Origin of the sequence: Bradyrhizobium liaoningense (assembly GCF_018130785.1) — a bacterium.
GTDB classification, from domain to species: Bacteria; Pseudomonadota; Alphaproteobacteria; order Rhizobiales; family Xanthobacteraceae; genus Bradyrhizobium; species Bradyrhizobium liaoningense_A.
Genome location: NZ_JAFCJT010000003.1, coordinates 57498 through 111881 on the forward strand (window position 1 = coordinate 57498; position 54384 = coordinate 111881).

Here is a 54384-nt window from a genome sequence, read left to right on the forward strand (position 1 = left end):
TTGCGCCGGCGCATCTCGGGATAGCGCGGACTCTCGACCTCGCGGCGGTAGATCATCTCGAGGCCGTTAGCGGCTGCGAATGCTTCGAGCCGCGGCAGCGTCACCAGCGGATGGAAGAAGGTCGGGAACGGCGGCTCGCCGGGCAGGCCGGCGTCCTTGATGCCGCGGATATTCCGATAGAACCAGACGTGAAACCAGTGCGGCGAGTACTTTGTGACGACGCCTGACAGCGAGCGCGGATTGGGCGCGCCGATCAGGATCATCCCGCCGGGCTTGAGCGCGTCGCGGAAATTCAGGAGCGCGGCATCGACATGGGGCAGATGCTCGATGACGTTGTAGCAGATCACCAGATCGAAGGTCTCGCGCCCGAAACGGTAGGTCTGCACGTCGCCGAGGATCGCCTCGTCCGCGTAAGTATTGTTGCGGACCTGGTCCTCGTCGATATCGACGACGGTGACCTTGCTGCGGTTCAGCAATTCCGGCGGCAGAACGCTGCACGAGCCGCCGCCGGCTTCATAGGTTGCGAGCTGGCCCTGCGGCAGCTCGCGGCGCAGCACGTCGTGGACGGCGAGCAGGCTGTCGCGGGCTTCGCCGGGGACAAGATCGTGCAGCGCCTCGGTGCGTGAAGTGGCCGCCGGAATTTGGATCGCCGTGGCTGTCGCGAAATCGATCGTGGCTGGCTTGTTCATTTTTTCTGACCGCGCTTGTTCGACTCAAATTTACAGGAAAAATCCCGCATGCCCGAAGAGCAAATCCGATGCCGCGCCGCTTCACCGGTCGCGGTGCTTACGGGCGGGTTAATGCGCATAGGCGTTAACTACGGCATCGTCCATGTTGGGCTGTTACCGGCGCAATGGACTGCGAATTGCACTATCACGCATGCAACGTTTTGCAGGAGAAACACGCGAAAGCGGTTAAGTGCATGTATGCGGGGAGATCGGGTGGCTCGGCGCCGTTTTGCGCCCCTCGCCGGCCGTTCATTTTGGGCCGGATCTGTCCCGCGGCGATGTGCCGTCGCAGGACGGCGCCGATCCGCGCGGTTGACGCAGGGTTTTTTCAATAAATCTCGGACATCTAGAACGCCATGACGCTGATCCCGACAGACCTTTCCGCCAGCCGGATCTCGGATGCCGTGCGCGATCCCAACCGGGAGATCGCGGCGAGCTCCCGCGTCATCGACCTGTCGGTCGGCATCGTCGTCTGCATCCCCTGCTTCCGCCGCCCACAGCATTTGCGGCTGACGCTGGACTCGCTCGCCAGCCAGCGCACTCCGCGCTCCTTCGCGGTGGTCATGGTCGAGAACGACGCGGTGGGGCGCGAAAGCGCGCCGGTTGCCGCGGAGTATCTGGCCGACGGCCGGCTCCAGGGCGTCTGCCTGGTCGAGAAACGGCAAGGCAATTGCCAGGCGATCAACGCCGCCTTCGAGACGGCGCAGGCGCTGTTTCCCGCCGCGACGCGCTTCCTGATGATCGACGACGACGAGATCGCCTCGCCCGACTGGCTCGAGCTGATGGTTCGTACCGCGGAGGCGACCGGCGCCGACGTGGTCGGCGGGCCGGTGCTGCCGGTCTTCGACGACGACGGCAAGCCCTGGCTCGCGCGTCATCCCGCCTTCTGCCCCGCCTATGATTACAGCGGCGCGGTACCGCTGATCTATGGCTGCGGGAATTGCCTGATCACACGTGCGGCGTTCGAGCGGTTCGATCGACCCGCCTTCGACCTGCGCTTCAATTTCCTCGGCGGCGGCGACTGCGATTTCTTCGTGCGGTGCCGCGATGCCGGCATGATCTTCCACTGGACTGCCGAGGCGGTCATCACCGAGACCGTGCCGCAAAGCCGCACCAGCCTCGGCTGGATCGCCAAACGCGGCCTGCGTATCGGCGCCATCAATTACCGTGTGCAGTACAAGGCCGCACAAAGCGCGGGGGCGCGGGCGCGGGTGTTCGCGCAGATGCTCGGACGGCTGCCGCTGTCGCTGGTGCGTTCCGCTCGTCTGCTCGCGACATCGAAGGCCGTCGTCGCCATGCATCCGGCGCTGGTCGCGTTCGGCTCCCTGCTGGCGGCATTCGGCATCGAGCCGAAGCCGTACGAGGCCTCGAAGATCGTGTCCTGACGTGACAGGGTCGGATTAGATGCCGAAGCGGGCGAGGGCGACCCTGAGCGTGGCGCGCGGCAGCGCCTTGAGAGAGCGTCGTCCGACCATCCCGAGATAGCCGAAGGCCTGGCGATATCTGCCGAAGCGGACCGCTTGCATCGCAGAATAGGTGACGAGATGAACCTCGGCCGCCAGGCGCAGCCCGGCTGCCATGCCTTCGGGCAGCCGCGCCAGGATCAGGCCATCGTCGAACACCCGCGCAATCGCCGGGAAGAAATCCTTCGGCGTCCGCACTGCGGCATTCATGGTGTTGGCGGTGTGCAGGCGATAGTCGAGCAGCAGCTTCGGTGCGAACTCGAACTCGCCGATCGCGGCGAGGCGGCACCAGCAATGCCAGTCTTCGCAATATCTGAGCGAAGTGTCGAAGCCGCCGATGGCGCGAAAGGCCTCCGCACGTGCGAGCGCGATGCCGCCATTGACGATGAAGTTGCCACTGGCGAGCCGCGCCAGCACGTCGCCCGACGGCTTGCGGCGTCCTTTCAGCAGGCCGCGTCGGCCGATCTGCCGCCCCTCGCTGTCGATCGTATCGTAGTCGCCGTAGACGAGAACCGCGCGCGGAGCGCCACGTGCCGCCGCCAGCAGCGCCGCCACCGCGCCGGGGCGCAGGCGGTCGTCGGCATCGAGGAAAAGCAGCCACTCGCCGCTCGCATGCCGCGCGCCGAGATTGCGCGCCGCCGATACGCCGGAGGAGTCGTTGATCATCAGCCGCAGCCGCGGGTCACGAATGGCGCGGACGATGGCCGTGGTGGTGTCGCTCGAGCCGTCGTCGACGACGATCACTTCGCTGATCTCGCCTTGCGCCAGTGCGCTGGCGAGGGTCTCGCCGATATAGGCTGCGACGTTCTTGGCGGGAATGACGACGGACACCGATGTGGTCTTGCTCGCCGGCAGCGGCTGACGCACCGCCGGAGCGAGGCGCGAGGTAGCCGGCAAATCGAGAACGTCTTCGGCGGTAATCAGAGCCACGGCTCGCCTTTAAGGGTCTGTTAACCAGGGCGCATCTGCCGAACTGGCATTGCGATCAATCGCAACATTGGCCCGCTGCGAATGATACTCGGATTACAGCCAAATCGTTGCCGCGAGGGCCTGTGCGTCCCTGGTTTCGTAGATTAGCGTTAAGCCGGTGGCATTAAGCCTGTCGCAAATTTGGAAGAGTGCGACAGCCGGTCCCATGCGAGAATGCGGACGTGATTGCCGCGGATGGATCCAGTGCCCGCAAAGACGTTCGAACACGACCCCGATGCCATGGTCCTCAACCTCTTCTATGAGGACAAGGACGATCGCTGGTTCCCCGGCGACCGGCATCTGCGGCGCATGGCGCGCCGCATGTTGCTCGGCGAGCCGCGCATGAGCGGGCAGCTTCGCGTGTTCCTCAATCTCTGTGCAGGACTCGAGCGGCTCGGCATCCGCTACCGTGTCAACGACTTCGGCTACATCGCGCAGCATACCGACGAACTCGCCTGCATCATCGGCCGCACCTTCCTGCTCGACAAGTTCGCGTGGAAGAATCCGATCCTGCTTGGAGTGGCCGCCCACAATCATCCGCTCGACGACCCCGATCTGTTCAAGCGGCTGCCGGTGAAGAAGGTCGTGGTGCCCGGCCCTTGGTATGTCGACATGTACCGGCCGTACTGGCCCGACACGGAGGCCTGGCCGATCGGTATCGATACGGATCTCTGGGCGCCATCGGCGCCGTCGCAAAAGACCGTCGATGTGCTGATCTACGACAAGGTCCACTGGGACCGCGAGCGCTATGCGCCGGAGCTGATCGAGCCCGTCCGCGCCCGGCTTCTGAAGGAGGGCCGCTCGTTCACGGAATTGCGCTATGGCAGCTACAAGGAAGAGGACTACCAGGCCGCGCTGGCGCGTTCGCGCGCGATGATCTTCCTGTGCCAGAACGAAAGCCAGGGCATCGCCTATCAGCAGGCTCTGTCCTGCGGCGTGCCGGTGTTCGCGTGGGATCCCGGCGGGCCGTGGCGAGACCCCGATTATTATCCGCACCGCGTCCAGTTCGCGCCGGTGTCGTCCGTGCCGTATTGGGATGACCGTTGCGGCGCCAAATTCCCCGACATCGCGGGCTTCGAAACGGGCTGGGACAGTTTCTGGGCCGGGTGCGCCGCTGGTACGTTCGATCCGCGTGGCTTCGTGCTCGACAATCTGACGCTGGAGCAGCGCGCGCTGCAATATTACGAGATCGCATGCAGCATCGTGCGGCCGCAGGCGGTGTCGCAGACCCCCGGCATGCTGGTTGACGGATGCTTAACAGGGACGGGCTAAAACCTGAAACTTCCTCGGCTTTACCACCTGCCTTGAGCCATGGATCGCAGCGCCACTGACATGACCGACGTCGAGGCCCGATCGTTGGGCCACGTCCTGCACGATGGGCTCGCGGGGCTCAATGCCGTGCGGGCGGCGCGCTGCCTCGTTGCGGTCGCGGCGCTGCTGCTTGTGCTGGTGACGCTCGATCCGTTTCCCGATCTTCGCAACGAGGACGTGACCACCGTCGTCGGCGGGCGCATGGCGCTCACCTATATCTCCTGGGGCCTGCTGGCCGCGGTCGCGATGCTGCTCGTCGCCGCGACCGATGCCCCCGCGCTGAAGAGCCTGGTGACCCCGCTGCATCTCTGTCTCGTCGGCTGGCTGTTGATCAACATCGTCTTCTCCGAGAGCCGCGGCGTTTCGATCCAGCGCTTCGTGCTGGCGATCAGCGTGACGTCGCTCGCAGTGCTGTTGCCATTGCTGCCGCCGACACAGCGGACCTTTAACCTGTGCCTTGGCGGCGCCGCGCTCGTGCTGTTGGTGCTGTGCTATCTCGGCGTCTTCCTCGCGCCGCAATATTCAATGCACACCGCGCTCGACCTCACCGAGCCGCAACTTGCCGGCGATTGGCGCGGCAGTTTTGGTCACAAGAACATTGCGTCGCCCGTGATGACCATCCTGGTCTATGTCGGCATCTATCTCTGCGCCGTCGGCTCGTTCGTGATGGGCCCGGCGATCGCAGCACTTGCCGGCATCTTCCTGATCTTCACCGGCGGCAAGACGTCGACGGTGCTGTGCCTTGCGATCTACGCGCTCGCATCGCTGGTCTATGTCACGCCAAGCCTGTGGCTGAAGCGGCTGATCTGTTTCGTGCCGCTGATCGTGATGAACCTGCTGACGGTCGGCAGCGTCCTGAGCCCGGCGCTCGGGGCGATGACGCGGCTGCTTCCGCTCGATCCGACCTTCACCGGCCGTTCGGCCATCTGGGAGTTCGCGCTCGCGGCTGTTGCCGAGAAGCCGATCATCGGTCACGGCTATGCGGCCTTCTGGGACGACGTGACCGCGCGGCAGACGGCCCAGGGTTCCGAATGGGCGACGTCGGCCGCTCACAGCCACAACAGCTATCTCGATCTCGCGGTCACCATCGGCTTGCCGGGGCTGTTGCTCGTGATCCTCGTCTTCGTGGTCGCCCCGCTCGGCAATTTCCAGTCAGCCCGGGCTCACAACCGTAGTCGCGCGCTGGCAAAACTGTTCCTCACCGTATGGCTGTTCGGCTTGTATTACGGGGCCACCGAGACCTTCCTGCTCGAACGGCAGAATCCGATCTGGTTCTTGTTCGCTCTCGCCGTGGCAGGCCTGCACCTCCTGGCCAGGTTCCAATGCGTCGAGCAGATGGAACCCAGCGCTGACAGCTTGTCGCAACCCGGGCGGCAATAGTGGCATCGGCTTAACGATAAGCAGCGACGTCGCTTGTGGTCTGCGACAAAACATAATCTATCTCAAGACATTCAGTAATCGTATGTCCCGCGGATGACGTTTCTCAGCGTCGAGCAACCAGATGGTCTTGTGTCCAGCGCGTCGGGAATCGCCGTCGATTTCGTGCGTGACTGGCGGCAGGCCGCATTGCGTCTGGGCGCGGGGCATCGCACCGCATTCCAGCATGGCTACTGGCTCGGCGCATGGTACGAGGCGTTTCACGATGTTGCGCCGCTGATCGCATTGATCTCCGATGCCACGACCGGCAAGGACATCGCGGTGGTGCCGATGATCAGCCACATCAGGCGCGGCATCCGCATCGTCGAATTCGCCGACCTCGGCGTCTCCGACAACAACGCGCCGGTCCTGGCGCTCGATGCCGAGCTGGACGTCGATGCCGTCAACAAGGCGCTGGTCGACGCGCTGCGCGAGCTGCCCGACCGCTTCGACCTGATGCGTCTGAAGAAGATGCCGGCTCATGTCGGCGGCAAGCCGAACCCGCTGGTGTCGCTCGGCCGGGTCGGATCCTGCTCGCTCAACGGCAATCTCGTGCTGACGGGCGACAATTACGAAGACTATCAGGCGTCGATCAAGCGCATGCAGATGCCACGCTGCTGGCGCGTCTTCAGCCGGCATGAAGGTGCGCGCTTCGAGGTCGCCACGGATGTCGCGCGGGCGCACGAATTGCTCGACGTGATGGATGTCCAGCAGCAGGCGCGCATGAGAAAGCTCGGCTCGCGCTTCGTCCTCAACGACCAGGCTCATGCCCGATTTTATCGCGAGGTCGCCCGCCAGGGTGTTGCGGAAGGCTATGCCGTCATCTCGGCGCTGGTCTGCGACGAGGCCGTCGTCGCCACCACGCTCGGCGTCAGGTTTGGTGCGACATATTTCCTCCTGCGCATCAGCCACGCCGGCGATTCATGGTCGAGCTGTTCGCCGGGGCTGCTCGTCACCGAGCGCACCATGGCGGCGCTGCATGCAGAGGGCGTGCGCCGTTTCGATCTCAGCATCGGCAACCAGGACTACAAGCGCCGCTTCGGCGCCGAGCCAGTCCCGTTGACCGATGTCAGCATCGCGCTGTCCTGGCGCGGCGCGCCCTATGCATGGCGCGACCATGCCGCCCAAGGCCTGCGCCGTCATCCGAGGCTCGCGGCCCTGGCCGCCCGCGCGATACGCAAGATGCGGTGACGGAGCCCGTCATATCGAGAGGCCCGCACTGAAGGCGTCCAGCAGCGCGCGACCCTGCGGCCAGTCGCCGAGCCCGCTCGACGCATTGATGTGGCCAAGTGCGCCCAGCACGATCAGACCGGACTTCCAGGCGCGCGCCCGCTGCTGCGTCTTCTCGAGCCCGCCATAGGGATCGTTCGTGCTGGCGATGATGAGGGAAGGGAATCGCAGCGCGCGGTCCGGTACCGGCTTGAACGCAACGGCGTCCGCGGGAAAATTGGCGCCATCAGGATCGGGCGCCGCGACCAGAAAGGCACCCGCGATCGTGGATGGGAAGCGCGTGGCCCAGTGCGCAACCAGCAGGCAGGCGAGGCTGTGTGCGACCAGCACCGGCGGCTTCGCGCAGCGCCCGATCGCCCGTTCCAGCGATTGCTCCCAGTCGTCGAGGTCCGGCCGGTCCCAGCTCGCCGGCTGAAATCGTGTGAAGTGCGCATCGGCGTGCTCCCAGATCGTCTGCCAATGGGTGTCGCCGGATCCGCCGAGACCGGGCAATGTGATGATGTCGTGCATGATCGTCCCGTGATATCTGGAATGGAGGCGCAGTGTGTCCGATCCTGGCGCTGCGTCACATGGCAAGTCATCGGCGGAATCGATCATCTGCCGATGATCTCAAGGTGGAATGGAGAATTTTCTTGGATCGTTTCGGGAGCATCGACGCCAAGGATCTGAAGATCCTGGAGGCGCTGCAAGCCAATGCGCGTGTGCCGCTGTCCGAGCTTGGCCGTTCCGTCGGGTTGTCCCAGCCGGCGGTCTCCGAACGCGTCAAGCGGCTCGAGGAAGCCGGGATCATCGAGGGCTACGGCGCCCGGATCAATCCGCGCGCACTCGGCCTCGGCCTGATGGCATTGGTGCGCCTGCGCACCACGCATGAGCACATCAAGACCTGCCTCAAACGATTTGGCGAGATTCCCCACATCGTCGAAGTCCATCGCGTGACGGGCGATGATTGCTTCGTGTTGAAAGTGCTCGTTCCGGCGCCGGAAGATCTGGAGACGATCGTGGATCGCATCGCCGGCTTTGGCGCGGTCACGACCTCGCTCGTGCTGCGGAGCGAGCCGGTGCGGCCGATCGGCCGGGATCTCGTCAGGAGGAAAGCCGCGCGGAGTTGAGCAGTGATCCGCGGAGCCGGCGCGTCATCGCACTGACACAAAACTCGCGACTGCGCTGTGCTTCCGGTTCCCGCGGGCGTTGTGCTATCGTCGCCTCCGCTTTCCGGAGGCGACATGGAAGATCGTTCGGCGAAATATCGCGCATTCTATGCGCAGTTGATCTGCGCCGCAGCCAGGACGACGGATCCCCGTATCGAGCAGGCCTTTCGCACGGTCCGGCGCGAAGCCTTCGTCGGACCCGGACCGTGGTCGATCTCCGTCGGTGGCCATCCCTATGTCGCGACGCCCGACGATGATCCCGCCTTCCTCTATCAGAATACGCTTCTGGCGCTGGACCCGGCGCGCGGCCTCAATATCGGGATGCCCGGCGCGCACGCTTTCTGGCTCGGCGGCTGCGGCGTGAGGGAAGGCGAGACGGTGATCCAGATCGGTGCCGGCAGCGGATACTACACGGCAATTCTCGCCGAGCTCACGGGACCTTCGGGCCGTGTCCTTGCCTATGAGATCGACGAACGCCTGGCGGCACTCGCTCGCGAAAATCTGAAAGGCATTGCCCATGTCGCTCTGGAAGATCGCTCGGGCATCGCGTCCGATTTACCCAACGCGGACGTGATCTACGTCTGCGCGGGCGCGGCGCAGCCGGCCGTGGAATGGCTCGATGCGCTGCGGCCCGGCGGCCGGCTGGTGTTTCCGTTGGCGCCGGAGGGCATGCTCGGTGGCATGTTGATGATCACGCGCCCGGACGCGGGCGCGATCTGGCCGGCGAAATTCCTGAGTCGAGCCCAATTCATCGGCTGCGCGGGATTGCAGGATGCGGATGCCGGCCGGCGATTGGCCGAGGCGTTCGCGAGAGGGTGGGAGAGCGTGCAGTCGCTGCGCAGAGCGGGCGCTCCGGACGAGACGTGCTGGTTTGCCGGTGAGGGCTGGTGGCTCTCGACGGCTCCGGCACCCGTCCCGACAGATTCAATCAAGCCCCACGCCGACCTCACGCAGGCGTGACGGATCGCTCGCGCCTTACGATTTCGCGCACCCGGCGCATTGCAGCCGACCGCGTGAGGCACGGAACAAGCTGCGGCAATACCAGCGCCGCGCCAGTGCTTGCGCAGGCCTGCGGATCATCTGCGCGATCAACAAGAGTTCGAAAGCCATACGTATCGCTTTTGGTCAAATATCCCGACCACGTAGATGGGGCGGCGTTCCCGAATGAGAACGCCGCCCCCGTCGCATCAGCCATGCAGTCGCTCGAGCGTAAAGCCTAACTGCGCTCAGCCATGAAGTTCAGCCATGAAGTTTAGCCATGAAGTTTCCTGGCGGTCTCCGCGATCTGGCGGCCCTGGTAGCGCGCGCCGGCGAGCTCGTTGGCGCTGGGCTGGCGGCTGCCATCGCCGCCGGTGATCGTGGTGGCGCCGTAGGGTGCGCCGCCGGTGACCTCGTCGAGCTTCATCTGGCCGGCAAAGCCGTAATTCATGCCGACCACGACCATGCCGAAGTGCAGCAAATTGGTGATGATCGAGAACAGCGTCGTCTCCTGGCCGCCATGCTGGGTCGCGCTCGCGGTGAAGGCGCCGCCGACCTTGCCGTGCAGCGCGCCCTTCGCCCAGAGCCCGCCGGCCTGGTCCAGGAAGTTCGCCATCTGCGAAGCCATGCGGCCGAAACGGGTCCCGGTGCCGACGATGATCGCGTCGTAATTGGCGAGGTCCTCGATCTTGGCGACGGGCGCTGCCTGATCGACCTTGTAATAGGACGCCTTGGCGACCTCGGCCGGCACCAGCTCGGGCACACGCTTGATGTCGACGGTGACGCCGGCTTCGCGCGCGCCTTCAGCGACGGCATTGGCCATCGCTTCGATGTGGCCATAGGCGGAATAATAGAGGACGAGAACTTTGGTCATGGTGGTCTCCGTTGGGATTTTGCGATGGGGTGAGTTGTCGTTTCGAAGGAGATGGATGCCCGGCTCGAGGCCGGGCATCACGAGTTGGTGTGGTCGCGGCGGTTACGCTGCGTCGACGAGCACGAGCTCGGTGTCTTCGAGCGCGGTGATCTTCAGCCGGTCCTCGTCGCGGATCGCGGCGCCGTCGCGGGCATTCACGCGCACGCCGTTGATCTCGACGGAACCCGCCGCGGGCACGAGGTAGAGATGCCGCGACTTCTGCGGCTCGTACTCCGCGCTCTCGCCGGCCTTCAGTGTGGTCGCCAGCACCCGCGCATCGGCGCGGATCGGCAGCGCGTCGGCGTCACCCTCGATGCCGCTCGCAATCGTCACGAGCTTGCCGGAGCGATCGGCCTTCGGAAACGGCTTCGAGCCCCAGGTCGGCTGTCCTCCGCGCGCCACAGGCTCGATCCAGATCTGGAAGATCCGCGTCCTGGTCGGTTCGAGATTGTACTCGGAGTGGCGGATGCCGCTGCCGGCGCTCATCACCTGCACGTCGCCCGCTTCAGTGCGGCCCTCGTTGCCGAGGCTGTCCTGATGGGTGATCGCGCCCTCGCGCACATAGGTGATGATTTCCATGTTGGCGTGAGGATGGGCGGGAAAGCCGGTGTTCGGCGCGATCTCGTCGTCGTTCCACACCCGCAAGGCGCCGTGGCCCATGTTGTTCGGGTCGTAATGGCTTGCGAAGGAGAAATGATGCTTGGCCTTGAGCCAGCCGTGATCGGCGCCGCCGAGCTTTGCGAAAGGTCTGAGTTCGATCATCTGCGTATTCCTTGTTTGAGTGGGAGGCGCCTTGTTCAGGCGCCGAACCCGCCATCGACGTTGAGGACGGTGCCGGTGACGAAGGAGGCTTCCGGGCTTGCGAGGAACACGACGCCGGCGGCGACTTCCTCGGGGCGGCCGAAGCGCTGCAGCGCGTGCTGCTTGCGCTGGGTCTCGGCGAACTCGCCACCGTCCTTCGGGTTCATGTCGGTGTCGATCGAGCCGGGCTGCACCACATTCACGGTGATGCCGCGCGGGCCGAGGTCCCGTGCCGCACCCTTGGTGTAGCCGACGACGGCCGCCTTGGTGGCGACGTAGTCGGCAAGGCCCGGGAACGAGGCACGGTCGGCGAGCATCGAGCCGACGGTGACGATGCGGCCGCCTTCGCCCATCAATAGCGAGGCAGCGCGGATCGCCGCGATCACACCGTGCACGTTGACCTGATTCTGGCGAGCGAGCGCTTCAGTGTCGGCCTTGGCATCGTCGATCGCGCCGCCCGCGGCAACGCCGGCATTGTTGACGAGGATGTCGAGATGGCCGAATTCCCTGGCGACGTCGTTGACGAGCTGCGTCACGTCCTTGGCCGAGGCCTGGTCGGCCTTGAACGCGCGGGCCTTGACGCCGCGGGCCTTCAGTTCGGTCACGACCGCTTCGGCCTTTTCGGGCGAAGCGACGTAGCTGATGGCGACGTCCGCGCCTTCATCAGCGAGAGCGCGGGCAGAGGCCGCGCCGATGCCGCGCGAACCGCCGGTGACGAGGGCAACCTTGCCCGAGAGCTTCCTGGTCATTGGATTTCTCCATTCCTGAATGTCTGATGACCCTTGGATAAGCCTCGGCCTGTGGTATAGAAATAGAAACTGTTGAAACGCATTGTTTCCCAAAATACCCTAGTTGGACCGGCTCCTATGGCAAAACTCCCCGATTTCGAAGCGCTCGCGATTTTCGCAAAAGTCGTGGAATTACGGTCGTTTGCGGGGGCTGCGGGCGAGCTTGCGATGTCCAAGGCGACGGTGTCCAAGGCGGTCACGCGGCTGGAGGAACGGCTCGGCGCCCGGCTGTTCAACCGCACCTCGCGCCGGCTGGCGCTGACCGATGCCGGCCACAAGCTCGCCGACCGCGCCACGCGCCTGCTCGCCGACGGCGAGGCGGCCGAGAACGAGGCGCTGGCGCAATCGGTGGCGCCGCGCGGCCTGGTGCGCCTCGCCGTGCCCATGACGTTCGGCATCAAGGCGGTGGCGCCGCTGCTGCCGGAGTTTTTCGAGACCTATCCGGAGGTCTCGGTCGATCTGCATTTGAGCGATGCGACTGTCGATCTGATCGGCGAGGGCTTTGACATGGCAGTGCGGATCGCGCGGCTGCCGGACTCTTCGCTGATCGCGCGGCGGCTCTTCACCATGCCGCGCTTCACGGTGGCCGCGCCGTCCTATTTCAAGCGCCATGGACGGCCGACGCATCCGATGCATCTCGCCGAACACAAATGCTTCAGCTACGCCTATCTCTCGACGCCCAATGTCTGGCACTACACCAATTCGGCCGGTGAGCAGGCGAGCGTCCGTCCGGGCGGCCAGCTTCGCGTCAACAATGGCGAAGCCGTAATGCCGGCGCTGATTGCCGGCCTCGGCATCGCCGAGCTGCCCGAGTTCATCGTCGGCGAAGCCATCTCGTCCGGCGAGGTCGAGGTCATCCTGAAAGACTGGAAGCAGGCCGAAGGCGCCGTGCATCTGGTGACCCCGCCCGGCGGTCCGAGGCCAGCGCGGGTGGAAGCGCTCGGCGATTTTCTCGCAGCGAAACTACCGCGCACATGCAAGAGGCGGCCGCGCGGGAAATCCAAGACGTAGCGCGAGCGGCCTCAACCCCCCCTGTCATTGCGAGCGCAGCGAAGCAATCCAGAGTGCCTCCGCGGAAAGATTCTGGATTGCTTCGCTGCGCTCGCAATGACGGAGCGTGACTACGACACCTTCACGCCGTTAATCGCGACGATCCGCAAGGTCGGCTTCAGCGTCCCCTCCAGTTGCGTCTTCAATTCGTGAACGCGTGGGTCGTTCGAGCGCGCCGCGCACACGCCGTATTGATGGACCGATTGCGCCAGGGCGCGCCGCGCCTCGGGCGTCCGCGTCAGTTCGGGCTTGGACAGCCGCAGGACGATCGCCGCGAGATTCACCAGCATTTCGTCCAGGGCGCCGTCGATGGTCGCAAGATTCCGCATCACTCACTCCCTCAGGAGGGCAACCGCGGCTTCACGGATGCGTTCCGGAGGGGGCCGGACATGGTCAATGCTTCGTTAATGCCTTGTTCTTGCCGCGCGGCGCGTTAGGCTGGCGCAACAAAAGAAAATCGGGGGGAAGGGGACCATGATGGATCGACGCGATCTCTTGCGCGCCGCAGCGGCATTGCCGTTGTTGCGGGCTGCATTGCCTGAGCCGGCCTTCGCGCAGGCCTATCCGGTGCGCAACATCACCCTGATCGTGCCGTTTCCGGCCGGCGGTCAGGCCGACCTTGCGGCGCGCCCTGTGGCGATGGCGCTGGAGCGGATCCTCGGCAAGCCCGTCATCGTCGATAACCGCGCCGGTGGCGGCGGCGGATCGGTCGGCAATGCCGCCGCGGCGCGCGCAGAGCCCGACGGCTACACCCTGCTGATGACGCTGTCCTCGCTCGCGGTGCTCCCCGAAGCCGACCGTCTGTTCGACCGACCCGTTGCCTACGAAGTCTCGCAGTTCATGCCGATCGCGCGCGTGCTCGCCGATCCCACGCTGCTCGCGGTGCCGGCCTCGGCGCCGTGGAAGACGGCGCAGGATTTTGTCGACGATGCGAAGAAGCGCCCGGGCCAGATCACTTACGGCTCGTCCGGTCCTTACGGGACGCTGCATGTCGCGATGGAGATGTTCGCAAGCAGCGCCGATATCAAATTGCTGCATGTTCCGTTCCGCGGCGCCGGCCCGGCGCTGACCGCGCTGCTCAGCGGCACCGTGCAGGCGATCGCAGCCGCGCCTGGCACGCTGAAGCCGCAGGTCGACGACGGCAAGCTCCGCGTGCTCGGCAATTGCGGCGCGCAGCGCATCGCAAGCTTTCCTGATGTGCCGACCTTCCAGGAGCTCGGCTACAAGGATGTCGAGATGTACATCTGGGCCGGCCTGTTCGCGCAGAGCTCGCTGCCGGCGCCGATCGCGACCCGGCTGCGCGAGGCGATGGCGCAGGTGATGACGAGCCCCGACGTGCTCAAGGCCTTCGACACCTCGGGCAGTCTCGTCGCCTATCAGGACGCGCCGGCCTTCTCGCAATTCGTCGCGGCCGACAGCACGCGTCTGATTGCGGCGGTGAAGAAGATCGGCAAGGTGGAGTAGGGAGTCTCTCTAGAATTCGCGCGGACCAGGCCCCGCAGCGTGTGCCGGTCATATCCCGATGCGAACGCGCCCTCATAAGAAGCCTTGAACGATGTCACGGTTGTGAGATCCCACCGGATCTCCGCGCCGGTGAACGCCACCGTGCGAGCCCGTTCGACACCGGTGATCGCGAACGGAATGCCGGGCGCGCCCACGGACGGTAGCTACAGCGGCGCGTTGATGCATCAAATGGACAAAGGCGCAAATTTCGATGGCCTGCCGCGCAACCGCGCTTGACGCGCGTTGCGCGCAACCGCCAACGCGATATTGGTACTCCGCTACACCAGCTGGAGACGCGCGCCGATGGCGGCCGATGACCAATCGATCCATGGCGCGCCGCGCCTCGGCTATGCCGGCGACCCGCATGGACCGGCCTATGAGATGTGGCGGGAGGAATTTTGCCGCCGCGTGATGGCAGCCGATCTTGCGCCTTTGTCCGACGGCCCTCTTCACTGCGACGTCAAAGCGTTGATGTTGCCGCAGGCAACGATATCCTTCTGCAACGGCACGCCGATCAGATTTATGACGCTCGGCGCCAGCGACACTCTGGCGCTGCTGATGGCGCCGGATTCGCCACTGCACGCGGTCATGGGCCGTCGCGCGCTCGAAGTCGCGCCGCTGGGCATCAGTCTCATCGACGCCTCCATCAAAGACGCATTCGTCTCGCAGCTCGAGCAGGGCGGCAACAAAGCCGCCTTGTTCGACCGCAAGACGCTGCTGTCCTATTGCCCCGATGCCGAAGACAGCATTGCGCGGCCGCTCGATCATAACCCCGCGCTCACTGCGCTGCTGCATCGATATTACGACTTCGCGGTTCAGCACGCCCCGGGACTCGATGCGCTGGCGCAGCACGCCGTTTCGCAGCACCTGATGGATTTGATGGTGCTGGTGCTCGGCGGCAGGCGCGATGCCACCGAACTGGCGAAAGAGCGCGGCCTCGCCGCGGCCCGGCTCGAAGCCATCAAGGCCGACATTCTGGCGCGGCTCGACGACGGCAGCTTCACGCTCGCCGACTTCGCGCGGCGCCATCGCGCCAGCCCTCGCACCATTCAATTGCTGTTCGAGCGCAGCGGCGTCACGTTCTCGGAGTTCGTGCTGGAGCAGCGGCTATTGCGGGCGGCACGGCTGCTGCGCGATCCGATGCACCGGGCGGGCAAGATCAGCGACATCGCTCATCTCTCCGGTTTCAACGACGTTTCGTATTTTCACCGGGCATTTCGACGGCGCTTCGGAATGACGCCCTCAGATGCGAAGGCGCAGCAAGCGGAAGGCTGAATTAGGTTCCAGGCGCGTTTTCACGTTTTGTTGTTGGTCCAGAACCGCCTCCCGCCTCATTGATTGATGAGAATTCGAGGGAGTCGAGAAGGATCGGGACATGCGAACAGAGCGGATTGCGCTGGGTTTGGCGCTTGCGATCGGCGGCGTTGTTGCGCAGAGCGCGGTGTCGGCACAGGAATATCGCGGCACAATGGAACAACAGATGGCCTGCACGCCGGATGTCTGGCGGCTGTGCAGCGACCAGATTCCCGACACGAATCGCATCGTGGCCTGCTTGCAGCAGAATACGCCGCAGCTATCGAGCTCATGTCGTGCGGTGTTCCAGTCGAACAACCAGGCCCAGCCACAGCAGCCGGTTCCGCGTGGCCGGGCTGTGCCGGCGCCGCGCTCCAACAATGCGCCGCCGCCTGTCGCCGCGCCACCACGTCCCTATGATGATGACAACGACTAGGGTGTGATCGGGAAAAGTGTGATGCGATTTTCCGAAAAGATCGTGCTCAAGCGATAACCTGAAGCACGATGACGATTCATTGTGAATTCATGCACCTTGGGCGCGCAGATGCGGTCGCAACCGCCTCACTCCCGACTCGTTCGGCGTTCCCCTTTGCTGTCCGACTCCGGTCGATGCCCGAGCGCTGTCCGCAAGATGACACCGAAGAGTATTGCTGCGACTGGCCAATGGAACCAGATCTTGTGCATGCCGGTGAAAACGTTGATCAGAATCAGAAAGCCCGAAACCGTGAGGGCCGCTGCAACCGGGCGGGGCAGCTTCGCCAGCCAATCCGAGACGAAGCCCATCCAATTGGATGGCTCGTGCCTGCTGTCAATCCATCGAGCGCCAGTTCCCGAATCTGCAACTGCTCGGTCCTGGGGAGTGACGCTGTCGTCAACCGGGAAGCTCCGTCGCCCAGCGCTTTGGCCGCTCGTGGACACGCGATAGCTGGTCATGGGAGCAACGTTCTTCATTGGTCGCTGCCCGAGACAGTCGAAGCCAACGGACAATTTGTTGTGCACCTGATCGTAGACTGAACTAGAGATCACGACGCCGCCGGGTTCGGCGAGTTCTTGCAGCCGCGACGCGATATTGACCCCGTCGCCATAGATGTCGGACCCGTCCACCATCACGTCGCCGAGGTTGATGCCGATGCGAAACCGCATCGGGTCGGCGTGCGGCGGGTCCGAATCCTGGTTGGAAATTTCCTGCTGAATTTCGACTGCGCATTGCACGGCTTCGACGACGCTGGCGAACTCGGCGATCACGGCATCGCCCCAGGTATTCACGATCCGGCCGTCATGGCGCTCCACCAGTCCCGCAAAGGCAGTGCGGTAGCGGCGCAGCGTCTCCAACGTTCCGGTCTCGTCTGCTCCCATGAGGCGAGAATAGCCCTGCACGTCAGCGCACAGGACGGTGGTCAATCGTCGTTTCACCTTGTCGTCGGTCATGGTCCATATGCTAGCCTTCCTGACCGGTAATTGCATCAGGCATCGCATCTGGCCCATCGCGGCTCAACGACCGGTTGTCCAGTCCCGAACCCGTCATAACGCTGCAATGAATTGCGGCCAGCCAGGTGCCAAAACCGACCTGGCGCGAGGTCGCCCTCCGCGCCGCGGTTCACGAGGACCGGCCGGAGCCGCCTTAAGGCCTGTGCTCGCAGACATCGACCCATTCGGCTGCGGTGAGCTCGGCCATGCGATCGGGCGTGATGCGAACCGCGCTGTGAGTCGAGCCTGCGGCCGGCACCACCACGTCGAACGCCTTCAGCGACACGTCGCAATAGATCGGCAGCGGCGACTTCAGCCCGAACGGGCAGACGCCGCCGACCTCGTGGCCGGTGATCTCGGCGACCTCCTCCAGTCCCAGCATCTTCGGCTTGCCGCCGAACGCAGCCTTGACCTTCTTGTTGTCCATGCGCGAGGTGCCGGCGGCGACGATCAGGATCACGCGCTCCCCGATACGCAACGACAGGGTCTTGGCGATCCGTCCGGGCTCGACGCCATAGGCTTCTGCGGCCAGCGGCACCGTGGCCGAGCTGATCGGGGATTCGATGACGGAGATGTCGGGGGCTTTCTCGGCAAAGAAGGCGCGAACGGATTGCAGGCTCATTCCAGTCAGCTCATTCCAAACTCATGGGTGGGCGGCGATGCTTAGGCGATTGTTGGCAGTTCCGAGAGCGCGCGGACACGATGATCCGGCGCGAACCCAAGCTCGTCCATCTGGGTCCGGATCGCCTTGAACATCGTCAGCGGTGCCACGAGTTCGTTCTCGACGCAAGCCAGCGCCATCGCCTCGGGCGTCACGCGTTCGATCCAGGCGACGTTCAGCCCGAACGACTTTGCGCCCGCGACGTCCCAGGGGTTGGACGAGACGAACAGAACCTCGTCCGGCCTGGTGCCGAACGCCTCCCCGATCAGCATGTAGGCCTCTGGAGATGGCTTGAAGACCTTCTTCGCATCCACGCTGATGGTGGCATCGAGCAGACGGTCGAGCCCGGAATTGCGCACGAGCGCATTCAGCATGTCCGGACTGCCATTCGAGAGGATGGCGAGTTTTCGCGGCTTCAGCGCCGCAAGCGCGCCGGCTGCATCCGGATAGAGACCGAGATGCAGATATTTCTCGATCACCCGCTCGAACGCCTCGCCTTCATAGGCGAGGCCGAGCAGGCGCAGCGTATAGGCGAGCGAGTCGCGCGTGACGACCGCAAAATCCTGGTAGCGCCGCATCAGCGAGCGCAACCAGGTGTATTCGAGCTGCTTGATCCGCCAGACCTGCGTGATGATCTCGCCATAGCCCGGAAACGCATCCTCGGTGATCTCCGCGACCGACTGGATGTCGTAGAGCGTTCCGTAGGCGTCGAAGACGACGGCCTTGATGCTCATGGCTCGCTCCTCTGGGACTTTGCGGTGGCGCACGGACAATACCGAAACGGCCCGGTACTCGACAAGATCGGAACCTTCTTCAAACAATCGTCACCCCGTCGACCTCGCGCAGCAGATTGACACTGCCGCCGGCAGGCGTTTAATTCAGGGTACGGGGATTTGCGATCTCCCCGCGAGGCGACATGCCCAAGTATCGCGTCCTGGTCACCAAGGACGCCGCATGTCTTCTTTCATCTCGATCTCATCAGAGAAATTGTCCCCTCAATTGGTGCCGCCAGCGCGCCGACCCTCGTCGATGTCCGTATCGACAAGGATCGCGCGGTCTATTTGCGCACGCGACAAGACGGCGAGCACCAAGAGCTAGCGAGCACACGGGGCCAAGTCGGGGACGACGATGAAGTGGAGGACTCCATGACGACGAATACCGACCGCCGAGACTTCATCAGGGGCGTGGGGGCCGCCGCGGCATCGACCGCAATACTCGCGGGGACACAAGCCCTTGCGCAAGCCAATCAGCCAACAGGAGCCAGGCCAATGACATACCAGCCCAAGCCGATGCCGTTCGATCCGAAATCCATTGCCGGCATCTCGGAGAAGGTGCTCGTCAGCCACTACGAGAACAACTATGTCGGTGCCGTAAAGCGACTCAACGCGATCGGAACGCAACTCGCCGAGCTAGACTTCGCGAAAGCTCCGAACTTCGTCATCAACGGCCTGAAGCGCGAGGAACTCGTCGCGTCAAACTCGATGATCCTCCACGAAATCTATTTCGACGGGCTCGGCGGTGCCGGCAAGCCGAGCACACCACTTGCCGACGCGATCGCGCGCGATTTCGGCAGCATGGAGCGGTGGCGCGCGGAGTTCTCCGCCATGGGCAAGGCCGAAGGCGGCGGCTCCGGCTGGGTGATTCTTTCCTACTCACCGCGCGACAAGCGGCTGGTCAATCAGTGGGCCGCCGACCACACGACGACGCTGGCCGGCGGACGCCCCGTGCTGGTGCTCGACATGTATGAGCACGCCTATCACATGGATTATGGCGCGGCGGCCGCGAAGTATGTCGACATCTACATGGAAGCGATCAAATGGGACAACGCTGCAACACTGTACGATCAATACAGGCGGGAAGCCTAGGCGTTGTGCAAGAAAATGAGCGTAGCGCTCTTGGGGGCGGCGTTGTTCCTATTGTCGGTGGGAGGAAACGCGATGGCAGAAACTGTAAATTTTGACAACGCGGCAACCGGCGCAGCGCCCGAAGGCTGGACTCTGACGATGACGGGTCGTGGCCAGCCCAAATGGACGGTCGAGATGGAGTCGACGGCGCCAAGCAAGCCGAACGTCCTGAAACAATCCGGTCAGGCGACGTTTCCAGTGGCGCTCAGGAACGGCACCCGCATCCTGGACGGGTTTGTCGAGGTCAAGTTCAAGGCGATCGCAGGCTCCGAGGATCGTGCGGCCGGTATTGTCTGGCGCGCAAAGGATGCCGACAATTACTATGTCGTGCGGGCCAACGCTCTTGAAGACAATGTTGTGCTCTACAAGACGATCAAGGGTGTTCGCAGCGCGCTCGATATCGTCGGCCGGAAAGGCGGCTATGGCGTCAAGGTATCGGTGCCATCAGGTCAATGGCATTCCCTACGTTGCGAATTCGCGGGAAAGCTATTCAAGGTGACGTATGACGGCAAGCTGATGTTCGAGGTCGAGGACGAATCGATCAGGGACGCCGGCATGATCGGCTTGTGGACCAAGGCCGACAGTGTCACCGTATTCGACGACCTGACGTACGGTGCGCTGAACTAGGTTAACGTCGGCGTCGACCCGCTCACGTCGGAGAAACCATGCTCGCTCGAACCCTGCTTGCGGCTACCGTTCTGTTGATGCCCGCGCACCCGGCAATGGCGGAGGAGCCGCTCGTAACCTACAAATCCCTGAGTCCCGAGCTGGCGCTTGATCTGGCCCGGGCATCGCTTGGCGATTGCCGATCACGCGGGTACCAGGTCGCCGTCGCGGTCGTCGATCGCTTCGGGGGGACACAGGTGATCCTTCGTGACAGGTTCGCAGGCGCCCACACCGTTTCAACGGCCTCGGGCAAGGCGTGGACCGCAGCAACATTTCGTACCAGCACCGCCGAACTGAATGCGGTCAGCCAACCCGGCATGATGCAGGCTGGTATCCGAAATCTCCCCGGCACGGTCATTATAGGTGGCGGATTGATTGTCGAAGCGGGCGGCTCGCTGGTCGGAGCCGTCGGTGTGTCTGGGGCGCCTGGCGGTGATGCTGACGAAGCCTGCGCCAGGGCCGGAATCGACGCCATACGCGACAAGCTGGAGTTCTAGGGTCGCCTTGCCCCTCAGCGCTGGCAGAGCTGCTATAGCCGACCAAGCAGATTCCGCCAGCTTATGCGTTTCTGCTAGATCCCCAGCAGTTTTCGCGCGTTGGCCTTCAGCACCTTCGGCCGGATCTCGTCGCGGATCTCGATCTTGGCGAAGTCCGACAGCCAGCGGTCCGGCGTGATCACCGGCCAGTCCGAGCCGAACAGCATCTTATCCTGAAGGATCGAGTTGATATAGCGCACCAGGATCGGCGGGAAATATTTCGGCGACCAGCCGGACAGGTCGATATAGACGTTCGGCTTGTGGGTCGCGACCGACAGCGCCTCTTCCTGCCAGGGGAAGGAGGGGTGGGCGAGGATGATCTTGAGGTCGGGGAAATCGGCGGCGACGTCGTCCATGTACATCGGGTTGGAATATTTCAGCCGCATGCCCATGCCGCCGGGCATGCCCGAGCCGACGCCGGTCTGGCCGGTGTGGAACAGCGCGATCGCGCCGCCATTGTTGATCTCTTCATAGAGCGGATAGGCCATGCGGTCGTTGGCGTAGAAGCCCTGCATGGTCGGGTGGAATTTGAAGCCGCGGACGCCGTATTCCTCGATCAGCTTGCGTGCTTCGCGCACGCCGAGCTTGCCCTTGTGCGGGTCGATCGAGACGAAGGGAATGAGGACGTCGAGATGGTCGGAGGCGATCTCCAGCATCTCCTCATTTTTGTAGCGGCGGAAGCCGGTCTCGCGCTCGGCGTCGACCGGAAAGATCACTGCGGCGATGTTCTTGGAGCGGTAGTAGGCCGCGGTCTCCGGCACGGTCGGCGGATGCTTGTGCGGCGACTTGAAGTAGTCCGCCATCTGCGCCTGGAAATCGTCATAGCCGTCGTCGGGATGGGTGCCGCAGGGCTCCTCGGCATGGGTGTGGATGTCGATCGCGACGACGTCGTCGATGTTGGGCAGCTTCAGCTTCGGCATTGGTTTCCTCCCGAGGGTTGCCAAATTGATTATATGATATAACGAATTTGGCAAGGCGTCGCGGGCGGCGAAACCGCAGTCGGCAAAAGTCTTTGCCGTGGGTGACCTCTGACCGGGCAGATCGGGCCGATCCGGCCGCTTCTACTGTGCATGGGGTTGTTTTCGCGAAATTGCCGGTTCGGAACGGGGCAGTTAACATTGACATCCAGTCCCCCCATGCCTTAAGAACCGCCCCGTCCCGGGCGGTCGTCCGCCGGCGGGAAAAATCTCATTTTGCCACATTCGCGCGTGCCGAAACGGTAATGCCGAACACGGCCTTTCGAACGTTCAGGATTCTGCCATGAAGGTCCGTAACTCGCTGAAATCGCTGCGCGGTCGCCATCGCGCCAACCGCCTGGTCCGCCGCAAGGGCCGGGTCTATGTGATCAACAAGGTGCAGCGCCGCTTCAAGGCTCGCCAAGGCTGATCTTCGGGCGACTGATATTGCCCTCGCGGTCGCCTCGCGCGCTCCCGCACGACCACGGCTCACACGAGTTTGACGCCGCCTTTGCTTTGCAAGGGCGGCTTTGCGCGTTTAGACTTTGACCATGGCAGTGAGATTCCCGTTTGCGCGCCCCCTGTGTCTGGCCCTTGTGCTGGGAACCGCCGGCCTTGCGCCGGCGCTGGCGCAAAATGATCCGCCAGCTCCTCCCGGCAAGGAGCAGAAGAAGCTGCCGGAGGCGCCGGCCAAGCTGCCCAAGGTCGACCGCAGCAAGAATCTCGATTTCCTGTTCGGCGCGCTGAAAGCAGCGCCCGACGAGGCCAGTGCCAAGCACGTCGAAGCGCGGATCTGGGCGATCTGGATCCAGACCCCGAGCGACACCGCGTCCTTGCTGATGGCGCGGGCCAAGACCGCGGTCGACGCCAAGAAGATCGATGTCGCGATCAAGCTGCTGGATTCGGTCATCAAGCTCAGGCCCGACTACATCGAGGCCTGGAACCGGCGCGCCACGCTCTACTACATGCAGAATGACTACGCGCGCTCGCTTGCCGACATCCGCGAGGTGCTGATCCGGGAGCCTCGCCATTTCGGCGCGCTCGCAGGCCTCGGCATGATCATGCAGGAGGTCGGTGACGAGAAACGTGCGCTCGAGGCCTATCGCAAGGCGCTCGCCGTCAATCCGCACCTCGACAAGATCCCCGACCAGGTCAAGGTGCTGACCGAGAAGGTCGAAGGCCGCGACATCTAGCGGACAAGTTGATCATTTCCCGAGCGATTGCAGCGTGCGCGGATTAACCACGATCGCACGTGCGGCGTTCTCAGGGGTATTGTCGACGCGCGCGCAGGCTTAACTGCATGGCAGGAGCGGAAGCCATGAAGCGTTTGATCTTTGCAGGTGTATTGCTGCTCGCGTCGGGCTCGGTGAGCCTCGCCGACGGATTGTTCTGGGTGGTCGGCAACAGCGCCACCGGCCAATGCAACATCGTCACCAGCAATCCCGTGATCATCGGCGACATCTGGTTCGGCGACGGTCCCTACAAGTCCAGGGCCGATGCCAAGCTTGCCCGTTCGACGATCCGCGCCTGCCCCGCGGTCACGCCCGACGAGGAAAAGGACGAGGACGGAGCGAACTAGCCCGCACTTAGTGCAGGACGCTGCTGCCGCGCTCGACAAGGCCGTGATCGGCGGCTGCGGCGTAGGCCTTTGCAAGCTCCGCCTCGAGATGCTCGTTGATCAGAAGCAGTGCCCGCACGGCACCGCGCAGGTCGCCGTTGCAGCTCGCGACGATCTCATCGATCGCAGTATCGTTGGATCTGAAGCTCATCGAAATTCTCCGGTTCAAATCAGGACAAATCCTGCCGGTCTTTCCCGCATCCCGTGAGGCTGCGAGGAGATCGGCGCCTACCCGCGCCTAGATGGCGGAACCGACCGTGGCGATTATATGGAGACCGCGATGACGACTGCATGAAGCTGGCCCGAGGCTTGCGTGCTGACGGGAATGTGATTGATTTCGTTGCATTTTTTCCTGCTTGAATTATGCACATATCCACAGCCCCGGCATTTCAAGTGGAGCCGGGGGCTCGCGGAGCGAAACTGCCGCCCGCAGGTGTCGTAACTGCCAAGTGCCCTGGATCGCCCGGATTCTCCCCATGATCGTGATGTCAGTCCTGACCGCGCTGGTCCTGCTGGCGCTGGCCACGCAGGCCGGCGTCCTTGCCGTGCAACGCGCCTTTCCGCCTCAGGGCCGGATGATCGAGGTCGACGGCGCTGTGCTTCACGTCGTCGATATCGGTCCGCGCGGTTCAGCCATGCCGATCGTGATGCTGCACGGCGCGAGCTCCAATCTCGAAGCGATGCGGCGTCCGCTCGGCGACATTCTGGCCAAAGACCATCGCGTCATCCTAATCGACCGTCCCGGCCACGGCTGGAGTACGCGCGCGCGGCGGCAGGATTCGACGCCACAGATCCAGGCCCGGATGATCGACGAGGCGCTTCGTAATCTCGGGATCGATCGCGCGGTCTTCGTCGTGCATTCCTGGAGCGGTGCGCTCGGTGCGCGGATTGCGCTCGATCATCCCGGCCGCGTCGCCGGTCTCGTCATGCTGGCACCGGTGACCCATCCCTGGCGCGGCGGCGTCGGCCGCTACAACGAGATCATCGCAACACCGGTGATCGGCCCGCTGCTCGCCTATACCATCACGCTGCCGCTGGGATATTTCGTTGCCGAGGCCGGTGCGCGCAGCGTCTTCCTGCCGCAAATCATGCCGGACGGTTTCGTGCAGGACTCCGCGACGCCGCTATTGCTGCGCCCGCGCGAGTTCATCGCCAATGCCTATGATTTGGTGACACTGAAGGCAGCGGTGACGGCGCAGGCTGCGCGTTACGGCGAGATCAAGGCGCCGGTCACGATCATCGCCGGCGAGCCCGACAAGACCGTGAAGACCGATATCCACGCGCGCCCGTTTGCCGCGACCGTGCCGAATGCAAAGCTGATCGTGCTGCCCGATCTCGGCCACATGGTGCAGAACGCCGTGCCGGATCTCGTGAAGACGGAGATCGAGGCGATGATCGGTCAAATCGCCTCGGCGCAGGCGGCCGCCGATTAAGGCGTTTTCGAGCGAAGTGGATACCGGTTCGCGCAAGAAAACGCGTCAAGACAATAAGCCCGAGCTTCGGTTGTGACTCAATCAGAACCGAAGCCCGGGCGGCCGCCGATCGCGCGCTTACTGCTTGATTTTCCCGTCCTTGTCGAACTGGGAGACGTAGGACCAGAGATTGTTGATCTCGTTCTCGTTCTTGATGCCGGCGAACGCCATCTTGGTGCCGGGGATCTTGGCCTTGGGGTCCTTGATGTATTCCTTGAACGTGGCTTCGTCCCACGTGATGCCGGAATTCTTGTTCGCATCCGAGTAGTTGTAGTCCGGCGCGGAGCCCGACTTGCGGCCGTTGAGGCCGTTGAGCTCGGGGCCGACCTTGTTCTTGGCGCCTTCGCCGATCGCGTGGCAGGCCAGGCATTTGTTGAACGACGATTTGCCGGCCGCAACATCCTGCGCCATCGCGGCGGGTGCGGCGGCAGTCACGGTGAGGATCATCAGTGCGCCAAAAGTCAGTTTTGTCATCGGGTGCTCTTCGTCTCTTCCCTGGTGGGTCTAGGCCTGGTCGGTCTCTTGCCTGGTCGGCAAAGGCCGGATCTGCCGGTTTTGGCAGGCCCGCCCGGCTTGGACAAGCCGCGAAACCATGACAGGTTTCATGATGTCCTACTTGTCCCAGAGCGAACTCGCCGAAGATCGCCGCTCCGACTTTCGGATGGCCTACCCAAACCACCGCGGACGTGGTTGATTTGCCGCGAGAATTCGATCGTGCGGCGTGAGCCGGACGGATATGCCATGAAGGATATGTTATGGCCATCATGATGCCTGCGAGCGACCAGGCCGTGCTCGCGCGCCGCGCCGAAATCGTGGCCGCATTGCGCGCAATTGTGCCCGGCGAGGGCGTGATCGATACGCCTGCCGAGATGCGGGCCTACGAATCCGACGGGCTGACGGCCTATCGGCAGCCGCCGATGGTCGTGGTGCTGCCCGATACGACCGAGCAGGTCTCGCTTGTCCTGAAATATTGTGCCGGGCAGGGCATCAAGGTGGTGCCGCGCGGCTCCGGTACTTCGTTGTCCGGGGGCGCGCTGCCGCTGGAAGACGGCGTGCTGCTGGGCCTCGGCAAGTTCAAGCGGATCCGCGAGATCGATTTCGACAACCGCGTCGTCGTCACCGAGCCCGGCGTCACCAATCTCGCCATCAGCCAGGCGGTCGCGCATGTCGGCTTCTATTACGCGCCGGATCCGTCCTCGCAGATCGCCTGCTCGATCGGCGGCAATGTCGCGGAGAATTCCGGCGGCGTGCACTGCCTGAAATACGGCATGACCACCAACAACGTGCTCGGCTGCGAGATTGTCCTGATGAGCGGCGAGATCCTGCGCATCGGCGGCAAGGGGTGCGAGAACGCCGGCTACGATCTCATGGGCGTCATCACGGGCTCGGAAGGTCTGCTCGGCGTCATCACCGAGATCACGGTGCGCATCCTGCAAAAGCCGGAGACGGCGCGCGCGCTGATGGTTGGATTCGCACAGGTCGAGGCAGCCGGCGAATGCGTGGCGCGCATCATCGGCGCCGGCATCATCCCCGGCGGCATGGAGATGATGGACAAGCCGGCGATCCACGCCGCGGAGGCCTTCGTTCATGCCGGCTATCCGCTCGATGTCGAAGCGCTTCTCATCATCGAGCTCGACGGTCCCAAGATCGAGGTCGACGAGCTGATCACGCGCGTCGAGACCATCGCGAACGCTTGCGGCTCGACCACCTGCCAGATCTCGACCTCGGAAGCCGAGCGCAATTTGTTCTGGGCCGGCCGCAAAGCCGCGTTTCCGGCCGTCGGCCGCATCTCGCCCGATTATCTCTGCATGGACGGCACAATTCCCCGCGGCGCGCTGCCGAAGGCGCTCGCCCGCATCCGCGAGCTGTCGGAAAAATACCAGCTCGGTTGCGCCAACGTGTTCCACGCCGGCGACGGCAATCTGCACCCGCTGATCCTCTACGATGCCAACAAGCCCGGCGAGATCGAGCGCGCCGAGGCCTTCGGCGCCGACATCCTGCGCGCCTGCGTCGAGTTCGGCGGCGTGCTCACCGGTGAGCACGGCGTCGGCATCGAGAAGCGCGATCTGATGCCTGACATGTTCAGCGAGATCGACCTCAACCAGCAGCAGCGGCTGAAATGCGCCTTCGACGCGCAGGGCCTGCTCAACCCCGGCAAGGTGTTTCCGACCCTGCATCGCTGCGCCGAGCTCGGCCGCATGCATGTGCATGCCGGCAAGGTAGCGTTTCCGGATATTCCGCGGTTCTGATGGCCGCAGCGTCGGCTTCGCAGAACGCGAAGCCGGGTGAGGGGGCCTCTCCGCGATCAACCCTCTTGCAGTTGAGTTCGCTGATAGAACCCCTCATCCGGCGCCATGGCCGGCGCAAAGCACCGGCGTTCCTAAGAACGGCGGCCGTAGGCCGCCTATGCCACCTTCTCCCACAACGGAGAAGGAAGAAGAGACCTCACAGCAGCCCGTACTGGGCCCGCTCGCGCTTCGCCAGCAGCGGCAGCGCCTCGCCGGCGATGTAGGTCTTGAAATGGGCGCTCTCCTGATGCGCCTTGAACGCGGCCTCGTCGCGGAACAGCTCGTAGAACAGGAACTGGGCCGGATTGTCCTTGGCGCGCGAGATCAGGAACAGTTTGACCCCGTCCTCGCGTTGCGCCTCCGGCAGGAAGCGGTCGAGGATCGCGGCGACCTTGTCGGCCTCGCCGGGCTTCGCCTCCCATTGCGCGACGACGAGCAAACCGCCGCCGTCGACGGCGGCGCTGAGAGATTTCTGCGTGGCATAGTGGTTCATGGTCCTTCCTCCTTGCTGCTGGGCTTGAGATGACGCCGCCGTCCATGGCGAGAGATAGATCGCCAGCACGGCTCCGAAGGCCCGGATCACCGACCTGCGGCTGAACGCTTCGTGGACGCGCGGCGCCGGCCGCGCATGAGTCGATCGCATGTCTGTCTCCATCGGTTGGTCTCGATCGCGATCGGGGCAGACTTGTAGTGGCGGCCTGCGGGCGTTGGTTCGCCGGTGATCGAAGTGTCGATGTCGTGAACGCTTCGATGGCGAACGAAGCGTCGATGCGGCCCGGTGCCTGATCGCAAACGCGCCGGCAGCGGTCGCCGGCCTCACGCCGCATTGATTTTGGCGACGAATTTCGCTACCGGCTTTTCCCGTGGATACGCTCAGGGTCAGAGACGCCAAAGACGTCGAAGAGGTGGTGCGCGCGGCGATTGCCAACGAGCAGCCGCTCGAGATCATCGGTCATGGCAGCAAGCGCAGCATCGGTCACGCCATGGCGACCAACGCCGTGCTCGACATCTCCGCGCTGAATGCCGTCACGTCCTACGAACCGAACGAGCTGATCGTCACGCTCCAGGCCGGTGCGCCGCTGGCCGACGTGCTGTCGCTGATCGATGCCAAGAACCAGCAATTCGCGTTCGAGCCGATGAATACGGCGCCGCTGCTCGGCACGCCCGCGTTAGGGACCATCGGCGGCATGATCGCGGCCGGCCTCGCCGGTCCGCGGCGGATCAGGGCAGGCGGGGCGCGCGATCACCTGCTCGGGGCGCACGCCGTCTCCGGTTTCGGCGACAGCTTCAAGACCGGCGGCAAGGTGGTGAAGAACGTCACCGGCTACGATCTCTGCAAGCTGCTGGCGGGGTCCTGGGGTACGCTGTCGGTGATGACCGAAGTCACGCTCAAGGTGATGCCGAAGCCCGAAGCGGAGCGGACGCTGCTGTTGCGCGGGCTCGACGATGCCGTCGCCAACAAGGCCATGACCGCGGCGCTCGGCTCGCCCTTCGACGTCTCTGCCGCCGCGCATCTGCCGAAATCGGCGTTCCGGGCGAAGACCGACGGGCTTGGCGACATCGCTAGCCAGGGCGAAGCGCTGACCTTGCTGCGGCTCGAGGGCATCACGGCGTCCGCCGCGCACCGCGCCGGCTCGCTGCGCGAATTGCTGGCGCCGTTCGGAACCGCGACGCTGATCGAGGACGCGGCCTCTGCCGCGCTGTGGGCCACGATCCGCGACGTGCTGCCGTTCGCAGCCGGCGGCGCGCTCGGCGCCTGGCCGGTGTGGCGGATCGTTTGTCCGCCTGCTTCCGGCGCGGCGCTCGGGACCCAACTGGCGCGCGAGACCGGTGGCGACGTGATTTACGATTGGGGCGGCGGGCTGATCTGGGCAGCGCTGCCGCCGAAGGCGGACGCGCATGCCCCGGCGGTGCGCCAGCGTGCAGATGCCCATGGCGGACATGCGACGTTGATCCGGGCGGCCGAGGACGTCAGGCGCGGGGTCGACGTGTTCCATCCGCAGGCGCCGGGCATTGCCGCTTTGAGCGAGCGTGTCCGCGCCAGCTTCGATCCGAAGACCATTCTCAACCGGGGACGGCTGACGCGGGGCGCTGCGGCATGAAGACCGAATTCTCACTGGCGCAGCTCGCCGACCCTGATATCGCGCAGGCCGACAAGATCCTGCGCGCCTGCGTTCATTGCGGGTTCTGCACCGCAACCTGTCCGACCTATGTGCTGCTCGGCGACGAGCTCGATAGCCCGCGCGGCCGCATCTACCTGATCAAGGAGATGCTGGAGAAGGACCAGACCCCGACCGCCGAGGTGGTCAAGCATGTCGACCGCTGCCTGTCGTGCCTGTCCTGCATGACGACCTGCCCCTCAGGGGTGAACTACATGCACCTCGTCGACCAGGCCCGGGTCAGGATCGAACAGCGCTACCAGAGGCCGCTGACCGAGCGGCTGCTGCGCCAGGTGCTGGCCTTTGTCCTGCCGGACCCGCAGCGCTTCCGCACCAGCATGTGGCTGGCGCGGCTCGCCCGTCCGCTTGCCGTCTTCCTGCCGACGCCGCGGCCCTCGGCGACGCCCGGCCTGATCCAGCGCCTCAAGGCGATGCTGGCGCTGGCGCCGAACCGTCTGCCGTCGCCCGGCCCGCTCCCGGGCAGCGTGTTCGCAGCGCTCGGCAAGAGGCGCGGCCGGGTCGCGCTGTTGCAGGGCTGTGCCCAGCAGGTGCTGGCGCCGCGCATCAACCAGGCCGCGATCAGTCTTCTCACCCGCCATGGCGTCGAGGTCGTCCTTGTCAGGGACGAGCAGTGCTGCGGTGCGCTGACCCATCACCTCGGCGACGACCAGGATGCGCTGGCGCGCGCCCGTGCCAACGTCACGGCCTGGCAAAAGGAAGCCGCCGGCGAGGGGCTGGACGCGATCCTGGTGACAGCCTCCGGCTGCGGCACGGTGATCAAGGACTACGGCTATCTCCTGCGCGAGGACACGGCGTTCGCCGCTGATGCGGCGAAGGTGTCCGCGCTCGCCAAGGACATCACCGAATACATCGCCGGCCTCAAGCTCGCGACCACCACGCGACAGGACAACATCGTCGTCGCCTATCACTCCGCGTGTTCGTTGCAGCACGGGCAGAAAATCACGGGCCTTCCGAAAGAATTGCTTTCCAAGAATGGATTCGTGGTGAAAGATGTGCCGGAGAGCCATTTGTGTTGCGGCTCGGCGGGGACCTACAACATTCTCCAGCCCGAGCTTGCGGGCCGGTTGCGCGATCGCAAGGTCGCCAACATCGCAAGCGTCAAGCCGGACATGATTGCCGCGGGCAATATCGGCTGCATGGTGCAGATTGCCAGTGGCACGTCAGTTCCGGTCGTACACACGATTGAGCTTCTCGATTGGGCTACGGGCGGGTCGCGGCCGGCATTGAATGCGTCGAGTTGAGCCTTCGTCCGGAGGTGACGGCAGAACGACGCCCGATCGACCATTGTTCGGCGGCAACAGGAGGACCACGATGGCGAAAGCGAAGAAGAAAAAAAGCAAGAAGGCCAAAAAGGCCAAGAAGGCTGTAGCAGCGAAGAAGGCAGCCAGGAAGTCCGCGAAGAAGTCTGCCAAGAGATCTGCGAAGAAATCGAAGAAGGCCGCCCCGAAGAAGGCCGCCAAGAAGGCTGGGAAGAAGTCGGCCAAGGCTGCCAAGAAGGCCGCCAAGCCGGCTGCACCGAAGAAGGCCGCAAAGAAAGCGGCACCGAAGAAGGCGAAGGCAGCTCCTGCGCCGAAGCCGTCAGCGCCGGTGGTAGCTCCGGCTCCTGAGCCCGCCGTCGAGACAAGCTGGGCGATGCCTTCGTCTTCTGCGGAGCCGACGCCGGCCGACGGGCAAGGTTAGGCTCCAAGGTCAGGCCCCAAAGGTTTGGCGCCAAGGTTTGGTGCCCAGTCTGGTCCAAGGTGAGGGCAAAGACTGGGTCCATCCCGACGATAACGACCGACAACAGGAAGGCCGCGGCGGTGACGCTGCGGCCTTTTTGTATCGTCACAATGGTCCCGGTCGGTTGTCGTTTCTCGCGTCGGTCTGATTCGTGGCACAGGCATCACTGCACCGGAGGCTCCCGTATTAATCCGGGCGGCTCTGTGCACTTTGGAATGCAAATAATGTGATCGAGAAGCAACACAGGCGGACAACCTTTTGTAGAATCGTCAGAACGCCTAAAAAGTCGGCAGATGCCCGTGATTTTTGCTTCACGGTTCACATGCCCCAATCCAGATTGTCGCAGTAACGCAATTTTGCAGACAGGTCGTACCCCGGGGGGCTTCCGGGAAACCGACTGGGTAGAACTGGTGATGGGGATCAAAATGAAAAAAGTGGCTTTGTTGGCAACGGCGCTGGCAATGGTGACGGGTTCGGCTTTCGCGGCAGACATGCCGGTCAAGGCTCTGAAGGCCCCGCCGCCGCCCGCCTTTGACCCCTGGGATGTCGCCTTCGGTGCCGGCATCATGAGCGATTACATCTTCCGCGGCGTCACTCAGTCGAACCACAATCCGTCGGTCACCGCCTATTTCGAGCCGCGCTACAACGTCAACAAGGACCTCCAGCTTTATGTCGGTACGTCCGCGGAGAGCATCTCGTTCCCGAACCGCGCCGCGGCTGAAGTCGACATCTACGGCGGTATCCGCCCGACCTTCGGTATGTTCGCCTTCGACTTCGGTATCTGGGGCTACCTCTATCCGGGCGGAAGCTGCTTCGGTTCGCAGGGCACCCTCGCCCAGGGCAATTGCGGCACCGGCCTCGACAATTCGCAGGGCGCGATCGGCCTTCCGATCAACGGCAACTTCGCCAAGAAGGACGCAAGCTTCTACGAAGTCTATGCCAAGCTGAACCTTAACATCAACGATCAGTGGGTCGTTGGCTTCAACGAGTACTATTCGCCGAACTTCCTGAACCTCGGTGCCTGGGGCAACTACGCCTCGATCACCGCCAAGTGGACCGCGCCGAGCACCACGTTCGGTGCCAGCGGCGTCGGCATGTATGTGTCGGGTGAATTCGGCCGTCAGTGGCTCGGCACCTCGGACATCTTCTACGGTATTGCCGGCGACCCGCTGTACTCCAACGGCATCAAAGAGCCGAGCTACAACACCTGGAACCTCGGCGTTGGCTTCACCTACAAGGTGTTCACGCTCGATCTCCGCTACTACGACACCGACCTCTCGAAGGGTAACTGCAACGCCTTCACCAGCGACTTCTCGGCCACCAACTCCAGCCCTGGTTTCGTGACGCCGATCAATGGCGGCGCGAACGCGACCTCGGCGTTCGGCTCCAACTGGTGCAGCGCGGCCGGCGTCGCCAAGCTCTCGGTCGACCTGACGGCGATGACCAACCTGAAGTAAGTTTTCTTCCCGTAAGAGACTTGGTGAGGGCGGCAGGGCAACCTGCCGCCCTTTTGCTTTTCTCCGCACCGTCATGGCCGCGCTTGCCGTCTTCGCTGGAGCTTCGCCCGGCCCGATATCGGTCGTCCGGCGAAGCCCCGGCCGAGCCGGGACCAGGCCATCCATGTGCAGCCTCAGGCTCCGAAAGACGTGGATGCCCGGGCCTTCGCCCCGCCGAAACCAGATGCACCGGACCGGAAGCCATCCCGCTCGCGTCTCAGCGCGCCGCGCTCGGCTCCGTCTCGGCTGGCGCAGCGCCGCCACCGAGAACGTGGATCTCGCCTTCCTTTACCAGCGCCACCTTGCGGGTGTGGAAGGCGTCCAGCGTCGAGCGGTGGCCGATCGAGACGATGGTGGCCTGCGGCAGCTTCTCCGCCAGCAGCCGGTAGAGCCGGGCCTCGGAGGGCTCGTCCAGCGACGCCGTGGCCTCGTCCAGGAACAGATAGTCCGGCACGTGCAGCAGTGCGCGCGCAAGCCCCAGGCGTTGCTGCTCGCCGAGCGACAGCGTCCGGTTCCAGTGGCCTTCGTTGTCGAGCCGTTTTGCCAGCCGCGGCATGCCGACCGAGTTGAGCGCTTCCGCGATCTTCTCGGGCGTGATCGTGCCATGCGCGGCGGGGTAGATCACGGCGTCGCCGAGCGGGCCGATCGGAAAATACGGCCTCTGGGGGAGCATCATCAGCCTGGCCTTCTCGGGAATGGCGATTGCCCCGGTGCCGAAGGGCCAGATGCCGGCGATGGCCCGGAACAGCGTCGACTTGCCGGAACCGGAAGGTCCCGTCACCAGCACCCGCTCCGCCGGCTCGACCGTGAAGGCATCCGCGCTGACCAGAGGCTCACCGTTCGGCAGCTTCACCAGCAACTGCGCCAGCGTGATTGCCTTGCCGTTCGATGGCGCAACGCCGATGGTCGGCTCGCGCGCCGCGATGTTGGCTGCGGAACTGACCGACATCTCGAAGCCGTCGAGACGGGCGACGATTGCGCGCCACTCGGCCAGCGAGCGGTAGGCCGTGACGAAGAAGGACAGCGCATCCTGCACGCTGCCAAACGCCGAGCCGGTCTGCATCATGTCTCCGAGCTGGATGCGTTTGGCGAAGTAAGCAGGAGCAACCACGACGTAGGGAAAGATCGTTGCAGCCTGACCATAGCTTGCCGTGAAGGCGGTGAGGCGCTTGGTCCGACTCATGATCGCGTACCAGTTGGCGATGACGGAGCCGAAGCGGCGCAGGAGATGTCCCTGCTCCGCGCTCTCACCTTTCAATAGAGCGATCTGCTCGGAATTTTCGCGCACGCGGATCAGGTTGAAGCGGAAATCAGCCTCGAACCGTTGCTGCTCGAAATTGAGGTTGATAAGCGGTGCGCCGATCCAGTGCGTCAGTCCCGTCCCCAGGATCGCGTAGACCAGCGCGCACCAGACCAGAAAACCTGGGATGACGAAATCGGTGCCGTAGATGTGCAGGGGGGCCTTGTTGGACAGACCCCAGAGGATGACGACGAACGAGGCCAGCGTCACGATCGACGACAGCAGACCGAGGCCAAGGACGAGCGTTTGCTCGACAAAGTTCTTGACGTCCTCGGTGATGCGCTGGTCCGGGTTGTCGGCCGGGTCGCCCTTGAGCTGCATGCGGTAATGCGTGGCGCCGTCGAGCCATTCGCCGAGATAGTGCTGGGTCAGCCATCGCCGCCAGCGGATCTGGAGCCATTGGTTCAGGTAAAGCTTGTAGACGGCCAGTGCGACGTAGGTGAAAGCAAGGCCGAGGAAGATCCAGACCTCCATGACGAACTCGTTGAGATCGTAGGCCTGGAGCGCGCTGTAGAACCGGTTCTGCCATTGATTGAGCAGCACGTTGATCGCCACCAGCGTCAGCTCCATAGCGATGACGACGCCGAGCAGGCCGCGGCCGGCCCATTTGTCCTCGGACCGGAAATAGGGGATGGCGATTCGCCAGACTGTCGCGAGCGTGGCGCTAATGTTCTTCACAGAGCTCTGTCTCCTGAGGGGATGTGCACAACGCCCATAGGCCAAATGGCTGAGGCAACGGCAGAAACGGGCGCGCTTAGACTAAAGTCGCAAGTTCAGCAATTTGCGTTGGCTTGTCGCAGCTTGCAACCCTAGCATGGGTACAACGGCGCGGGGTGGGGGCCTCCGGGACTTCGCGGGCTTGTGAGCGGACGGGAACCGCCGCACTCGCGAGGAATTCGCGCCCAGCTCGGGGGTTATCGCTTCCAGCGTCAAGCAGGTTCGGCTGTCCACGCGGGCCGCCTGCCGCAACAGGCGTGGGGGAGGAAGCCATGTGGAATCAAATCTATAATCCGCTGAACAACGCGGCGTTGTCGACCATCGCGGCGGCCATACCGGTCGTCTCGCTCTTGATCATGATCGCGAGCGGGCGCGTGAAAGCGCACATTGCGGCCGTGATCGCCGTGATCATCACCAACCTGATCACGATCTTCGTCTTCACGATGCCGGCGGGTATGTCGATCCGTGCCTCGATCCTCGGCGTCGTGACAGGCTTCTTTCCGATCGGCTGGATCGTCCTCAACGTCATCTTCCTCTATCAGGTGACAGTGTCCACCGGGCGCTTCGAATTGCTCAAGCGGGCCATCGGCGGTGTCACCGAGGACCGGCGCTTGCAGCTCCTGCTGGTCGCGTTCTCGTTCGGCGCTTTCTTTGAGGGTGCTTCGGGCTTCGGCACGCCGGTCGCTATCACCGGTGCCGTGCTGATCGGCCTCGGCTTCTCGCCGCTCGCGGCATCAGGCTTGTCACTCATCGCCAACACCGCGCCGGTCGCTTATGGCGCGCTCGGCACGCCGATCCAGGGCCTCGCGTCCGTCACCGGGCTCGATCCCTACATCCTCGGCGCGATGGTCGGACGGCAATTGCCGTTCTTCTCGCTGATCGTGCCGTTCTGGGTGGTGTGGGCGTTCGCGGGTTGGCGCGGCATGAAGGACGTCTGGCCGGCGATCCTCGTCACTGGTGTGTCGTTCGCGGTCCCGCAATTCGTGATCTCGAACTTCATCAATCCCTGGATCGTCGACATCGGGGCGTCGCTGATCTCGATGGGCGCGCTGATCCTGTTCCTGAAGGTGTGGCAACCAAGGCAGCTCTGGACATCGCCGGAACTGCGCGGCCACGACGAGTCGGCCGCGCAGATGGAAAAAGCAACGCCACTCGACAAGACGCCGCTCACCCAGTCCGAACTGTGGAGCGCGCTGCTGCCGTGGATCATCGTCTGTATCGTGATGCTGATCTGGGGCAACGGTGCCTTCAAGACCTGGGCGAACGGGATTTTCACCTGGAACTACGCCGTTCCCGAGCTGCACCAGATGATCAACAAGGTGCCGCCGGTGGCGGCGAAGCCGACGCCGGAAGGCGCGGTGTTCGCGTTCACCTATCTGTCCTTCACCGGCACGGGTATGCTGATCGCCGCGATCATCTCGGGCTTCCTGATGGGCGTCGGCCCGGGACGGCTGCTGGTCGAGTATGGCCGCACCATCCGGCTGTGCGCGATCTCGCTGATCACGATCTCGGCGATGCTCGCGATCGGCACGTTGACGCGGCTGTCCGGCGTCGACGCGACGCTCGGCCTCGCCTTCGCCGCAACCGGCGTGCTCTATCCCTTCTTCGGCACGCTGCTCGGCTGGCTGGGCGTGGCGCTGACGGGATCGGATACGGCGTCGAACATCCTGTTCGGTAATTTGCAGAAGATCACCTCCGAGCAGCTCGGCCTGTCGCCGGTTCTGATGGCGGCCGCGAACTCGTCCGGCGGCGTGATGGGCAAGATGATCGATGCGCAATCGATCGTCGTCGCCTCCACGGCCACGCGGTGGTACGGGCACGAGGGCACGATCCTGCGCTTCGTGTTCTGGCACTCGATCGTGCTGGCCTGCCTTGTCGGTGTGCTCGTGACGTTGCAGGCCTATGTCTGGCCGTTCACGGCGATGGTGCTGAAGTAGCAGGCCACGCCACGCCTCAACGCAAATCCCCGCAGGGCTTCGCCGCCTTGCGGGGATTTTTGCATCTGAAGCATGATCCGGAAAGTGCGAAGCGGTTTTCCGAAAAGATCATGCTCAAACAACAACCTGAAGCGCGATGACGATTCGTCCCAATCTCACCGCGCTTTAGCTTCCGCGAACCTTCTCAACGGCGCCGCCGTCTTATAGAAGGTGCCGCAAATCAGGTCGGTCGAGAGGTCTCATGGTTTCGCTCAGGCAGATGGTGTGTTTGGCGGTTGCAATGCTCGCGATATCCACGCTCGCGCGTGCAGAGGACGGTTTTCCGTTCGGCACCGAGATGACGCTGGAGGCCCTGCCGCAGCCGGGCTCGAAGCGGATTCCGAACATCGAGATCGGCGACAACGGCGAAGTCGTGCTGGAGCTCTGGTGTAAGGGCGGCAAGGGCCAGTTCTCCGTCGCCGGCAACACCGTGATCTTCGTCCCCGGCCAGATCCAGGACCGTTCCTGCCCGCCGGCCAGGGCGCAGGCCGACGACGAACTCGTCGCAGCGCTGGGCAGCATCGAGACCTGGAAGCGCCAGGGCGACGTGCTGACGCTGATCGGCCCGAAGCCGCTGCGCTTCAGAACGACGGGGAACTAGGTCTCGTGTCCCGGACGCGCTGCAGCGTGCAACGCTGCTGCACAGAGCCGGGACCCAGACTCGATCGGCGACTTCGCTTGCGGCCTCTGGGCCCCGGCTCTGCAGCGCATCACTGACGTGCTGCGCTGCGTCCGGGGCACGAGAGCCTATTTCCACACCGACTTGTCGGCGTCCCAGCGCTGGCCCTTCAGCTCCTTGGCGAGCGCTTCGATCGAGCCATTGTCGTCGGGCTGATCGCCTTCCTCGTCGGCCGAAGCGTCATCCGAGAGGCTGAGCTTGGCGCCGCTGCTCTCATCGGCGGTCGTGGTCGAGGGGCTGCCGATCCACAGCATCAGCCTGTCGGTCGTGCCGGGCTTGTCGGGCGAGATCAGGCCTGCAACCTCGATCGTGTCGGTGAGCTCGAGTGCCGGAAAATCCTGGTTCGGCCGCTTGAAGACAAGCTTGAGCTTGCCGGTGGCCGGGTTGAAGCTGTGCGAGACCGGCCTTGCCGCCAGCGTCCTGCTCAGCACGCCGGCGACGGCCGAGGCGAGCTTGTCACGGTTGATCTTGTCGCCGTCGCGCCAGTCGGCGGCCGCAAAGCGGATGGTGCGGTCCATCTCGGTCATCCCCGCAGTCCAGCCCGCCGCGGTGACACCTGGCATCGCCTTGAATTTCGCCAGCAGCGCGGGCGCGCGTTCCGGATCGACCGACATGTTGATGGTCTGCTCGCCGGCGCGCAGCGCGTCGCAGCCGACGGTAAGGCTCGCCAGCGTCACCTCGACGTCCTGGCCCTTCAGGCTCTTCAGGAACTCGGTCGCCGCATCCAGCTTGACCTTGACCGCGATCGCTTCCGGCGAGACGTCGGTGAAATCCCTTGGCTGCGGCGTGATGCCGTCGTCCGAGGTCTGGTTGTCCTGGAATTCCTTCTCGCTGAGATCGGAATTGTCAGGCGAGGTGACCTCGGTCACGGTCTGGCCAATGCTGATCTGGCCGCGGAATTCGAACGTGTCGCCAGACTGTTTGCGCAACAGCTTGACGGCGACGGGCGCCTTCTCGCCGAGGCTCTGCGTGGTGCCCGTCAGGTTCTGGCCGGCGACCTGGAGATTGACGACGAAGCGGTCCTTGCGGTCGGAATTCTTCGCGACGGGATAGCAGACGTCGAGCACGGCCGCGGTCACCGTCTTGCCCTGCCGCGTCTCCTTCAGGATCACGTCGGCATTGCCGTCCATCAGCCCGTCGATCGAGGTGAAATAGCGCGTCTCGGTTCCGCCCGGCGCCGTGGCCTTCGGCGACAGCTTCATCTGGGCGGATGCGACATCGGGCGAGACGGCGAGCAGGGCCGCCAAAAGGGCTGTCGAACAAACCAGAAGCGCACGCATCGATGAATCCTCGCGCAATCGAATCGGCGCGCCACCGTAGTGGGTTTTGGCCGCCGGTTGAATTGGAAAGCGGACGGGCAGGGTCGGCAAAAAAGAAGGCCGCCCGGAGGCGGCCTTCATAACATTGCAACGGAACGGAGGCTTAGAAGCCGCCCATGCCGCCGCCGGCCGGCATGGCGGGCGGAGCTTCCTTCTTCGGCATTTCGGCGACCATGGCTTCGGTGGTCACCAGCAGGCCGGCCACCGACGAGGCGTCCTGGAGCGCAGTGCGCACCACCTTGGCGGGATCGATGATGCCCTTCTCGACCATGTCGACATAGTCCTCGTTCTGGGCGTCGAAGCCGAAGGTCTCGGACTTGTTCTCCAGGATCTTGCCGACGACGATCGAGCCTTCCACGCCCGCGTTCTCGGAGATCTGGCGGATCGGGGCTTCCAGCGCCTTCAGCACGATGTTGATGCCGGCCTGGACGTCGGCATTGGCGTTGGTGAGACGGCCCACCGCCTTCTTGGCGCGGAGCAGCGCGACGCCGCCGCCGGGGACGATGCCTTCCTGCACTGCGGCGCGGGTAGCGTTGAGCGCGTCCTCGACGCGGTCCTTCTTCTCCTTGACCTCGATCTCGGTCGCGCCGCCGACGCGGATCACCGCGACGCCGCCGGCGAGCTTGGCAAGGCGCTCCTGGAGCTTCTCACGGTCGTAGTCCGAAGTGGTCTCCTCGATCTGGGCCTTGATCTGGCCGACGCGGGCCTCGATCTCCGGCTTCTTGCCGGCGCCCTTGACGATCGTGGTGTTCTCCTTGTCGATCACGACCTTGCCGGCACGACCGAGCATCTTCACCGTGACGTTCTCGAGCTTCATGCCGAGGTCTTCGGAGATGAGCTGGCCGCCGGTGAGGATCGCGAGGTCCTCGAGCATGGCCTTGCGGCGGTCGCCGAAGCCCGGCGCCTTGACGGCGGCGACCTTCAGGCCGCCACGCAGGCGGTTGACCACCAGGGTGGCCAGCGCCTCGCCCTCGACGTCCTCGGCGATGATGACGAGCGGCTTGCCCGACTGCACCACGGCTTCCAGCACGGGCAGCATGGCCTGCAGGCCGGACAGCTTCTTCTCATGCAGGAGGATGTAGGCGTCCTCGAGCTCGGCGGTCATCTTCTCGGCGTTGGTGACGAAGTAGGGCGACAGATAGCCGCGGTCGAACTTCATGCCCTCGACGATGTCGACCTCGGTGTCGAGCGACTTGTTCTCCTCGACGGTGATGACGCCCTCGTTGCCGACCTTCTGCATCGCCTGCGCGATCATCTTGCCAATGGCGGAATCGCCGTTGGCCGAGATGGTGCCGACCTGAGCGACCTCGGAGGACGCCGCGACCGGCTTGGCGCGCTTTTCAATGTCCTTGATCACCGCCGCAACCGCGGTGTCGATGCCGCGCTTGAGGTCCATCGGGTTCATGCCGGCGGCAACCGCCTTGGCGCCTTCGCGCACGATGGCCTGGGCCAGCACGGTCGCGGTGGTGGTGCCGTCGCCGGCGAGGTCGTTGGTCTTGGAGGCGACCTCACGCAGCATCTGGGCGCCCATGTTCTCGAACTTGTCCTCGAGCTCGATCTCCTTGGCGACGGTGACGCCGTCCTTGGTGATGCGGGGCGCGCCGAAGCTCTTCTCGATGACGACGTTGCGGCCCTTCGGGCCGAGCGTCACCTTGACGGCGTTGGCGAGAATGTCGACGCCGCGCAGCATGCGATCGCGCGCGTCTCCGGAAAACTTGACGTCTTTGGCAGCCATTTCTTCTATCCCTCGTGTTTCGTGATGTGTCCTGCCGCTGTCTCGTCGCACCAATTCCGGGATCCCTGGATCGAACCCGGCGGAATGATGGATGCCCGGATCGCGCGATCCGGGCATGACATTCAGCGGCTGTTGAGGCTGATGGCCTTAGGCCATGACGCCCATGATGTCCGACTCCTTCATGATCAGGAGCTCTTCGTTGTCGATCTTGACTTCGGTGCCCGACCACTTGCCGAACAGCACGCGGTCGCCGACCTTGAGGTCGATCGGGATCAGCTTGCCGGCCTCGTCACGGCCACCGGGACCGACGGCGACGACCTCGCCCTGGGACGGCTTTTCCTTGGCGGTGTCCGGAATGATGATGCCGCCCTTGGACTTTTCCTCGGCGTCGATACGTTTGACCACGACACGGTCATGCAGCGGACGAAATTTGGATTTAGCCATGACGTTTCCCTTTGGAGGCTCGCTTCGGAAGTAATGGAAGTGTGTGAGGCGGCTTCCGTCCGCCCTCTTGCCGAGGATCGAACGGCGCGCTTAGCAATCGGGCTTTCCGAGTGCTAATAGTGCGCCCGGAAATATGGCTTGGCCGCGATCCTGTCAAGCAAGGGTGGTTAAGCGATTGGTGAGGCGGATATAGGATCGTGTCTACAACTTATTGGTCGTGCTGGCGTATAAAGGACGTCATTGCTCCGACAGCGGTTTTGCGCTTGGCTGCGCCAAGGATGCGGTCGGGGTCCTGTTTGGGGGACGGTTTGCTCGGGGGAATGTCATGATCAGTTCAGCTCACGCACGCACGGTTGCCAATCTGGCGGCCGCCTCTTGCCTGGCGCTGCTGCTCGGCGCCTGCGGCGGCGGTACGAGTCTGCCGTCCTTCTCGTCGTCGCCGCCGCCGGAGGCCGAGCCCGGCTCCGGTCCGGAAATGCCGGCGTCCATCCGTGCCGACGAGATCGTCGGCCGCTGGGGTCTCGCCTCGTTCCAGAACCCGGCCGACCGCGCCCGCACCGAGGCCGCGGCCCGGGCGCAGTGCAAGAACCCCTACGTGATCACCGCCGGTTCCTCCGGCGGCGTGATCATGCATCTCGCCGACCAGGCGACGCCGCAGGAGCTGCGGCTGAAGGGCTCGCCCAGCGGCAAGAACTACATCGGGCCGGCGGGTCCCACCCCCGGCGAGCAGGACCGCGAGATCGTCTCCTTCGACGGCCGCGTCCTGATCACCCGCTTCATCGACAAGGACGCCGCCACCCGTTACGGCAACATGGTCTACGTCCGCTGCGCGCCGAGGGCGTAGTTTCTCTACTTCGTCATGCCCCGGCTTGACCGGGGCATCCGGTACGCCGCGGCCTCTCTGCTCAATCACCGCCGCCTCTGGAATACTGGATCGCCCGGTCAAGCCGGGCGATGACAGTGGAGGGGACGGCCCCAAAACAAAAACGCCGGCGAAAGCCGGCGTTTTCTTTTTCCGTAGTGTCGCGCCCGATCAGTCGAACAGCGCGTCGATGTCGTCCTGCGAGGCGTGGCCGACGTCGCCGGCGAGCTTGGGGCCGTTGAGGAGCTTTTCGTCCTCGCTGCGGGTGTCGGCCGGCGCGGGCACATGGGCCTTGATCGCGTCGACGCCGCCCCAGATCTCCATCATCGCATTGATGTGCTGCTCGATGAACTTCATCGTGGTCATGACCTTGCTGATGCGCTGGCCGGTCAGGTCCTGGAAGTTGCAGGCTTCGAAGATCGAGATGACGCGTTCCTGGATGTCGTCGGCGAGCCGCTTCTGCTGGTCGGCCGATTGCACCTTGGACATCGCGCTGGCCGCCTGGTCGATCGACTCGGCCGCTTCGAGGATCTGCTGGGTCGCCTGCTCGGTGCCGCCGACGACCGCACCGAGCTCCCCATTGACCTTGGCCATTTCGCCGCCGTCGAAGCTCTTGCCGTGCAGCGTCGCGATCTCGCGCTTGGTGCGGTCGATGGCGTCGTGGATGAGGTCGAGTTCGACCTTGAGCTTCTCGCACTGCTCGATCTGCGCCCGGTAGGTCTCGAGCATGGTACGAGCTTCGGAGAGCTCATGGGCGGTGGAGGCGTCGATCGCGGCCATGGCTGCGCTGCCGGACAAGGGCGCGGGCGCAATGCCCTTCGCCATCTGTGCGCGGATCGCACGCAGCTCCGCCATGATCTCGTTATGCATTGGCGCAGCCTCCTCAATCATTTCGGGGCTGGGCATCTCGCCGACAATAGCCTCTTCGACACGAAAACGTTTGCGGTGAATAGCCATCAGGAACTCCCCCCACCTCACTCACGCGTCTTTGTAGGCAGAAGCAATTTAACACGAGGTTCACAGCGGGAACTGTTGCGCGGCCGCACGCGACGGCGCGAAAAGAAGCGATTAACCATGGGCCTGCGGCGTTCATCGAAAATAAACGCTGATCGCCAAATTGCGCCGCTATTCGCGACGTGGTGAATCCAAACGCCGCTTCCGTTTACCAAACAAAGCGGCTTTTGCCCTTTATTGACCACGTCGCGGTCGCCGATCAGCCATCGGCTCCGCACGACGCATGTGATCTAGACGAAACAGTACAGAGTACGTCGATGTTCAAGAAAATGTCTGTCGCGCTGCTCGGCAGCGCTTGCACCTTCATGGCCGGCGCGAGCAGCGCCAGCGCCTTCGACAATAGCGTGCCGAACAATCCGCCTGCGGTGCTTTACCAGCCGCAGGTGCCGCCGGCGCCGGTGCGCGTCGCCTCCAATGCGAACATGGGCGGCGGCTTCATCGAGTTCCTGTTCGGTGACGGTCCCGGCCGCGGCCCGGCCTACGCGCCGCAGCAGCCGGTCTATCAGCAGCAGCCCGGCTATTACGATCAGCGCCGCCTGCCGCCGATGGGCGAGCCGCAGATGCAGGGTGGATATCAGCAAGGCGCAGGTCTCCAGCAGGAGGCGGTCGATCCGCGACAGCGTCCGTTCGATCCGAGATTCGAAAAACAATCCGTTGACTATAGCGGCAAGGAAGCTGCCGGCACCATCGTGGTCGATACGCCGAACAAGTTCCTCTATCTCGTCGAGGGCAACGGTCGGGCGATGCGCTACGGCATCGGCGTCGGCCGTCCCGGCTTCACCTGGTCCGGCGTCAAGTCGATCACGGCCAAGCGCGAATGGCCGGACTGGACGCCGCCGGCGGAAATGATCGCGCGCCGGCCCGACCTGCCCCGGCACATGGAAGGCGGCCCGGAAAATCCGCTCGGTGCGCGGGCGATGTATCTGGGCTCGACGCTCTATCGTATTCATGGCTCCAACGAGCCCTGGACCATCGGCACCAACGTCTCCTCCGGCTGCATCCGCATGCGCAACGAGGACGTCATCGACCTCTACGGCCGCGTCAATGTCGGCACCAAGGTCGTGGTGATGTGAGCGCCTGACGCTCGACATGAAAACGGCCGCCTTCCGGGCGGCCGTTTTTGTTTGTCGCGCCGATCGAGCAGCTTACGCGTAGTCGCTGCCGCCGTCGTCGCCGCCGCCGAAATCGCTGTCGTCGGCCATGTCCACATCGTCGTCGTGGTCGTTGTCGTCGTAGTTCTGATCGTTGTTGTAGTTGTCCCGATCGTTCGACGCCTGGTCGGTGAAGCCCTGGCGGGAATTGTCGTCGCGGTCGCGGTTGGAGCCGATGTCGTTGAGACCGGCATCGCGCGCGAGCGAGCCGCCGGACTGGTCGCTGCCGCCCCAGGGACTGCGGTCACCGCTCAAGGCGTTGGTGTCACCGAAGGCCTGCTGGTGCGATCCGCCCATCATGCCGCGGATGCTGGAGAGCAGCAGCGAGCCGCCGACGACGCCGGCCGCCGCCGCCGCCGCCGTGCCGAGGAACGAGCCGCCGCCACCGGCCATCGGCGGAGCGCCATAGCCCTGACCCGGAGCTTGACCTGGAGCTTGGCCGTACGCCTGTCCGTAAGGCGGCTGGCCGTAGCCCGGCTGCGTCTGCTGCATCGCCTGGCCGCTGTTCCAGACCGGTCGCGCGTCACGCGGCGGCACGTTCGGAACCGAGCCGCGCGAGGGGCCTCCGCCGAACAGCGTGTCGCGCATCGTGTCGAGGAAGCCGCCGGACTGCGCCTGCTCGGGCGCATGGGCCGCCTCCAGCTCCTGGATGCGGTTATGGGCGCGCTTCAGCGCTTCGTCCTGCAACAGCGTGGTCTGCACCAGCGCATAGATCGCGCCCGGCGCCTTGCGCAGGCCGTCGGAGATCGCGGCGATCGCGTCGGGATCGCGCGGTGCATTTTCCAGTTTCGAAAGCCGGTCGAAAAGCTCGTCAACGAGCTGGCGTTCCTGCGGCGTCATGATCAGTCTCCCTCGCGCAAATCAAGCGCGAGGCAGATGTAGGGTTCCATTGTGGCCCCAACAGTGCCGGCCGGATTAAATTTCGGTATGCGACAAGCTGCCTCGTTGGGCCGGCTTTCCGCCGGTTTCACCTAAGCGTGACGCCGCTGTCAGCCAGCAGGCGCGCAAATGCATCGCCCGAGAGATAGGCGTGCTCGCGCTCGCGAACGTCGGTCATCGGATCGAGGCCAGCGAGGATGTCGTCGACGAAACCGGGATGGCACATCACGAGGCCGCCATCGGGGAGGCCTTCCAGGAACTGCCGCATCAACACGCCGAAATCGGCCTCGCGCGTAAAGTCATAGGCGCCGGCGAAGCCGGGATTGAAGCTGAGGCCGGCGCTGGCGGCGCGGCGGCGGAATTGCGCGCTAAGGATGTCGAGCACCATGGCTTTTGGCGAGGCCAGCCGCTGCACAAGAGGCAGGTCGCGCCCGCCCTGGCGCACCCAGGCCTTCGGAGCGACTTCGCTGACCGCATCGACAAAGCCGTCGCGCACCTGCGGATAGAGCTGCACATGCTGATGGCCGTCGACGAAGTCAGGCGCGCGCCCGAACGCTTCCGCGAACGCCGCCAGCTGCGCCTTGACCTCATTGCGAAAGAACTCGCGGTCGAGCCGGCGCGCAAGGCCTGCGCGCAGCAGCTTCGGGAACGGCATGAACATGTCGCCGTCCAGCGGTCGGAAATGCATGGTGAGCGGCCGGAATGGCGCCGACAAGGTCACGTGCAAGCCGATCGCGCAGCGCGGGCTCGCTTTCGCTGCGGTCCGGAGCGCCTCGATCTCGCCGCGCTCGATCGCAGGTCCCACCATCATCACCGAGGTGGCATTGAGACGGCCGCGTTCGATCAGGTCGCGGATGGCGCGATTGACGCCCGGGCTGATGCCGTAATCGTCGGCGCAGAGCCAGATCCGCCGCGGCGTCGCGGCGGCGCTCATTCGGCCGCCGTCCTGCTCGAAGCGTCGTCGGCCTTGTCGGTCTCGAAATGCTTCTGGCTATGCTCGGCGACGAAGTAGATCGGGCGCGCCTTCAGCTCGGAGAGGATCTTGCCGATGTATTCGCCGACGATGCCGATCATGATGAGCTGCACGCCACCGATGGTCATCAGGCCGATCACGAGCGAGGGATAGCCGGGCACCTGCTTGCCCGTGGTCCAGACCTCCCAGAGGATCGAGAGGCCGAACAGGAAGGCGCCGCCGGCGAGGATCACGCCGAGCAGGCTGGCGAAGCGCAGCGGCGCCACCGAGAACGAGGTCACCCCTTCGATCGAAAGACCGAGCAGGCGCGCGGCGCTGAAGGTCGTCACGCCATGGGTGCGCGGTGCCGGCTCGTAGTCGACGCGGATCTGGCGGAAGCCGATCCAGCTCGCCAGTCCCTTGAAGAAGCGGTTGCGCTCCGGCAGCTGCCTGAGCGCTGCGACCGCGCGCGGCGACAGCAGGCGGAAGTCGCCGGCGTCTTCAGGGATCTTCTGGCGCGCGCCCCAATTGATCAGCGAATAGAACCCGCGCACGGCGACACGGCGCAGGAAGGGCTCGTTGTCGCGATGGGCCTTGGCAGTATAGACGACGTCATAGCCGTCCTCGATCCAGTGCCGCACGAGTTGCTCGACCAGGGCCGGCGGATGCTGACCGTCGCCGTCCATGAACATCACGGCGCCAAGCCGGGCATGGTCGAGGCCGGCCATCAGCGCCGCCTCCTTGCCGAAATTGCGCGACAGCGAGACCACCTGGACGTCGACCGCGTCGGCCGGCAGCGAACGGGCGATCGACAGCGTCGCATCCGCGCTGCCGTCGTCGACATAGACAACCTCGCAACGCAAGCGGTAGCGCTGCCGCAAGGTCTTTGCGAGATCGCAGATGCGCTGGTGCAGGGCGGCGAGGCCCGCCGCCTCGTTGTAGACGGGGACGACAATCGACAGCCCCTTCGCGGCGGCGCTGGCCGCGGTGGTCGTCAAGCCGGAAACGTCAGAGCCCAGCGTCATTGATCAAGGTTCCAGAGGCGTCCATTGTTCTCAGCAGCATATGGTAGCTGCCGTTTGCTGTCGCTACGCTGAACGGAGCTGCTCAGCAAACTTTGGGCTCACCGCCGCAGGAACGCCTCGAGCTTGGCGAAAAGCGGGTTCTCCCGGTCGAACACATAGTCGAGCGAAACCACCGAGACGGTCTCGGCGCCATGCTCGCGCAGGAAGCTCGCCAGCGCATAGAGCTGGCCCGGCGGGCAGTGCAGCGTCAGCATGCCCGATGAGGTCGGCCCGCCGAACGGGGCCTCGACACCGAACCGGCTGTGGGCTTCGCCGAGCAGGGCCGCGTCGCATTGCCGGAAGCGGGTGCGGACCTCGCGGTATTTGTTGGCCCGCGCCCTTGCCGCGATGTGATCGAGGATGACGCGCGCAGTCTCCCGCGCCTGCGTCGACCAGTCGGCATCCTTCGAGGCGACCAGATTGGCCTGGCTGCGCAGGATCACACCGTCGTCGAGCACCCGCAAGCCATTGGCGGCGAGCGTCGCACCCGTGGTGGTGATGTCCACGATCAGTTCGGCGCTGCCGGCCGCCGGCGCGCCTTCGGTGGCGCCTGCGCTTTCGACAATGCGGTAATCGGTGATGCCGTGGGTCTGGAAGAAGGCACGGGTCAGGTTGATGAACTTGGTCGCGACCCGCATCCGCGTGTGATGCTGCTCGCGGAAGCCGGTGGTGACGTCGTCGAGATCGGCCATGGTGCGGACGTCGATCCACGCCTGCGGCACCGCGACGACGACGTCGGCATAGCCGAAGCCGAGCCCGTCGATCAGCGACACGCGCTTGTCGGCGTCCGCGATGTTCTCTCGTACCAGATCTTCGCCGGTGACGCCGAGATGCGCGAGGCCGCGGGACAGCTGCGAGGCGATCTCGCTGGCCGAGAGATAGGCGACCTCGACATTGTCCAGGCCCGCGATGGTGCCGCGATAGTCGCGCGCGCCGCCGGCCTTCGACAGCTTGAGCCCGGCGCGGGCAAAGAACGCCTCGGTGTTTTCCTGAAGGCGGCCCTTGGAGGGAACGGCCAGAACGAACGGCGCGCTCATGACTTAAGCTCCCACCTTGCGGCCGATCCGGGTCAGCGCGTCCACCCAGACCGAGAAGCCGACCGCTGGGATCGGCTCGGCCGAACCGAGCTGGGTCATCAGCCCGTCATAGCGACCGCCAGCGACCAGCGGTTCGGCGCCGTTGCCCCTGTGATGCAGCTCGAATTCGAAGCCGGTGTAATAGTCGAGGCCGCGCCCGAACGCGGTCGAGAAGCGCGTCTGCTTCACGTCGATGCCGCGCACCGCCATGAAGCCGACCCGGCTTTCGAGCTGGTCGATTGCCGCGGAGAGATCGAGCCCGGCATCAGAGGTGAGCGCGCGCAGCTCGGCTACGGCGTCGTCGGGATTGCCCGAGATGCCCAGAAAGCGCTTGAGCACGGTGATCGCCTCGCGCGGCAGTGCGCCACCCTTCAGCGTCGACTGCTCGAGGAAGCGATCGGCGATCTCGGCCGTGGTGCGGCCCCCGACATTGGTGGTGCCGGCGATCGACATCAGATCGGTGACGAAGGCGAGCGCGGCCTTGCGGTCGGAGCCGGCGAGCGCGGCGAGCACACCCTCATATTCGCTGCGGGTCGCGGTGGTCGCGGCCGCCAGCTTCTCCAGATCTTTTTCCAGGCTGATCTTGCGGTTGAAATCCTTGACCAGGCGGCGGCGCCAGACCGGATAGAGATTGAGCGCGTCGAGCAGCGCATTGAACAGTGCGACGTCGCCGGTCCGGATCTCGACATCGCGGACACCGAAGGCTGCGGTCGCTTCCAGCGCCAGCGCCAGCATCTCGGCGTCGGCCGCGGCTTGATCCTGGCGGCCGAACGATTCGATGCCGGCCTGAAGAAACTCGCTGGCCTGGCCGCTGCGGTAGCGGAACACCGGACCGAGATAGCTGAACCCGGCCGGCTGGCCGGCGCGGCCGGAGGCGAGGTAGTCGCGGGCGACTGGAATGGTCAGGTCCGGGCGCAGGCAAAGCTCCTCGCCGGACAGGTCCGTCGTCAGATACAGGCTCTTGCGGATGTCCTCGCCGGAGAGGTCCAGGAACGGCTCGGCCGGTTGCAGGATCGCAGGCTCGGCCCTGACATAGCCCGCCTGGGCGAACGACAAGAGCAGCGTATCCGCCCAGGCGGCGGAGCCGGCAGCATTTGAGGTGGCAGTCGCGGTCATAACAGGGGTCCATCGTCCCGGTGGAACCGGGTAGGGCGAAGAAGGGAGGCGAATTGGCGCAGGCCTTAGCATGGCCGGAAAGCGGTTTCGACCTCCAAAGGATCAATCGCTTAACGGTCGGGCAATGCCGGGATCAGGTGGGCCCGCCGCCCCAATCGCCCAGCACGGCCTGTACCAGCGCCAGCGCCGCCACCGCGGCCGTATCGGCGCGCATGATCCGGGGTCCTAGCGCCAGCCGCAGGATTTTCGGCTGCCGCAGCAGCAGCGCCCGCTCTTCCTCGGCAAAGCCGCCTTCGGGGCCGATCAGCACGTCGATGCCTTGTCCGGCTTCGCGCGCGCCTTGCAGGCTCTGAACGGGGTTCTGGACCTGTGCCGCTTCATCGCAAAAGATGAGCAGCCGGTCGGCGGGGCGCTGACTGAGATACCGGTCCAGCGGCGCCGGCTCTGCCACCGTGGCGATGCTGAGGATGCCGCATTGCTCGGCGGCTTCGACGACATTGGCACGCATCCGCTCGGTGTTGACCCGGGAGGCCTGCGTGAAGCGGGTCAGGACCGGCTGAAGCGTGGCGGCGCCCATCTCGATGGCCTTCTGGACCATGTAATCGAGCCGGGCATGCTTGAGCGGCGCGAAGACGTAAGCGAGGTCGGACAGTCGGTCCTGGGGCCGGGTCTGCTGGAGGATGACGAGACCGTCCGGCCGCTTGCGGCCCTCAATCGCGGCCTGCCACTCGCCGTCGCGGCCATTGAACGCCAAGACCTCGGCCCCGGCGGCGAGCCGCAGCACATTGCCGAGATAATTGCTCTGGTCGCGGTCGAGCGGAACCCTGGCGTCCTGGGCAAGGGGGGCGTCGACAAACAGGCGGGGGGCGCGAAAATCGTGGGAGGGCATCGTTCAAAGGTCCAATTTGCCGCCGTTATTAACCGAAAGCCGCCATTTCGGGGGTAAATATTGCCGAATCGGTGCGTCGGCGCGCCGCGCTCTTGCCCTATTCGACGGGTTGTTAAGGGCCGGCGGGAATCGTAGAATCGCGAGCACGCTGGTTGCGCTTCATTTGGGAAGACGCCGAACCCCGTAAGCTCCTGCCGGAGAGACTGCCTTCATGATCCGTCGTTTGATGGTTCCGATCACTGCCGCCATGGTCACCTTGGGCGCCGCGGGTGCCCACGCGCAGGGCTTCCCTGCGCCGCTGCCTGGCCAAGCCCCAACCACTTCCGCGTTTCCGCCCGTGAATGGCTCGGCGCCGACCGCTTCGGTCGGTGCAGCGCCCCAAGGATCGTTTCCCGTGAACGGCGCCGCGCCCGTCGGTGGCGCAGGTGCCTTCAGCGCCGCCCCGCCGACGCAAGGCGGTGGCGGTGCCGGCGAGGAGTGCATGAAGGCCTTCATGCCGCTGCGCGAGGAGGCCGAGAAGCGCGGAAAGCTGATCAAGGCCGCGAGCGACCGCCACGCGCCGCCGGACGAAGCGTGCAAGCTGATCCGCAATTTCAGCCAGGCTGAGACGAAGATGCTCAAGTACATCGAGGCCAACGCCTCGAAGTGCGGGATTCCGGCGCAGGTCAGCGCGCAGATGAAGGACGGCCATAAGAATACCGAGGCCATGGCGACGAAGGTCTGCAACGTCGCGCAGCAGATGCAGAACCAGCCGCGCGGTCCGGCTGGTCCGTCGCTGAGCGAGGTGCTGGGTTCTGGCTCTGCGCCTGAAGCCAACGCCGGCAAGAAGGGCGGCAGCACCTTCGACACGCTCAACGGCAACGTCCTCACCCGATGAGCGACACATCCGCCCGCGTTGCCGATTCCACCGGCAACTGGGTCGATACGCTCGCGCCGCAATGGGCGCGGCCTTATCTGCGCCTGTCGCGCTTCGATCGTCCGATCGGCTCCTGGCTGCTGTTGATGCCGTGCTGGTGGTCGGCGGCACTCGCCGCCGGTATGGCGCACGACGTCCGCCGCCTCCCGCTCACCATCGTGCTGTTCTTCGTCGGCGCCTTCGTCATGCGCGGGGCGGGCTGCACCTGGAACGACATCACCGACCGCGACCTCGACGACAAGGTCGAGCGCACCCGCTCGCGGCCGTTGCCGTCGGGGCAGGTGACCACCAGGCAGGCGCTGGCGTTCATGGTCGCGCAGGCGCTGACCGGTCTCGTGGTGCTGCTGCAATTCAACCGCTTCGCGGTCCTGACCGGCATCGCCTCGCTTTTGATCGTCGCGATCTATCCCTTCATGAAGCGCATCACCTGGTGGCCGCAGATCGTGCTCGGCCTCGCCTTCTCCTGGGGCGCGCTGATGGGCTTTGCCGTCACCTTCGGCCGCATCGACTTGACCGCACTGGTGCTCTATGCCGGATCGATTTCGTGGGTGATCGGCTATGACACGATCTATGCGCATCAGGACGCCGAGGACGATGCGCTGATCGGCATCAAGTCCACCGCGCGCCTGTTCGGCGCGCACACGCACCAGGCGTTGATCCTGTTCTATGGGCTTGCGGTGATGCTGATCGGCGTCGCGCTGGCGTCGGGCGATGCGCGCTGGCCGGCATGGCTTGGGCTTGCCGCCTTCGCCGTGCATCTGGCGTCGCAGATCGTGCGGCTGGATATCAGCGACCCCTTGCTCTGCAAGCGCCTGTTCTACTCGAACAAGTATGCGGGCTTCCTGCTGTTCGTTGGATTGCTGGTCGACGCTGTGATGCGGGCGGCGTAGCTGTCGTAGGGTGGGCAAAGGCGCTCTTGCACCGTGCCCACCATCTTTCCGAGATTGAGATAAAAAAGGTGGGCACGCTTCCGCTTTGCCCACCCTACGGCACCGTGCTTGCCGTTCAATCCCGCGCGATGATCTCACGCTCTTCGCGATGAACCGACAGCTCGCGCGTCATGGCGGTGCGCCGGCGCATCAAAAATTTCGGACGGCGGGCGCGGATCGCGTTGCAGCGGCGGCGGCGCTGTGCGGGCTTGCGGGCGCCTTCGTCGAGCTGCGGAAGCGCGAAGAGTTCGCTCCAGACGGCCCAGGCCTCGGCGAGCTCGTCGCCATCGGCGCTGACCAGCAGCGGAACGGAGAGCGAGGGATCGCGATGCACGAGGACGAGGGTCTGCGCCTCGTCATTGCCGCGCAGCGCGACGCCGACGAAGTCGCTGACGCGGACGTTGATCGCCATTTGCATGCCGCGGACGGCACGGCGCAGCACGACACGTTCGCGATGAAGCTCGATCTGCCTTGTGTATCCGTCGGCGCGCGGATCGTGCGCATCGAAGCGGACCGGAAGGGAAAGAGGGTCGAGCCGCAAGCTGCGGCCCGACCCGGCGGGAGCGACCCCGCATGTTGCTGTTTGACGCCTCACGGCTTTAGTTCTCCCCGCCGGGATTATGTTCCCGGTCGATGCGAGGACCTTAGCGCGCGCCGTTCCGAAACCACTTAAAAAGGCTGGTTAATCCAACGTCACCGCCGCTCATGATTGACAAGACCTTGGCACGCATGATTGACGAGACGTTGCGCGAGAGGAGCGAATCTGAGCTTTTTGCGGGCTGAAAACGCTTGAAGTCCGTGCCAATTGGGCACATCTGGTGTTGAGGGCCGGTCTCGCCCCGAAACCTCCCGCCGCAACAGGATTTCGTTTGTGAACCCTTCACCAAGCTCGACGCTTTCGTCCAAAGCCAATCGCGACCTGTTCGATCAGTCCGCGCTCTCCGATCTCGCGCAGCGGCTGGTCGAGGCCGCCAAGCGCGCCGGTGCGGATGCGGCCGATGCGGTTGCCGTGCGCGGCATCTCGCAGGGCGTCGAGGTGCGTGACGGGCGCGTCGAGGAATCCGAACGGTCCGAGGGCGACGATGTCGGCCTGCGCGTGCTGGTCGGCCAGCGCCAGGCGGTGGTTTCGACCAACGACGCCAGCGGCGATGCCGTGACCAAGCTAGCCGAGCGCGCGGTCGCGATGGCGCGTGTCGCGCCCGACGACAAATATGTCGGCCTGGCCGATCCGGCGCTGCTCGCGCGCGACTTCCCCGATCTCGATCTGCTCGATCCCGACGTGCCCGCGACCTCGGAGCTCGAGCGGCGCGCGCTCGAAGCCGAGGCTGCCGCACTCGCCGTGAAGGGCGTGACCAAATCCGGCGGCGCCTCCGCGTCCGCCGGCATGGGCGGCATGGTGCTGGTCACCAGCACCGGCTTCCATGGTTCTTATTTGCGGTCCAGCCAGGGCATTTCGGCGACGGCGATATCGGGCGAAGGCACCGGCATGGAGCGTGATTACGACTTCACCTCGGCGCCGCACGGCGCCGATCTCCTGTCGCCGGAAATGGTCGGCCGTTCCGCCGGCGAACGCACCGTGGCGCGCGCCAATCCGCGCAAGGTCGAGACCTGCAAGGTGCCGGTCGTGTTCGATCCGCGCGTTGCCGGTTCGCTGGTCGGCCATGTCGTCGGCGCCATCAACGGCGCCTCGATCGCGCGCAAGACCAGCTTTCTCAAGGACAAGCTCGGCCAGCAGCTGTTTGCGAAAAACATCCGCATCGTCGACGATCCCCTGCGCAAGCGCGGCCTGCGCTCGCAGACCTTCGATGCCGAAGGCGTCGCGGTGAAGAAGATCGCGCTGGTCGACGAGGGCGTGCTGACCACCTGGCTGCTCGACTGCGCGACCGCGCGCGAGCTCGGCCTCACCACCACCGGCCACGCCCATCGCGGCGTCTCGTCCTCGCCCTCGCCCGGCCCGTACAACCTGCATCTCGAACCGGGCACGCCGACCCCGGCCGAGCTGATCTCCGACATCAAGCAGGGCTTCTACGTCACCGACCTGATCGGCTCGGGCGTCAACGGCGTCACCGGCGATTACAGCCGCGGCGCCTCCGGCTTCTGGATCGAGAATGGCGAGCTGACCTATCCCGTCAGCGAGGTGACGATCGCAGGCCATCTGTTCGAGATCTTCAAGTCGATGCAGCCGGCGAACAATCTCGAATTCCGCTACGGCGTCAATGCGCCGACGGTGCGCATCGAGGGTTTGACGCTTGGCGGACGCTGACGCGACATCGACAGACGAAACCATCCTGACGCGCGACGCGGCGCTGCTGCAAGACTCGGTACGGGAAGCAGGCAGCCTCGCGCAGTCGATGTTTCGCACCGAGTTGAGGAAGTGGACCAAGGGCGCGTCCTCGCCGGTGTCGGAAGCCGACATCGCCGTCAACGATTTGCTCGAAGCGCGCCTGCGCACTGCGACGCCCGATTATGGCTGGCTGTCCGAGGAGAGCGCCGACGACGAGGTGCGGCTGTCGCGGCGGCGGACCTGGGTGGTCGATCCCATCGACGGCACCCGCAATTATCTGGGCGGCCATGACGAATGGTGCGTCAGCGTCGCGCTGGTCGAGGATGCCGCGCCGGTGCTGGCTGCCGTGTTCGCGCCGACGACCGACGAGTTCTTCTTCGCGGCCCGCGGGCAGGGCACGACGCTGAACGGCAAGGCCGTGCGGGCATCGTCCGGATCCGAACTCGACTTCTCGCGCGTCGCGGGCCCGAAGCCCCTTGTCGAGCGCCTGAAGCCGTCACTCGGCGACATCAAGCTGCATCCGCGAAT

Annotated in this window: 57 protein-coding genes (2 of these 57 running past the window's edge); 31 read left to right on the forward strand and 26 right to left on the reverse strand. The window is 64.6% G+C overall.

Going from position 1 to position 54384, the window contains the following annotated elements; translation table 11 throughout:
- A protein-coding gene (locus JQ627_RS10520) for a methyltransferase (protein WP_212484159.1) crosses the window boundary here: on the reverse strand, positions 1-689 show its 5' portion. It extends 112 nt beyond the left edge of the window; 689 of the gene's 801 nt are visible here — the first part of the coding sequence; it begins with the start codon at positions 687-689; the stop codon falls past the left edge of the window.
- Between the two features lie 395 nt (positions 690-1084).
- Between JQ627_RS10520 and JQ627_RS10525 the strand changes: the two genes are divergently transcribed.
- Positions 1085-2113 carry a glycosyltransferase family 2 protein gene (locus JQ627_RS10525; protein WP_212484160.1) on the forward strand — a complete coding sequence of 343 codons (1029 nt, stop codon included), beginning with the start codon at positions 1085-1087 and terminating at the stop codon, positions 2111-2113.
- Positions 2114-2128: 15 nt separating this feature from the next.
- Here JQ627_RS10525 and JQ627_RS10530 read toward each other — a convergent pair whose 3' ends face one another.
- Positions 2129-3115 (reverse strand): glycosyltransferase, encoded by a 987-nt coding sequence (locus tag JQ627_RS10530; protein WP_212484465.1) that lies wholly within the window; start codon positions 3113-3115, stop codon positions 2129-2131.
- A gap of 249 nt (positions 3116-3364) precedes the next feature.
- On the opposite strand from JQ627_RS10530, the gene JQ627_RS10535 reads away from it, so the two are divergent.
- The 3 genes from JQ627_RS10535 (at position 3365) to JQ627_RS10545 (ending at position 7078) form a co-directional block, all read left to right on the forward strand.
- Positions 3365-4432 carry a glycosyltransferase gene (locus tag JQ627_RS10535; protein ID WP_212484161.1) on the forward strand — a complete coding sequence of 356 codons (1068 nt, stop codon included), beginning with the start codon at positions 3365-3367 and terminating at the stop codon, positions 4430-4432.
- A gap of 39 nt (positions 4433-4471) precedes the next feature.
- Positions 4472-5851, forward strand: coding sequence for an O-antigen ligase (locus tag JQ627_RS10540; RefSeq protein ID WP_212484162.1), 1380 nt, complete (start codon positions 4472-4474; stop codon positions 5849-5851).
- A 93-nt stretch (positions 5852-5944) separates the two neighbouring features.
- Positions 5945-7078 (forward strand): GNAT family N-acetyltransferase, encoded by a 1134-nt coding sequence (locus JQ627_RS10545; RefSeq protein ID WP_212484163.1) that lies wholly within the window; start codon positions 5945-5947, stop codon positions 7076-7078.
- A gap of 9 nt (positions 7079-7087) precedes the next feature.
- Here the strand turns inward: JQ627_RS10545 and JQ627_RS10550 are convergent, their stop codons facing one another.
- Entirely contained in the window at positions 7088-7627 is a 540-nt protein-coding gene (locus JQ627_RS10550) for an alpha/beta hydrolase (protein WP_212484164.1), read from the reverse strand.
- Between the two features lie 122 nt (positions 7628-7749).
- Here JQ627_RS10550 and JQ627_RS10555 point away from each other — a divergent pair, with 122 nt between their 5' ends.
- Together JQ627_RS10555 and JQ627_RS10560 are read left to right on the forward strand one after the other, a co-directional pair.
- Complete coding sequence (locus tag JQ627_RS10555) at positions 7750-8226, forward strand: Lrp/AsnC family transcriptional regulator (RefSeq protein ID WP_212484165.1); 477 nt, start codon at positions 7750-7752, stop codon at positions 8224-8226.
- 114 nt (positions 8227-8340) lie between these two features.
- Positions 8341-9225, forward strand: a complete 885-nt coding sequence (locus JQ627_RS10560) for a protein-L-isoaspartate O-methyltransferase (protein ID WP_212484166.1) — start codon at positions 8341-8343, stop codon at positions 9223-9225.
- Positions 9226-9517: 292 nt separating this feature from the next.
- On the opposite strand, the gene wrbA is transcribed toward JQ627_RS10560, so the two are convergent.
- From wrbA to JQ627_RS10575, 3 genes are all read right to left on the reverse strand, one after another.
- Complete coding sequence (gene wrbA, locus JQ627_RS10565; protein ID WP_212484167.1) at positions 9518-10117, reverse strand: NAD(P)H:quinone oxidoreductase; 600 nt, start codon at positions 10115-10117, stop codon at positions 9518-9520.
- Between the two features lie 102 nt (positions 10118-10219).
- Entirely contained in the window at positions 10220-10918 is a 699-nt protein-coding gene (locus tag JQ627_RS10570; protein ID WP_212484168.1) for a pirin family protein, read from the reverse strand.
- Between the two features lie 35 nt (positions 10919-10953).
- Entirely contained in the window at positions 10954-11706 is a 753-nt protein-coding gene (locus JQ627_RS10575) for an SDR family NAD(P)-dependent oxidoreductase (RefSeq protein ID WP_212484169.1), read from the reverse strand.
- A 117-nt stretch (positions 11707-11823) separates the two neighbouring features.
- Here JQ627_RS10575 and JQ627_RS10580 point away from each other — a divergent pair, with 117 nt between their 5' ends.
- Entirely contained in the window at positions 11824-12756 is a 933-nt protein-coding gene (locus JQ627_RS10580; protein WP_212484170.1) for a LysR family transcriptional regulator, read from the forward strand.
- A 110-nt stretch (positions 12757-12866) separates the two neighbouring features.
- Here the strand turns inward: JQ627_RS10580 and JQ627_RS10585 are convergent, their stop codons facing one another.
- Positions 12867-13124: a hypothetical protein gene (locus tag JQ627_RS10585; RefSeq protein WP_212484171.1), complete on the reverse strand. Its 258-nt coding sequence runs from the start codon at positions 13122-13124 to the stop codon at positions 12867-12869.
- A gap of 148 nt (positions 13125-13272) precedes the next feature.
- On the opposite strand from JQ627_RS10585, the gene JQ627_RS10590 reads away from it, so the two are divergent.
- The 4 genes from JQ627_RS10590 (at position 13273) to JQ627_RS10605 (ending at position 16027) form a co-directional block, all read left to right on the forward strand.
- Positions 13273-14259: a tripartite tricarboxylate transporter substrate binding protein gene (locus JQ627_RS10590; protein ID WP_212484466.1), complete on the forward strand. Its 987-nt coding sequence runs from the start codon at positions 13273-13275 to the stop codon at positions 14257-14259.
- 84 nt (positions 14260-14343) lie between these two features.
- On the forward strand, positions 14344-14535 hold the full coding sequence (locus JQ627_RS10595) for a hypothetical protein (protein WP_212484172.1): 192 nt from the start codon (positions 14344-14346) through the stop codon (positions 14533-14535).
- A 285-nt stretch (positions 14536-14820) separates the two neighbouring features.
- On the forward strand, positions 14821-15573 hold the full coding sequence (locus JQ627_RS10600) for an AraC family transcriptional regulator (RefSeq protein ID WP_249143029.1): 753 nt from the start codon (positions 14821-14823) through the stop codon (positions 15571-15573).
- A gap of 100 nt (positions 15574-15673) precedes the next feature.
- The gene (locus tag JQ627_RS10605) at positions 15674-16027 is read left to right on the forward strand and encodes a hypothetical protein (protein WP_212484174.1); all 354 of its coding nucleotides are present in this window, start codon (positions 15674-15676) and stop codon (positions 16025-16027) included.
- A gap of 125 nt (positions 16028-16152) precedes the next feature.
- Here the strand turns inward: JQ627_RS10605 and JQ627_RS10610 are convergent, their stop codons facing one another.
- The 3 genes from JQ627_RS10610 to JQ627_RS10620 form a co-directional block, all read right to left on the reverse strand.
- Entirely contained in the window at positions 16153-17019 is an 867-nt protein-coding gene (locus JQ627_RS10610; RefSeq protein WP_212484175.1) for an adenylate/guanylate cyclase domain-containing protein, read from the reverse strand.
- Positions 17020-17212: 193 nt separating this feature from the next.
- Positions 17213-17680, reverse strand: a complete 468-nt coding sequence (locus tag JQ627_RS10615) for a YbaK/EbsC family protein (RefSeq protein WP_212484176.1) — start codon at positions 17678-17680, stop codon at positions 17213-17215.
- A 41-nt stretch (positions 17681-17721) separates the two neighbouring features.
- Positions 17722-18453: a haloacid dehalogenase type II gene (locus JQ627_RS10620; RefSeq protein WP_212484177.1), complete on the reverse strand. Its 732-nt coding sequence runs from the start codon at positions 18451-18453 to the stop codon at positions 17722-17724.
- A gap of 534 nt (positions 18454-18987) precedes the next feature.
- Here JQ627_RS10620 and JQ627_RS10625 point away from each other — a divergent pair.
- The 3 genes from JQ627_RS10625 (at position 18988) to JQ627_RS10635 (ending at position 20786) form a co-directional block, all read left to right on the forward strand.
- Positions 18988-19584 carry a superoxide dismutase gene (locus JQ627_RS10625; RefSeq protein ID WP_028147969.1) on the forward strand — a complete coding sequence of 199 codons (597 nt, stop codon included), beginning with the start codon at positions 18988-18990 and terminating at the stop codon, positions 19582-19584.
- Positions 19585-19656: 72 nt separating this feature from the next.
- Positions 19657-20250, forward strand: a complete 594-nt coding sequence (locus JQ627_RS10630; protein WP_249143030.1) for a hypothetical protein — start codon at positions 19657-19659, stop codon at positions 20248-20250.
- 38 nt (positions 20251-20288) lie between these two features.
- Positions 20289-20786 (forward strand): heme-binding protein, encoded by a 498-nt coding sequence (locus JQ627_RS10635; protein ID WP_212484179.1) that lies wholly within the window; start codon positions 20289-20291, stop codon positions 20784-20786.
- 74 nt (positions 20787-20860) lie between these two features.
- On the opposite strand, the gene JQ627_RS10640 is transcribed toward JQ627_RS10635, so the two are convergent.
- Positions 20861-21745 carry an amidohydrolase family protein gene (locus JQ627_RS10640; protein ID WP_027565452.1) on the reverse strand — a complete coding sequence of 295 codons (885 nt, stop codon included), beginning with the start codon at positions 21743-21745 and terminating at the stop codon, positions 20861-20863.
- Positions 21746-22085: 340 nt separating this feature from the next.
- Here JQ627_RS10640 and ykgO point away from each other — a divergent pair, with 340 nt between their 5' ends.
- The 3 genes from ykgO (at position 22086) to JQ627_RS10655 (ending at position 23360) form a co-directional block, all read left to right on the forward strand.
- On the forward strand, positions 22086-22211 hold the full coding sequence (gene ykgO / locus JQ627_RS10645) for a type B 50S ribosomal protein L36 (protein WP_006611362.1): 126 nt from the start codon (positions 22086-22088) through the stop codon (positions 22209-22211).
- Between the two features lie 121 nt (positions 22212-22332).
- Entirely contained in the window at positions 22333-22974 is a 642-nt protein-coding gene (locus JQ627_RS10650) for a M48 family metallopeptidase (protein ID WP_212484180.1), read from the forward strand.
- A 125-nt stretch (positions 22975-23099) separates the two neighbouring features.
- Positions 23100-23360 carry a hypothetical protein gene (locus JQ627_RS10655; protein ID WP_212484181.1) on the forward strand — a complete coding sequence of 87 codons (261 nt, stop codon included), beginning with the start codon at positions 23100-23102 and terminating at the stop codon, positions 23358-23360.
- A gap of 7 nt (positions 23361-23367) precedes the next feature.
- Here the strand turns inward: JQ627_RS10655 and JQ627_RS10660 are convergent, their stop codons facing one another.
- Positions 23368-23550 (reverse strand): hypothetical protein, encoded by a 183-nt coding sequence (locus JQ627_RS10660; RefSeq protein ID WP_212484182.1) that lies wholly within the window; start codon positions 23548-23550, stop codon positions 23368-23370.
- Between the two features lie 325 nt (positions 23551-23875).
- Between JQ627_RS10660 and JQ627_RS10665 the strand changes: the two genes are divergently transcribed.
- A complete protein-coding gene (locus JQ627_RS10665; protein ID WP_212484183.1) occupies positions 23876-24832 on the forward strand; it encodes an alpha/beta fold hydrolase in 957 nt (318 codons plus the stop codon).
- Between the two features lie 117 nt (positions 24833-24949).
- On the opposite strand, the gene cycA is transcribed toward JQ627_RS10665, so the two are convergent.
- A complete protein-coding gene (gene cycA / locus JQ627_RS10670; protein ID WP_212484184.1) occupies positions 24950-25345 on the reverse strand; it encodes a cytochrome c-550 CycA in 396 nt (131 codons plus the stop codon).
- 281 nt (positions 25346-25626) lie between these two features.
- On the opposite strand from cycA, the gene JQ627_RS10675 reads away from it, so the two are divergent.
- The gene (locus tag JQ627_RS10675) at positions 25627-27120 is read left to right on the forward strand and encodes an FAD-linked oxidase C-terminal domain-containing protein (RefSeq protein ID WP_212484185.1); all 1494 of its coding nucleotides are present in this window, start codon (positions 25627-25629) and stop codon (positions 27118-27120) included.
- A gap of 196 nt (positions 27121-27316) precedes the next feature.
- Here the strand turns inward: JQ627_RS10675 and JQ627_RS10680 are convergent, their stop codons facing one another.
- Positions 27317-27802, reverse strand: a complete 486-nt coding sequence (locus JQ627_RS10680; RefSeq protein ID WP_249143031.1) for a putative quinol monooxygenase — start codon at positions 27800-27802, stop codon at positions 27317-27319.
- Between the two features lie 220 nt (positions 27803-28022).
- On the opposite strand from JQ627_RS10680, the gene JQ627_RS10685 reads away from it, so the two are divergent.
- The 4 genes from JQ627_RS10685 to JQ627_RS10700 all read left to right on the forward strand — a co-directional run bounded on the left by JQ627_RS10685 (position 28023) and on the right by JQ627_RS10700 (position 32515).
- Positions 28023-29261 (forward strand): FAD-binding protein, encoded by a 1239-nt coding sequence (locus JQ627_RS10685; RefSeq protein WP_212484186.1) that lies wholly within the window; start codon positions 28023-28025, stop codon positions 29259-29261.
- On the forward strand, positions 29258-30580 hold the full coding sequence (gene glcF, locus JQ627_RS10690; RefSeq protein ID WP_212484187.1) for a glycolate oxidase subunit GlcF: 1323 nt from the start codon (positions 29258-29260) through the stop codon (positions 30578-30580). Before JQ627_RS10685 ends, glcF begins: the two co-directional genes overlap by 4 nt.
- Before the next feature lie 70 nt (positions 30581-30650).
- Complete coding sequence (locus JQ627_RS10695) at positions 30651-31019, forward strand: histone (protein WP_212484188.1); 369 nt, start codon at positions 30651-30653, stop codon at positions 31017-31019.
- Between the two features lie 464 nt (positions 31020-31483).
- A complete protein-coding gene (locus tag JQ627_RS10700; RefSeq protein ID WP_212484189.1) occupies positions 31484-32515 on the forward strand; it encodes a TorF family putative porin in 1032 nt (343 codons plus the stop codon).
- Between the two features lie 256 nt (positions 32516-32771).
- Here JQ627_RS10700 and JQ627_RS10705 read toward each other — a convergent pair whose 3' ends face one another.
- Positions 32772-34532: an ABC transporter ATP-binding protein/permease gene (locus tag JQ627_RS10705; protein ID WP_212484190.1), complete on the reverse strand. Its 1761-nt coding sequence runs from the start codon at positions 34530-34532 to the stop codon at positions 32772-32774.
- Positions 34533-34843: 311 nt separating this feature from the next.
- Between JQ627_RS10705 and JQ627_RS10710 the strand changes: the two genes are divergently transcribed.
- Positions 34844-36508: an L-lactate permease gene (locus JQ627_RS10710; protein ID WP_212484191.1), complete on the forward strand. Its 1665-nt coding sequence runs from the start codon at positions 34844-34846 to the stop codon at positions 36506-36508.
- Between the two features lie 241 nt (positions 36509-36749).
- Positions 36750-37148 carry an META domain-containing protein gene (locus JQ627_RS10715; protein ID WP_212484192.1) on the forward strand — a complete coding sequence of 133 codons (399 nt, stop codon included), beginning with the start codon at positions 36750-36752 and terminating at the stop codon, positions 37146-37148.
- A gap of 146 nt (positions 37149-37294) precedes the next feature.
- On the opposite strand, the gene JQ627_RS10720 is transcribed toward JQ627_RS10715, so the two are convergent.
- The 3 genes from JQ627_RS10720 to groES all read right to left on the reverse strand — a co-directional run bounded on the left by JQ627_RS10720 (position 37295) and on the right by groES (position 40724).
- Positions 37295-38506, reverse strand: a complete 1212-nt coding sequence (locus JQ627_RS10720; protein WP_212484193.1) for a hypothetical protein — start codon at positions 38504-38506, stop codon at positions 37295-37297.
- A gap of 142 nt (positions 38507-38648) precedes the next feature.
- A complete protein-coding gene (gene groL, locus JQ627_RS10725; RefSeq protein ID WP_212484194.1) occupies positions 38649-40280 on the reverse strand; it encodes a chaperonin GroEL in 1632 nt (543 codons plus the stop codon).
- Positions 40281-40427: 147 nt separating this feature from the next.
- Positions 40428-40724, reverse strand: coding sequence for a co-chaperone GroES (gene groES / locus JQ627_RS10730; RefSeq protein ID WP_157328560.1), 297 nt, complete (start codon positions 40722-40724; stop codon positions 40428-40430).
- Positions 40725-41049: 325 nt separating this feature from the next.
- Between groES and JQ627_RS10735 the strand changes: the two genes are divergently transcribed.
- Complete coding sequence (locus JQ627_RS10735) at positions 41050-41568, forward strand: hypothetical protein (RefSeq protein WP_212484195.1); 519 nt, start codon at positions 41050-41052, stop codon at positions 41566-41568.
- A gap of 189 nt (positions 41569-41757) precedes the next feature.
- Here JQ627_RS10735 and JQ627_RS10740 read toward each other — a convergent pair whose 3' ends face one another.
- Entirely contained in the window at positions 41758-42543 is a 786-nt protein-coding gene (locus tag JQ627_RS10740) for a protein phosphatase CheZ (protein ID WP_212484196.1), read from the reverse strand.
- Positions 42544-42857: 314 nt separating this feature from the next.
- Between JQ627_RS10740 and JQ627_RS10745 the strand changes: the two genes are divergently transcribed.
- Positions 42858-43673 carry a L,D-transpeptidase gene (locus JQ627_RS10745; protein WP_212484197.1) on the forward strand — a complete coding sequence of 272 codons (816 nt, stop codon included), beginning with the start codon at positions 42858-42860 and terminating at the stop codon, positions 43671-43673.
- Between the two features lie 72 nt (positions 43674-43745).
- On the opposite strand, the gene JQ627_RS10750 is transcribed toward JQ627_RS10745, so the two are convergent.
- From JQ627_RS10750 to JQ627_RS10775, 6 genes are all read right to left on the reverse strand, one after another.
- Positions 43746-44591 (reverse strand): DUF2076 domain-containing protein, encoded by an 846-nt coding sequence (locus JQ627_RS10750; protein WP_212484198.1) that lies wholly within the window; start codon positions 44589-44591, stop codon positions 43746-43748.
- Positions 44592-44718: 127 nt separating this feature from the next.
- Positions 44719-45564: a ChbG/HpnK family deacetylase gene (locus JQ627_RS10755; RefSeq protein ID WP_212484199.1), complete on the reverse strand. Its 846-nt coding sequence runs from the start codon at positions 45562-45564 to the stop codon at positions 44719-44721.
- Positions 45561-46607 carry a glycosyltransferase family 2 protein gene (locus JQ627_RS10760; protein ID WP_212484200.1) on the reverse strand — a complete coding sequence of 349 codons (1047 nt, stop codon included), beginning with the start codon at positions 46605-46607 and terminating at the stop codon, positions 45561-45563. Before JQ627_RS10760 ends, JQ627_RS10755 begins: the two co-directional genes overlap by 4 nt.
- A 98-nt stretch (positions 46608-46705) precedes the next feature.
- Complete coding sequence (hisG, locus tag JQ627_RS10765) at positions 46706-47683, reverse strand: ATP phosphoribosyltransferase (RefSeq protein ID WP_212484201.1); 978 nt, start codon at positions 47681-47683, stop codon at positions 46706-46708.
- 3 nt (positions 47684-47686) lie between these two features.
- On the reverse strand, positions 47687-48838 hold the full coding sequence (locus tag JQ627_RS10770) for an ATP phosphoribosyltransferase regulatory subunit (protein ID WP_212484202.1): 1152 nt from the start codon (positions 48836-48838) through the stop codon (positions 47687-47689).
- A gap of 133 nt (positions 48839-48971) precedes the next feature.
- Complete coding sequence (locus JQ627_RS10775; protein ID WP_212484203.1) at positions 48972-49727, reverse strand: 16S rRNA (uracil(1498)-N(3))-methyltransferase; 756 nt, start codon at positions 49725-49727, stop codon at positions 48972-48974.
- Between the two features lie 211 nt (positions 49728-49938).
- Between JQ627_RS10775 and JQ627_RS10780 the strand changes: the two genes are divergently transcribed.
- Positions 49939-50604 (forward strand): hypothetical protein, encoded by a 666-nt coding sequence (locus JQ627_RS10780; RefSeq protein ID WP_212484204.1) that lies wholly within the window; start codon positions 49939-49941, stop codon positions 50602-50604.
- Positions 50601-51533: a 4-hydroxybenzoate octaprenyltransferase gene (gene ubiA, locus JQ627_RS10785; protein ID WP_212484205.1), complete on the forward strand. Its 933-nt coding sequence runs from the start codon at positions 50601-50603 to the stop codon at positions 51531-51533. The genes JQ627_RS10780 and ubiA overlap by 4 nt, the downstream gene beginning before the upstream one ends.
- A 115-nt stretch (positions 51534-51648) precedes the next feature.
- On the opposite strand, the gene JQ627_RS10790 is transcribed toward ubiA, so the two are convergent.
- Entirely contained in the window at positions 51649-52167 is a 519-nt protein-coding gene (locus JQ627_RS10790; protein ID WP_212484206.1) for a DUF6101 family protein, read from the reverse strand.
- Positions 52168-52443: 276 nt separating this feature from the next.
- Between JQ627_RS10790 and JQ627_RS10795 the strand changes: the two genes are divergently transcribed.
- Both JQ627_RS10795 and JQ627_RS10800 read left to right on the forward strand, forming a co-directional pair.
- A complete protein-coding gene (locus tag JQ627_RS10795; protein WP_212484207.1) occupies positions 52444-53835 on the forward strand; it encodes a TldD/PmbA family protein in 1392 nt (463 codons plus the stop codon).
- Positions 53822-54384, forward strand: the 5' portion of a protein-coding gene (locus JQ627_RS10800; protein ID WP_212484208.1) for a 3'(2'),5'-bisphosphate nucleotidase CysQ. 256 nt of this gene lie beyond the right edge of the window; only the first 563 of its 819 coding nucleotides appear in the window; its start codon is at positions 53822-53824; the stop codon falls past the right edge of the window. The genes JQ627_RS10795 and JQ627_RS10800 overlap by 14 nt, the downstream gene beginning before the upstream one ends.

Excerpts from the sequence above, each read along its gene's own strand:
- glcF (WP_212484187.1), top strand. The coding sequence starts at position 29,258 with ATGAAGACCGAATTCTCACTGGCGCAGCTCGCCGACCCTGATATCGCG.
- JQ627_RS10560 (WP_212484166.1), top strand. The coding sequence starts at position 8,341 with ATGGAAGATCGTTCGGCGAAATATCGCGCATTCTATGCGCAGTTGATC.
- JQ627_RS10660 (WP_212484182.1), bottom strand. The coding sequence starts at position 23,550 with ATGAGCTTCAGATCCAACGATACTGCGATCGATGAGATCGTCGCGAGC.
- JQ627_RS10740 (WP_212484196.1), bottom strand. The coding sequence starts at position 42,543 with ATGGCTATTCACCGCAAACGTTTTCGTGTCGAAGAGGCTATTGTCGGC.
- JQ627_RS10525 (WP_212484160.1), top strand. The coding sequence starts at position 1,085 with ATGACGCTGATCCCGACAGACCTTTCCGCCAGCCGGATCTCGGATGCC.
- JQ627_RS10620 (WP_212484177.1), bottom strand. The coding sequence starts at position 18,453 with ATGAGCATCAAGGCCGTCGTCTTCGACGCCTACGGAACGCTCTACGAC.
- JQ627_RS10655 (WP_212484181.1), top strand. The coding sequence starts at position 23,100 with ATGAAGCGTTTGATCTTTGCAGGTGTATTGCTGCTCGCGTCGGGCTCG.
- wrbA (WP_212484167.1), bottom strand. The coding sequence starts at position 10,117 with ATGACCAAAGTTCTCGTCCTCTATTATTCCGCCTATGGCCACATCGAA.
- JQ627_RS10715 (WP_212484192.1), top strand. The coding sequence starts at position 36,750 with ATGGTTTCGCTCAGGCAGATGGTGTGTTTGGCGGTTGCAATGCTCGCG.
- JQ627_RS10640 (WP_027565452.1), bottom strand. The coding sequence starts at position 21,745 with ATGCCGAAGCTGAAGCTGCCCAACATCGACGACGTCGTCGCGATCGAC.
- JQ627_RS10760 (WP_212484200.1), bottom strand. The coding sequence starts at position 46,607 with ATGACGCTGGGCTCTGACGTTTCCGGCTTGACGACCACCGCGGCCAGC.
- JQ627_RS10675 (WP_212484185.1), top strand. The coding sequence starts at position 25,627 with ATGGCCATCATGATGCCTGCGAGCGACCAGGCCGTGCTCGCGCGCCGC.
- JQ627_RS10650 (WP_212484180.1), top strand. The coding sequence starts at position 22,333 with ATGGCAGTGAGATTCCCGTTTGCGCGCCCCCTGTGTCTGGCCCTTGTG.
- JQ627_RS10735 (WP_212484195.1), top strand. The coding sequence starts at position 41,050 with ATGATCAGTTCAGCTCACGCACGCACGGTTGCCAATCTGGCGGCCGCC.
- JQ627_RS10635 (WP_212484179.1), top strand. The coding sequence starts at position 20,289 with ATGCTCGCTCGAACCCTGCTTGCGGCTACCGTTCTGTTGATGCCCGCG.
- JQ627_RS10585 (WP_212484171.1), bottom strand. The coding sequence starts at position 13,124 with ATGCGGAATCTTGCGACCATCGACGGCGCCCTGGACGAAATGCTGGTG.
- JQ627_RS10605 (WP_212484174.1), top strand. The coding sequence starts at position 15,674 with ATGCGAACAGAGCGGATTGCGCTGGGTTTGGCGCTTGCGATCGGCGGC.
- ubiA (WP_212484205.1), top strand. The coding sequence starts at position 50,601 with ATGAGCGACACATCCGCCCGCGTTGCCGATTCCACCGGCAACTGGGTC.
- JQ627_RS10700 (WP_212484189.1), top strand. The coding sequence starts at position 31,484 with ATGAAAAAAGTGGCTTTGTTGGCAACGGCGCTGGCAATGGTGACGGGT.
- JQ627_RS10550 (WP_212484164.1), bottom strand. The coding sequence starts at position 7,627 with ATGCACGACATCATCACATTGCCCGGTCTCGGCGGATCCGGCGACACC.
- JQ627_RS10710 (WP_212484191.1), top strand. The coding sequence starts at position 34,844 with ATGTGGAATCAAATCTATAATCCGCTGAACAACGCGGCGTTGTCGACC.
- JQ627_RS10770 (WP_212484202.1), bottom strand. The coding sequence starts at position 48,838 with ATGACCGCGACTGCCACCTCAAATGCTGCCGGCTCCGCCGCCTGGGCG.
- hisG (WP_212484201.1), bottom strand. The coding sequence starts at position 47,683 with ATGAGCGCGCCGTTCGTTCTGGCCGTTCCCTCCAAGGGCCGCCTTCAG.
- JQ627_RS10615 (WP_212484176.1), bottom strand. The coding sequence starts at position 17,680 with ATGAGCCTGCAATCCGTTCGCGCCTTCTTTGCCGAGAAAGCCCCCGAC.
- JQ627_RS10720 (WP_212484193.1), bottom strand. The coding sequence starts at position 38,506 with ATGCGTGCGCTTCTGGTTTGTTCGACAGCCCTTTTGGCGGCCCTGCTC.
- JQ627_RS10630 (WP_249143030.1), top strand. The coding sequence starts at position 19,657 with ATGGCAGAAACTGTAAATTTTGACAACGCGGCAACCGGCGCAGCGCCC.
- JQ627_RS10755 (WP_212484199.1), bottom strand. The coding sequence starts at position 45,564 with ATGAGCGCCGCCGCGACGCCGCGGCGGATCTGGCTCTGCGCCGACGAT.
- JQ627_RS10575 (WP_212484169.1), bottom strand. The coding sequence starts at position 11,706 with ATGACCAGGAAGCTCTCGGGCAAGGTTGCCCTCGTCACCGGCGGTTCG.
- cycA (WP_212484184.1), bottom strand. The coding sequence starts at position 25,345 with ATGACAAAACTGACTTTTGGCGCACTGATGATCCTCACCGTGACTGCC.
- JQ627_RS10750 (WP_212484198.1), bottom strand. The coding sequence starts at position 44,591 with ATGACGCCGCAGGAACGCCAGCTCGTTGACGAGCTTTTCGACCGGCTT.
- JQ627_RS10680 (WP_249143031.1), bottom strand. The coding sequence starts at position 27,802 with ATGCGATCGACTCATGCGCGGCCGGCGCCGCGCGTCCACGAAGCGTTC.
- groES (WP_157328560.1), bottom strand. The coding sequence starts at position 40,724 with ATGGCTAAATCCAAATTTCGTCCGCTGCATGACCGTGTCGTGGTCAAA.
- ykgO (WP_006611362.1), top strand. The coding sequence starts at position 22,086 with ATGAAGGTCCGTAACTCGCTGAAATCGCTGCGCGGTCGCCATCGCGCC.
- JQ627_RS10590 (WP_212484466.1), top strand. The coding sequence starts at position 13,273 with ATGGATCGACGCGATCTCTTGCGCGCCGCAGCGGCATTGCCGTTGTTG.
- JQ627_RS10580 (WP_212484170.1), top strand. The coding sequence starts at position 11,824 with ATGGCAAAACTCCCCGATTTCGAAGCGCTCGCGATTTTCGCAAAAGTC.
- JQ627_RS10625 (WP_028147969.1), top strand. The coding sequence starts at position 18,988 with ATGACATACCAGCCCAAGCCGATGCCGTTCGATCCGAAATCCATTGCC.
- JQ627_RS10695 (WP_212484188.1), top strand. The coding sequence starts at position 30,651 with ATGGCGAAAGCGAAGAAGAAAAAAAGCAAGAAGGCCAAAAAGGCCAAG.
- JQ627_RS10540 (WP_212484162.1), top strand. The coding sequence starts at position 4,472 with ATGGATCGCAGCGCCACTGACATGACCGACGTCGAGGCCCGATCGTTG.
- groL (WP_212484194.1), bottom strand. The coding sequence starts at position 40,280 with ATGGCTGCCAAAGACGTCAAGTTTTCCGGAGACGCGCGCGATCGCATG.
- JQ627_RS10610 (WP_212484175.1), bottom strand. The coding sequence starts at position 17,019 with ATGACCGACGACAAGGTGAAACGACGATTGACCACCGTCCTGTGCGCT.
- JQ627_RS10745 (WP_212484197.1), top strand. The coding sequence starts at position 42,858 with ATGTTCAAGAAAATGTCTGTCGCGCTGCTCGGCAGCGCTTGCACCTTC.
- JQ627_RS10780 (WP_212484204.1), top strand. The coding sequence starts at position 49,939 with ATGATCCGTCGTTTGATGGTTCCGATCACTGCCGCCATGGTCACCTTG.
- JQ627_RS10545 (WP_212484163.1), top strand. The coding sequence starts at position 5,945 with ATGACGTTTCTCAGCGTCGAGCAACCAGATGGTCTTGTGTCCAGCGCG.
- JQ627_RS10570 (WP_212484168.1), bottom strand. The coding sequence starts at position 10,918 with ATGATCGAACTCAGACCTTTCGCAAAGCTCGGCGGCGCCGATCACGGC.
- JQ627_RS10775 (WP_212484203.1), bottom strand. The coding sequence starts at position 49,727 with ATGCCCTCCCACGATTTTCGCGCCCCCCGCCTGTTTGTCGACGCCCCC.
- JQ627_RS10600 (WP_249143029.1), top strand. The coding sequence starts at position 14,821 with ATGACGCTCGGCGCCAGCGACACTCTGGCGCTGCTGATGGCGCCGGAT.
- JQ627_RS10665 (WP_212484183.1), top strand. The coding sequence starts at position 23,876 with ATGATCGTGATGTCAGTCCTGACCGCGCTGGTCCTGCTGGCGCTGGCC.